A 40,923-nucleotide genomic window follows, 5' to 3' on the forward strand; every position below is an offset into this window, starting at 1 on the left:
CAATGCCGGCCATGCCCTTCGAGACGCCGGCTTGTCGCCGGCTCCTCAGGGCGAGATCATGGCTGGAATGCCGGCGGAGCCCCCTATCACTCTGTCCGTCACCCCCGCATTTATTGCGGGGGTCCAGACCTCCGCTTACTGAAACTCTGTCGAGTAAGCTGAACCCTGGATTCCCGGCACAAGGCCGGGAATGACGACGGGAAATGAGGCGGCCTTTCCCCCTCACCCAGCTCCGCCTAATTCGCTTTCGCTCACAAGGCTGCGCAACCCTCTCCCTCCAGGGGAGAGGGAAGTAAGAGGGGCAACTTTGTAACCCTCTCCCCTCGCGGGAGAGGGTGGTGAGCGTCAGCGAACCGGGTGAGGGGGAATTAATCTATTTCTTCCGCTTGTCACGGAAGCGCTTGGCGGCGCCTGCAAGGTCCGTCTGCTTGCCGCGCGCGACCGACAGCGCGTCCGCCGGCACATCCTTGGTGATGGTGCTGCCCGCCGCCACCATGGCGCCGTCGCCCACACTCACCGGGGCGACCAGCGCCGAGTTGGAGCCGATGAAGACCCCCTCCCCGATCTCCGTGCGGTGCTTGGCGAATCCGTCATAATTGCAGGTGATGGTCCCCGCGCCAATATTGCTGCCGGCACCGACCGAGGCATCGCCCAGATAGGTCAGGTGATTGGCCTTCGCCCCCTTGCCGAGGCTGGCATTCTTCACCTCGACGAAATTCCCGACATGGGCATCCGGTCCGATAACCGCCCCTGGCCGCAGCCGCGCATAGGGGCCGACCACCGCGCCGCTCTCCACCCTTGCCCCTTCCAGATGGCTGAAGGCGCGGATTTCGACCGTGTCCGAGACCTCCACACCCGGCCCGAACACGCAGAACGGCCCGATGGTCACGTCGCGGCCCAGCTTCGTGTCCCAGCACAGATGCACGCTGTCCGGGTCAGCCAGGGTGGCGCCATTCTCCATTGCCCGGCGGCGCAGCGCCTGCTGCGCGATCTTCTCCGCCACCGCAAGGTCCATGCGGGTGTCGATACCCATCACTTCCGACTCTGGGCATTCGACCACGGCGCAGGAATGCCCCCGCGCCCGCGCCGCCGCGATGATGTCGGTCAGGTAATATTCGCCCTTGGCATTGTCGTTGCCGATGGCGCGCAGCAACTCCCGCAACAGGGCTGCATCGATGGCCATATAGCCGCCATTACAGAGGCTTATGGCGCGTTCCTCTGGTGATGCTTCGGCGAATTCCACGATCCGCTCCAGCCCGCCGGCGGCATCCGTGACCAGCCGCCCATAGCGTGCCGGATCGGCCGGACGGAAGCCGACCACCACCACGGCGGCCCCGACCTCGCGCTTTGCCAGCATGGCACGCAGCGTCGCCTCGGAGACGAAAGGATCGCCGCCGGCCAGCGTCAAGACGGTGCCCCGGTTGAACCCTTCCAATGCCGGCAGCGCCGCCATCACCGCATGGCCGGTGCCCAAAGGCGGATCCTGCAGGGCGGTCGCGTGCGGCGTCACGGCTTTAGCCACCGCCTCGCCCTCCTGCCCCGTCACCACAACGATCCGGGCCGGCTCCAGCGCCTCCACTGTCGCCAGCAGATGACGGATCATCGGCCGCCCGGCGATGGGGTGCAGCACCTTCGGCAGGTCCGACTTCATCCGCGTGCCCTTGCCGGCGGCAAGGATCACGGCAGCGACAGACTGGCTCGGCTGGTAATCGCTCATCGTCAAAGACCTTGGATCATCGGGACTTCCGGTTCTATCGTTGCGCGCCTTCCACAGCAACATCCTTGAGTATTCCCATGTCCCGCACCACCCTCGCCTTCGACCTCGACGGCACGCTGATCGACAGCGCGCCCGACCTTTGCGCTGCGCTGAACCGGCTGCTGGCGGAGCTGGACCGTCCGGCGGTCACGCTGGCACAGGTGAAGGGCTTCATCGGCGACGGCGTGCGGCTGCTGGTGGGCCGGGCGCTCGCCGCGACCGGTGATGAGGCGCCGGAAGAAGAAACCGTCCGCTATATTGCGCGGTTTCTGGAGATTTACGAGGCGATCCCGGCCACACCGGCGCAGCTCTATCCCGGCGTGGCCGAGACGCTGGCGCGGCTGAAGGCGGAGGGGTTCCGGCTGGGCCTCTGCACCAACAAGCCGCAGCAGGCAACCGAAACCCTGCTGCCGCAGCTTGGACTACAGGGGCTGTTCGATTGCGTTGTCGGCGGCGATGCTCTGCCAGTGCGCAAGCCCGATGCCGGGCATCTGCAGGCCGTACTGGAGCGGCTGGGCGGCACGCGGGCCAGCAGCGCGATGATCGGCGACAATGAGAATGACGCCGCCGTCGCGGTGGGCTGCGGCGTGCCCTTCATCGCCATGGCCTATGGCTATCCGCGGGTGCCGGTGGCGGAGCTGGGCGCCGCGCTGGTGCTGGAGCGTTTCGCCGACCTGCCGGAGGCGCTGATAACCCTCGGTTAGGCCGCCTCGTCCAGCAGCGCCATCACCTTCTCGGCAATCGCCAGCGAGGAGGTCACCCCCGGCGATTCGATACCATAGAGCGCAATGTGGTTGGCGATGCCGTGATCCCGCGGCCCCTGGATCATGAAGTCCTTCGCCGGCTCGCCCGGCGCCTGGATCTTCGGGCGGATGCCGGCATAGCCCGGTTGCAGCGCCCCATCCGGCAAGCCGGGCCAGTATTTCCGCACGGCGGCGTAGAATTTCTCCGCCCGGCCCGGGTCGACATCGTAATCGATACCATCGATCCATTCGACATCAGGCCCGAAACGGCATTGTCCGCCCAGATCCAGCGTCACATGAACGCCGAGGCCGGCCTGTTCCGGTGCCGGGTAGATCAGCCGCTTGAACGGCGTTTTCACGCCGGACAGGGTGTAGTAATTGCCCTTGCAGAAATAGGCGGGCGGCACGGTCTCCGCCGGGATGCCTTCGATGGCACGGCCCAGCGCCTGCGCGTACAGCCCCGCCGCATTCACCAGAATATCGCAGGACAGCGCCATCGGGCTGTCGCCACCGGTCTCGATCTCGAAACTGCCATTTCCTCTGACCCGGCCCGACAGGACCGGCGTGTGGAAGGCCAGCATCGCGCCGCGATCTTCCGCCTCGCCCTGCAGCGCCAGCATGTAGGAATGGCTGTCCAGAATACCGGTCGAGGGCGAAATCAGCGCGCCGACACTCTCCACCGCCGGCTCCAGCGCCTTCACCTGCGCCGGTGTCAGCCATTCCAGGTCCGGCACGCCATTGGCCGCCGCGCGCTGTTTGATCTGTTCCAGCGCCGGCATCTGGTCGTCCGAGGTGGCGACGATCAGCTTGCCCAGCCTGCTGTGCGGCACGCCCCGGCTTTCCATGAAATCATAGAGCAGATGCTTGCCGCGCACGCACAGTTCTGCCTTCAGGCTGCCCGGCGGATAATAGATGCCGGCATGCACCACCTCGGAATGGCGGGAACTGGTCTCGGTGCCGATGGCCTCGGCCTTTTCCAGCACGATCACCTCGTGGCCGGACATCGCCAGCGCCCGCCCGACGGCGAGCCCAACGACACCGGCGCCGACGACGATGCATTCAACATGATCGCTCATCGCGCCGCTCCCCCGCTTCGCCGGGAGTAATTGCCGCGTTTCCGCAGCTTCGCTACTGTCGTTGGAATACAAGCAAGGGTCACTGTCGATGCCACTCGATATCGTTCACTCGGTATGCCCGCACGACTGCCCCAGCACCTGCGCGCTGGAGGTCGAGCGGCTGGATGCCCACACCATCGGACGGGTGCGGGGCGCGCAGGACAATAGCTACACCGCCGGAGTCGTCTGCGCCAAGACCGCAAGATATGCAGAACGCGTGCATCATCCAGACCGGCTGGCGAAACCGCTGCGCCGCACCGGCGAAAAGGGCAGCGGAAACTGGCAGGAAATCAGCTGGGAAGACGCGCTGGACGAGATCGCCGATGCCTTCCTGAAGGCCGCCCAGCGCCACGGCAGCGAGACGGTCTGGCCGTTCTACTATGCCGGCACGATGGGGCTGGTGCAGCGCGACGGCATCAACCGGCTGCGCCATGTCATGCGCTATTCCGGCCAGCATTCGACTTATTGCAACGCTCTCTCAGACGCCGGCTGGCTGGCCGGCACCGGCCGCAAGGGCGGACCGGATTCGCGGGAGATGTCCGAAAGCGACCTGATCGTCATCTGGGGCGGCAATCCGGTGCATACCCAGGTCAATGTGATGACCCATGTGACCCGCGCCCGCAAGGAACGTGGTGCGAAGCTGGCGGTCATCGATACCTACCGCACCGCGACCGCCGAGCAGGCCGATATCTTCCTGTGCGTGAACCCCGGCACCGATGCGGCGCTGGCCTGCGGCATCATGCAGGTGCTGTTCGCCGAAGGCTTCGCCGACCGCGACTATCTCGCCCGCTATACCGATGTGCCGGCGGAACTGGAAGCCCATCTGGCCCGCCGCACGCCGGAATGGGCGGCGGCGATCTGCGGCGTACCGGCGGAGAATATCCGCGCCTTTGCAAGGCTCTACGGGGCAACGCCGCGCAGCTACATCCGCGCCGGCTATGGCTTCACCCGCAGCCGCAACGGCGCGGCGCAGATGCATGCCGTCACCTGCCTGCCGGCGATCACCGGCGCCTGGCAGCATAAGGGCGGCGGCGCGCTCTATGGGCAGAGCGCCATCTACCGCTGGGACAAGAGCCTGATCGAGGGACTGGACCGGATCGACCGGTCGGTGCGGGTGCTGGACCAGTCGCAGATCGGCCGGGTGCTCACCGGCGATGCGGAGGCCCTGCGGAACGGCCCGCCGGTGACGGCGCTGCTGATCCAGAATACCAACCCCGCCACGGTGGCGCCGGAAAGCTTGCTGGTGAACAAGGGCCTTCGCCGCGCCGACCTGTTCACCGTGGTGCATGAACAGTTCATGACCGAGACCGCGCAGTTGGCCGATATCGTACTGCCAGCCACGACGTTCCTGGAGCATGACGATCTCTACCAGGCCAGCGCGCACTCCTACATCCAGATCGGCCGCAAGGCGATCGAGCCTTATGCCGAGGCGCGAGAAAACCACTGGGTGATCTGCGAACTGGCGAAAAGGCTGGGCGCCGAGCATCCCGGCTTCGGCATGAGCGCCTGGGAGATGCTGGATGCCACCCTGCGCGCCTCCGGGTGGCCGGACGCGGAAACCGTCTGGCAGAAACACTGGCACGACGCCATCGGCGATTTCGAGACCATGCATTTCCGCAATGGCTTCGGCCATCCCGATGGCAAGTTTCGCTTCCGGCCAGACTGGACGGCGATGGGCCCGCACCATGCCGGCCTGCCCGCCCTGCCCGACCATTGCGGGCTGATCGACAGTGCGACGGCGGACCGGCCCTTCCGGCTGGTCACCGCACCGGCCCGCAACTTCCTGAACACCAGCTTCACCGAAACACCGACCAGCACGAAGCGCGAGGGCCGGCCGACCCTGATGATCCATCCCGGCGATATGGCCGCGCTTGACCTGTCGGATGGCCAGCTGGTGCGGATCGGCAATGACCGCGCCAGCGTCGCCCTGCATGCAAAGCCGTTCGACGGGGTGAACCGGGGCACGCTGATCTGCGAGAGCGTCTGGCCGAACCATGCCTTTGTGGAGGGGGTGGGCATCAACGCGCTGGTCAGCGCCGATCCGGGCGGGCCGAATGGCGGTGCCGTGTTCCATGATACGTCGGTGTGGCTAAGAGCCGCAGAGTAACTGATCGCTTGCACACAAACACAACCCAAAGTATGAAGATAACATAACGACAACGAGATTTAGTCGCGCCATGTCGCTTGCCGAGTCCACGCCCCTGCCTGAAGAAGACAGCTGGCCACCCGCCAAACCGGCCCATGTCATCGTGGTCGGAAATGAGAAAGGCGGCTCCGGCAAGTCCACCACGGCCATGCACATCATCGTGTCGCTGCTGCGCGACGGTTATGAGGTCGGCACGCTGGATCTGGACGCCCGCCAGGGCACGCTGACGCGCTATATCAACAACCGGCGCCGGTCTGCCGCCGCCGGGGAACCGCTGCCCCTGCCCCGCCACCAGTTCCTGCAGCCCAGCGAACTGCCGACGCGCGCGGAGGCCGAGGCGGAGGACAGGGACCGGTTCGACCAGCTCTATGCCGAAATGCGCGTGCTGTGCGACTTCGTCGTGATCGATACGCCGGGTGCGAACACCTATCTCGGCCGTCTCGCGCATTCCCATGCCGACACGCTGGTCACGCCGATGAATGACAGCTTCCTCGATCTCGACATGCTGGCGACAGTCGATGCCACCGGCCGCAATGTCGAGAAACTGTCGGTCTACAGCGAGATGGTGTTCGAGCAGCGCAAGGCGCGCATGCAGCGTGACCGCAGCTCCATCGACTGGGTGGTGGTGCGCAACCGGCTGTCCAACCTGAATGCCCGCAACAAGCAGGACATCGCCGATGTGATGAACGCGCTGACCCGGCGCGTCGGCTTCCGCATGGCGCCAGGCATCAGCGAGCGCGTGATCTACCGCGAGCTGTTCCCGCGCGGGCTGACCATGCTGGACCTGCTGGAAGCCGGCGAAAGCGCCAGCATGTCGCATGTCGCCGCCCGGCAGGAAGTCCGTGCCCTGGTCGAGGCGCTGGCCCTGCCGGAGCGCCAGCCCAAGCAGCAGCGCCGCGCCGCCGAGTAACCTTCTGCCTGCCGGCTGATCGGGCTGGAAGTTTGCCCTGCCACACCAACATAATGGGAAGCGGATTTCCCGTTGGAATGGCGGAGCTTCATGGTTTCCGACAAGACGAAACTGCCCGGCACGGGCACCAGGACGCTGTCCAGCCAGTCGCAGGTAGAGGCCTTCCTGCAACGGCTCGCGGCCACCCCGAAGCCGGTGCCGCAGGGTCGGCGCGGGCGACTGATCTTCGCCATGGACGCCACCGCAAGCCGCCAGCCGAGCTGGGATACCGCCTGCCAGATCCAGGGCGAGATGTTCCGCGAAACGGCCGCGCTCGGCGGACTCGATATCCAGCTCGCCTATTATCGCGGCTTCCATGAATTTGACGCCAGCCCGTGGCTGTCCGACGCCGAGGCGCTGCTGGGCCGGATGACGGCGGTGCAGTGCCGCGGCGGGCAGACCCAGATCGGCCGGCTGCTGCAGCACACGATTGCGGAAACCCGGCAGAACAAGGTGCAGGCGCTGGTCTTCGTCGGCGACTGTTTCGAGGAGGATATCGACCGCGTCTGCCAGGTCGCCGGGGAGCTGGGCCTGCTGGGGGTGCCCGCCTTCCTGTTCCACGAAGGCGGAGAGCCCGTCGCGCGCCGCGCCTTCGAGGAAATCGCCCGGCTGACCAAGGGCGCCTATTGCCCGTTCGACGCCTCCAGCGCGCAGCAGCTCCGCGACCTCTTGTCCGCTGTCGCGGTCTATGCGGCGGGCGGCTATCGGGCGCTGGAATCCTACGGCAAGCGCAAGGGCGGGGCCGCGCTGATGCTGACAAGCCGGCTGGGACAGGCGTAAAACCGGGCGATGCCATATCTCATTCTCGGCCTCGCCCTGCTGCTCGGACTGCTGCTGGCCGCACGCTGGCTGGCCAGTGCCGAACCGAAGAAGGTTGCCAGCGCGCTGAAATGGTCCGCTGCCGTTCTGCTGGTCGCCGCTGTCGGCATCCTGTTCGTACGCGGGCAGCTGGGCTATCTGATCGCCCTCGCCGGCGGCCTGATCCCCTTCATCCTGCGCTGGCGCGGCATCCTGCAATCGGTACGGAATGCCGCCAAGGCGGCGCAGGGTCCAACACGGGGCCAAAGCTCGGAGATCGTCACCCGGCTGCTGTCCATGCGCCTCGACCATGACAGCGGCGAAATGCATGGCCATGTCCTGGAAGGTCCGTTCCGCAACCGCTCGCTGGACACGCTGAGCGACGCCGAAATGGCCGCGCTGCTGAGCGAGTGCCATGGCGCCGACGCGCAATCCGCACAGGTGCTGGAAGCCTATCTCGACCGGATGCGCGGCCCGGACTGGCGCGAGAGCTTTGGGGCAGAAACCGCGTCGGAAGAGCCCCGACAGCCAGCTGGCGGATCGATGACAACCGACCAGGCCCGCGAGATTCTGGGGGTCGGACCCGACGCCACGCCGCAGGAGATCCGCGAGGCCCACCGCCGGCTGATGCTGGCGAACCACCCGGACCATGGCGGCTCCACCTACCTCGCCGCGCAGATCAACCGCGCCAAGGACGTGCTGCTGGGGAAGAAGTAGCGGGACTTAGATCCGCCGTCTTCGGCCTTTTTATCCCTCCCCGTCACCCCCGCACTTGTTGCGGGGGTCCAGGCTTCCGCTCGCTGGATCGTCGGTCGAGTAAGCTGAACCCTGGATTCCCCAAACGCCCATGGGGGACAAGCCCGGGAATAACGACCGAGTTTTAGCGTCGTCCCCCGCTTACGCGATGATGTCGGGCAGCAGCTCGGATTCCACGCGGGCGATCAGGTCCTTCAGGATCAGCTTGCGCTTCTTCAGGCGCTGCAGCTTGATCTGGTCGAACGGTACCTGCTCGGACAGGCGGGCGATCACCTCGTCGAGATCCCGGTGCTCGGTGCGCAGCTCTTCGAGCCGCTCCTTCAGGCGATCTTCGTCTTCGCTCATGGCTGGCGTAATCCAAATCGGTGCCGGCGGCGGCGTCCCCCCTGTCGCCGCGGCCCTACTTTCTGCTTTATTGCCAGACTCCTGACCGCAGGAAAAGGGTAAGCTTCGACGCATGAGCAAGAAACATATCGGTATCCTGACCAGCGGCGGCGATTGCGCCGGCCTCAATGCCTGCATCCGCGCCGTCACGCTGCATGCCTGCCTTGGCCAGGGCTGGCGCGTGACCGGCATCCGCTATGGCACAGCCGGCCTGATGCAGACACCGCCACAGACAGTGGAACTGACCCCCGAGCTGTTCGACACCAGCTATCTGCGCCGCGCCGGCACGCTGCTGGGGTCGGTTAACACCGGCAATCCCTTCGCCTTCCCGATGCCGGATGGCAGCCGTAAGGACCGCTCGGAGGAGGTGATCGCCGGCTATCGCTCGCTGGGGCTGGACGCGCTGATTGGCATCGGCGGCGATGGCAGCCTCGCCATCCTGCGCCGGCTGGCGCAGCAGGGCGGCATTCCGCTCGTTGGCATCCCCAAGACCATCGACAATGACGTGGCGCAGACCGAGAACGCGCTGGGCTATGCGACGGCCGTGCAGGTCGCCATCGAGGCGCTGGACCGGCTGCAGCCGACGGCGGCCAGCCATGACCGCGTGATGGTGCTGGAGGTGATGGGCCGCGATGCCGGCCATATCGCGCTGAATGCCGGCATTTCCGGCGGGGCTGACGTGATCCTGATCCCGGAAATCCCCTACAGCGCCGAAAAGGTGGCGGAAAAGGTGAAGGCGGTACGGGCCGCCGGGCGCAACTTCGCCCTCATCATCGTCGCCGAGGCGGTCCGGACCGAAGACGGAACCGCCATCATGCAGACCCATGGAAGCGGCGAAACCCGCTATGGCGGTATCGGCCAGTATATCGGTGAGGCGGTGGAACGGCTGACCGGGGCAGAGGTGCGCGTGACCGTGCTGGGCCATGTGCAGCGCGGCGCCGAGGCGGTGCCGCAGGACCGGCTGCTGGCCAGCGTGTTCGGCGCGCATGCGGTGGATATGGTGGCCGCCGACCGGTTCGACCGCATGGTCGCCTGGCAGAACCGCCAGACGGTGGAAGTGCCGCTCACCGAGATCGTGGACAAGTCGCACCGCGTCGATCCCGAGGGGGTGATGGTGGAAACCGCCCGGCAGCTCGGCATCTCCTTCGGGGACTAGCCATGCCTCCGGCGCCCTCGCCTTCAGCCCCTGACTTCTGGTCCTTCTCGCTGGATTTCTATGGCCGGCCCGGCGTGGCAGAGACCTGCCTTGCGCTGCAGGACAGCCACGGGCTGGATGTGAATCTGGTGCTTTATTGCTGCTGGCGCGGCGATACCCTGAGCGCGGCACAGATTCAGACCGCCATCGACCTGACCGCCCCCTGGCGTGCGGACATGGTGCAGCCCCTGCGCGCCCTGCGCCGCCGGTTGAAACCCGGCTTCCCGCCCTTCCCCGATGCCGGAGTACAGGACCTACGCAAGCGCATCGCCGATGCCGAGCTGGAGGCCGAGAGGCTGCAACAGCAGGCACTGGACGCGCTGGCGCGGCAGGACGGGCCCGTTCCCCCGCCCGCCCGGCGGGCTGCCGTGGCCAACTTGCGGCTTCTGGCGGCACTTTGCGATGTGGAAGACAGCGCCAGCCAGCTCGACCAGCTGGCCAGCCATCTCGACTGACCGATGATATTTGTTCTGTTTTTGTTCTTTTCATGCTAGAGCTACCCGTCCGATAATCCCGGACGAGATGCCCCATGCTGCCGCGCACGCCTTATCTGAAATGGCTGTTTCTCGACCTGAACGCCTATTTCGCCAGCGTCGAGCAGCAGGCGGAGCAAAGGCTGCGCGGCCGCCCGGTCGGCGTGCTGCCGCTGAAGTCGGAGACCACCTGCATCATTGCCGCCAGCTATGAAGCCAAGGCCCGCGGCGTGAAGACCGGCACCCCGGTGTGGGAGGCGCGCCGGCTGTGCCCCGGCATCGTGCTGGTGCCGGCCCGGCATGAACTCTATGTCGAGTACCATCATCTGATCCTGAAGGAGATCAACAACCACATCCCGGTTTCCAGCGTCGGCTCCATCGACGAGATGGCCTGCGAGCTGCTGGGCGATGAGCGCGAACCGGAAAAGGCCGTCGCTCTCGCCCGCCGGCTGAAGCGCGGCATCCTGGACAATGTCGGCGAATGCCTGCGCTGCTCCATCGGCATCGCGACCAGCCACTTCGCCGCCAAGGTCGCCAGCGACATGCAGAAGCCGGACGGGCTGGTGGTAGTGCGGCCGGGGGAACTGCCGGACCGCTTCTTCAATCTGGACCTGCGCGACCTTGCCGGCATCGGCCCGAACATGGAACGCCGGCTGAATGCCGCCGGGGTGTATTCGGTGCGCGACCTCGCGGCATTGCAGCCCAAGCATGCCCGGAAAATCTGGGGCAGCGTGGCCGGCGAGCGGTTCTGGTACGGGTTGCACGGCGTCGATATTCCGGAAGCCCCGCCAGCGGCGAAGCGGACGATCGGGCACAGCCGCATCCTGCCGCCCGCCATGCGCGCGCCGGACGAGGCACGGCAGGTCGCTAGGCGGCTGCTGGCCAAGGCAGCCGGACGGCTGCGGCGCTACGGGCTGACCGCCTCGGCGCTGGCCTGCTCGGCGCGGCTGGAAACCGGGTTGCGCTGGGCGGGAGAGATGCGGCTGGTGGAAGCGACGCAGGACAGTTTCGCCCTGCTGGCCGCGTTCGAGGCGCTGTGGCGCGAGTATCGCCCGGTCGGCGGCAGCGGGCTGGTGAAGAAGGTCTCGGTCACGCTGCTGGGGCTGGCGCCGGTCGAGCAGCAGGCGCCCGACCTCTTCGCCGCCGCCGAGCCCGGCCGCCAGCACCGCCAGAATCTCCGCGGCAAGCTGGCCGGCGCGCTGGACAGGCTGAACGGCAAATACGGCTCCGACACCGTCACGCTGGGGCTGCTGCCCAAGGTCGGGCTGGAATATGCCGGCGCCAAGGTGGCCTTCACCCGTATTCCCGAGCGGGAGGAATTCAGCGAGTGACGGCTTAAATCTTGTAGGCGACGCGCACCCCGCCCCAGTGCCGGCCGCGCACGAAGATCGGCGCCGAACAATCCTTCATCATCGCGAACTGCCCGCCGCCCATGTCGCGGCGATAGGTCTGCAGCAGGAAGGGCGTGGTGCTGCGCCCGGCCGCCAGCCCCACCCGGTCGTTAAACATCCGCCGGTTGCGGCAGTTGGCGGCGTTCCAGACCGGATCGCTGCCTTGCGGCTGCGAGAACTTGTTGTTGTGCGTCGGCAGGTAGCCATTCTCGTCAACGCTGGCACAGAACACGATGCGGCTGTCGCGCGCCGCCACCGGCTCCTGGATTGGTGGCAGCACCTTGTCGGTGAACAGGGTGAAGCGCGTCATGAACTGCTGCGGATTGCTGCCGGCGACCGGCTTGTAGTCGCGGTCGAACAGATCGGCCTCGGTAACCGTACCGGCGGCGATGCCGGCCTCGAACGCCTCGCCGATCCGCCGCGCCGCTTCCTTCGCCATGTCGATGAAAGGCGTATCCAGCGTCTCAATGCCGGCCCCGGCGGTAATGGCGATCAGGCTTTCGGTCACGGTCACCAGCTTGTCGATCCGTTCCCGCGCCTTGGTGAGGTCGTGGCTGGAATGCTCGACATCCTCCGCCATCTCGTCGATGGCGGAAAGGAACTTCCCACAACGCTCATCGATCTCCCCGGCCGAGGCTGTGATGACGGCCGTTTCGTTGCCAACGCTGGAGATCGCCTCGCCCACCCCGGCCATGACATGGCCGATGGAGGACGCCCCCTCCCGCACCGCATCGGCCTTGGAGGCCGCCGATTCGCTGCGCTGGATCAGCTGGTCGGATTCCATCGCCAGCTGCGTGAGGGTGAGGTTGATATCCTGCGTCGCCGCCGCCGTCTGCCCGGCCAGCTGCTTCACCTCGGCGGCGACCACCGCGAACCCCTTGCCGGCATCGCCGGCCCGCGCTGCCTCGATGGAGGCGTTCAGCGCCAGCAGATTGGTCTGCTTGGCGATGGTCGCGATCTCCTGCGCCACGGTGCCGACCTTGGCCAGCGCCTCGCGCAGCCCATCCACCTGGGCATGGATTTCCGCCACCGCCGAGACCAGGTCCTGAATATCGTTGATGGATGTGCCGATCCGGTCACGCGACTCGGCGATCTGCCGCGAGGCCCCGTCAGTGACCTCCGAAACCGTGCGCGCGACCGCCGCAACCTGCTGGTTCTGCGCCGCCATCTCGGCGGCTGTCTTCCGGATATCGACGAAGACTTCCGCCTCGCGCTGCACGCGGCCATCGACATCGCCGACAGCACCCGAGATATCGGCGATCTCAATTCCCAGATCGCCCACCTGTTCGGCGATCTTCTGCAGCGCATCGCGTTCGACGCGGGCTGCTTTGCCTTGATGATCGTCCATCAAGGCCACTCCCTCTCCTTCGACTGCACTCATCTTCCCTGTCGCCCCGATTTTTTTGTTTTGGGGCATCAAGAATAACAGAGAAATGTTAATAAAGTGTCAGCCGAATATAAGACATACCCGCCGCTCCCGGCAGCCCGCTCAAGTTGTCAGGAGTGTTATCAAGTAGATAATCAGAAAGACGGCGGCTCCATGCCGACAGCCCGCAGTGCCTCGCCCAGCGCCTGCTTCAGCCGGGCCAGCCCGGCCTCATCCTTCGCCTCGCAGCGCGCGACCAGGACGTCCTGTGTGTTGGAGGCGCGCAGCAGCCACCAGCCATCCGCGGTCTTCACACGCACGCCATCGACATCGTTCACTTCGACGCCGGGGCGGCCCTTCAGCCATTCCTTCACTTCGCCCGCGACCTTGAATTTCCGCTCTTCGGCGCAGGGGAAGCGCAGCTCCGGCGTGTTCACCATCTCCGGCAGCGTGTCGCGCATCTCGGCCAGGCTCTGATCGCCATTGGCGAGGATCTCGATCAGCCGGATCGCGGCATAAAGCGCATCGTCGAAGCCGTAATAGGTGTCGGCGTAGAAGATATGGCCGCTCATCTCGCCGGCCAGCGGCGACTTCACTTCCTTCATCTTGGTCTTGATGAGGGAATGGCCGGTGCGCCACATCAGCGGCTCGCCGCCGGCCTTGGCGATCTCGTCATACAGCGCCTGGCTGGCCTTCACATCGGCGATGATAGTGGCGCCGGGCCGTTCGGCCAGCATGGCGCGGGCCAGCACGATCATCAGCTGGTCGCCCCACAGGATGCGACCCTTGCCGTCAATCACGCCGATGCGGTCGCCATCGCCATCCAGCGCGATACCGAGGTCGGCCTTGTGCTCGGCCACCGCCTCCATCAGCTGTTCCAGATTCTCCGGCACGGTCGGATCGGGATGGTGGTTCGGGAAGGTGCCGTCCACCTCGACATTCAGCAGCACATGGCTGGAGGGCAGGCGCATGCAGATTTCGTTCACCAGCGGACCGCCGGCACCATTGCCGCTGTCCCAGACGATCTTCAACTGCCTGCCTTCGCGGTAATCCCGCATCAGCCGGTCGGCGTAATCCTGCACGATGTCGTGCCGGCTGACCGCGCCCTGGCCGCTCTCGAAATCGCCGCTGGCCGCCAGCTTGCCCAGGCGCTGGATATCCGCGCCGAAGAACGGCTCGTGCCCCAGCATCATCTTGAAGCCGTTATAGTCCGGCGGATTGTGCGAGCCGGTCAGCATGATGCCGCCATCGGCATGCAGGTGATAGACGGCGAAATACAGCATCGGCGTCGGCCCGAGACCGATGCGGCGCACATCCACGCCGCTGGCCGCCAGACCCTCGACAAGGGCGGCTTCCAGCATCGGCGAACTGAGGCGCCCGTCATAGCCGACCGCGACCGACTTGCCACCCTTGCGCCGGACCAGCGTGCCGAAGCACCGGCCGATGGCGCGCGCATCCTCGGCGGAGAGCGTCTTGCCGACGATTCCGCGGATATCGTACTCGCGCAGGATGGTGGGGTCGAAGCGGTGTCCGGTCGCGTCAGCCGTATCGGTCATGAAGGCGTGCCTTCCTTTTTCTTTATTTTTCAAAGCCGGGCGTGGGGCGCCCGACGCAAGTATAGCGGAAACCGGCCTCGGCCATATCCTTCGGCTCATAGATATTGCGCAGGTCGATCATGACCGGCCGGGCGAGCGACTGTTTCATACGCTCAACGGACAGGCCGCGGAACTCGTTCCACTCGGTCAGCACCACCGCCGCGTCGGCCCCGTCCATCGCCTCGTAGGCGCCCTCGCACCAGGCGACACCCTCGATATGGCGCGCCGCCTCCTCCATGCCGACCGGATCATAGGCGCGGACCGTCGCCCCCGCCGCGATCAGCGCCGGCAGGATCACAAGGCTGGGCGCGTCGCGCATATCGTCAGTGTTCGGCTTGAAGGTGACACCCAGCACGGCGATGGTCTTGCCGGCGACGGAACCATCCATGAAGGCAACGATCTTGTCGGCCATCTGCCGCTTGCGCCGGTCATTGATGTCCACCACCGTCTCGACGATGCGCAGCGGGCTGCCGGCCTCCTGCGCGGTGCGCACCAGCGCCAGCGTATCCTTGGGAAAGCAGGAGCCGCCATAGCCCGGCCCCGGATGCAGGAACTTGCGCCCGATGCGCCCGTCCAGGCCGATTCCCTTGGCAACATCGTGCACATCTGCGCCCAGCTTCTCGCACAGATCGGCGATCTCGTTGATGAAGGTGATCTTGGTGGCGAGGAAGGTATTGGCCGCGTATTTGATCATCTCGCTGGTCTCCAGCGAGGTCATGACGATGGGCGTCTCGATCAGGAACAGCGGCCGGTACAGCTCGCGCATCACCGCCTGAGCCCTCGGGCTTTCGGCGCCGATGACCACGCGGTCCGGCCGCATGAAGTCGCCAATGGCCGCCCCTTCGCGCAGGAATTCCGGGTTGGAGGCGACATCGAAATCGGCATCCGGCCTTGTCTCCCGGATGATCCGCTCGACCTCGCGCCCGGTGCCGACCGGCACGGTGGACTTCGTGACCACCACCGTGTAGCCGTCCATCGCCTCGGCGATTTCCTTGGCGGCAGCATAGACATAGCTGAGGTCGGCATGGCCATCGCCGCGCCGGCTGGGCGTGCCGACCGCGATGAAGACGGCATCCGCCGCCGCCACCGCCGGTTTCAGCTCGGTTCCGAAGCTGAGCCGCCCGGCCTTCACATTGCCGGCGACCAGCGTATCCAGCCCCGGCTCGTAGATCGGCATCTCGCCCTGCAGCAGCCGGTCGATCTTGCCCTTGTCCTTATCGACGCAGGTGACGTCGAAACCGAACTCCGCAAAGCAGGCCCCCGAGACCAGGCCGACATAGCCTGTGCCGATTATCGCGACGCGCATGCCGTATTCTCCTGGCTCTCAAGCAAACCGGGTTTAGCGGTAGTTCTTCAGGATCTCGCGCAGATCGCCGGCCATGTCCTCGCGCTCCAGACCGAAGGCGATGTTCGCCTCCAGGAAGCCGATCTTGCTGCCGCAATCGAAGCGTTGGCCATCGAAGCGCAGCCCGTGGAACGGATGTTCGCCGATCATATCCGCCATCGCGTCGGTCAGCTGGATTTCTCCGCCCGCGCCCTTCTGCCCCTTCGCCAGATGCTTGAACACATCGGGCTGCAGGATGTAGCGGCCGATGACGGCCAGGGTGGACGGCGCCTTGTCCGGTTCCGGCTTCTCGACCAGCCCCTTCACCTCGACCAGCCGGCCATCGGCGCTGGTCTCGCCGGGAGAGACCACGCCATAGGCCTTGGTCTGCTCCTTCGGCACATCCATGACCGCCAGGATGTTGCCGCCGGTCTCGTGATAGGCCTCGACCATCTGGGCAAGGCAGGATTCCTCGGCGAGGATCAGATCGTCGGCCAGCAGCACGGCAACCGGCTCGTCATCATCGACCAGCGTGCGCGCGCACCAGACGGCATGGCCCAGGCCCATCGGCTCCTGCTGGCGCAGATAGGCAACCTGGCCGGGACGCATCAGCATATCGTCCAGCAGCTTCAGTTCCTTCTCCTTGCCACGCTCGCGCAGAGAATCTTCCAACTCGTAGGAATGGTCGAAATGATCCTCGATGGCGCCCTTGCCGCGCCCGGTCACGAAGATGAACTCCTCGATACCGGCGGCGCGCGCCTCGTCCACCGCGTACTGGATCAGCGGACGATCCACGACGGGCAGCATCTCCTTCGGCATCGCCTTCGTCGCCGGCAAGAAACGGGTTCCCAGACCACCGACCGGGAAGATTGCCTTGCGCACGGGTTTTGCCATTGGATACTCCTAATGTTGCTGTACGGGCTTGTTGCAGTGCAAACGCGCGGAGGCGGAAAGACGTTCCGAAGCAAAGGCCATAATTAAGGTAATTCGATACCTTGAACGGCAAGCCTGCTGCTTTCCCCCGACCCTCCTTCAACTGCGCCAACTGGCCCGAAATTGGCCCTCTATGTGCCACAGACCGGGGGCATGAAGCAACCGCCGCCCCGGAACCGGACCCTTCGCACCTGCGCACTTGCCAGCCCCTTGGCACCCCCTATAATGCCGCGCTTTCCCGTTTCGCGGGCCGCAGCCGGCCCGTGCAGACCCCACCCTGAAGAGGGAGCCTGCAGGGCGTGACGAAAGCAGACGACAAGCCGGCGGTCGGCATCATCATGGGCAGCCAGTCCGACTGGCCGACCATGCGCCATGCCTCGGAGATTCTGGAGCGGCTGGGCGTGCCCCACGAATGCCGCATCGTCTCCGCGCACCGCACCCCGAAACGGCTGGTGGAGTATGCCGAGACAGCGCGGGCACGCGGGCTGAAGGCGGTGATCGCCGGAGCCGGCGGTGCGGCGCACCTGCCCGGCATGGTTGCCTCCATGACGGCGCTGCCGGTGTTCGGCGTACCCATCGAGAGCAAGGCGCTGTCCGGCATGGACAGCCTGCTGTCCATCGTGCAGATGCCCGGTGGTGTGCCGGTCGGCACGCTGGCGATCGGCAAGGCCGGCGCCATCAATGCGGCGCTGATCGCGGCTTCCGTCATTGCCCACCTGGACCCGAAAGTGGCCGCAGCGCTGGACGCGTTCCGCGCCGAACAGACCGACAAGGTCGCCGAGATTCCCAGCGACGAAGCATAAGATCATGGCAGGCAAGGACATTATCGCCCCCGGCGCCACCATCGGCATGCTGGGCGGCGGGCAGTTGGGGCGGATGACAGCACTGGCCGCCGCCAATCTGGGCTACAAGGTGCATGTGCTGACACCCGAGCAGGACAGCCCGGCCAGTCAGGTTTGTGCCGCCACCACCATTGCCGACTATACCGACCGGGCCGCGCTGGAAGCCTTCGCGGCCTCCATCGATGTGGTGACCTACGAGTTCGAGAATGTCCCGGTCGAGGCCGCGGAGTTCCTAATGGAGAGGGTGCCGGTCCGCCCCGGCCCGGAAGCGCTGCGCGTCGCGCAGGACCGGCTGCGCGAGAAGGAGTTCGCCGCCAATCTGGGTATCGGCACGGCCCCGTTCCGCGCCGTGGGCGCCGCCGACGAGCTGGCCTCCGCCATTGCCGCCATCGGCACGCCTTCTGTGCTGAAGACGCGGCGCATGGGCTATGACGGCAAGGGCCAGACGAAGATCCTGCCCGGCACCAATCCGGATGACGCCTGGGCGGCCATCGGCGGCCAGCCGGCGATCCTGGAAGGGTTCGTCAGTTTCCACATGGAAATCTCGGTCATCGTGGCGCGCGGGCTGGACGGCCAGACGCTGTGCTATCCGCCGGTCGAGAACCGCCATGTGAACCACATCCTCGACACCACCATCGTCCCGGCGCCAATCCCGCCCGCGCTCGTCGCCGAAGCGGAGGAGATCGCCCGCAAGATGGCCGAGGCGCTGGACCTGGTCGGGTTGCTGGCGGTCGAGATGTTCGTCACGGAAGACGGTCGCGTGCTGATGAACGAGATTGCACCTCGGCCGCACAATTCCGGCCACTGGACGATGGATGCCTGCGTGACCAGCCAGTTCGAGCAGATGGTGCGCGCGGTGTGCGGCCTGCCGCTGGGATCGGTCGAACGCTATGGCGATGCCGAAATGAAGAACCTGATCGGCGACGAAGCCCATGACTGGCTGGAGATTCTGCGCGACCCCGCCGCGAAGCTGCATCTCTACGGCAAGGCGGAAGCCCGCCCCGGCCGCAAGATGGGCCATGTGAACCGCATCGTGCGGAAGTAGCGGCTTCGCGGCCTTCTTTCTCCTTCGTCATGGTCGGACTTGATCCGACCATCAATTTACCGAGCAAACCGCACAGCCAGATGGGCCCTCGGGTCAAGCCCGAGGGTGACGAAGAGAAAATTCGGAAGCTTTACCGGCTTTCCGGAAGTAGCACCTACTCCGCCGCCCTGGCCGCGTCCTCCGGGTCCGGGCGCTTCTCGCGCATGGTGACGAACTCCTCCGCCGCCGTCGGGTGGATACCGATGGTGGCGTCGAAATCCGCCTTGGTCGCGCCCGCCTTAACGGCGATGCCGATGCCCTGCACGATCTCCGGCGCGTCGGCGCCGACCATATGACAGCCAACCACCCGGCCACTGCCGGCATCGACCACCAGCTTCATCATGGTGCGCTCGTCGCGGCCCGAGAGCGTGTGCTTCATCGGCTTGAAGCGCGAGACATAGACATCGACCTTGTCATAGGTCAGGCGCGCCTGTTCCTCGCTCAACCCGACCGTGGAGACCGGCGGCTGGCTGAACACGGCGGCCGGCACGTTGGTGTGGTCCACCTTGCGCGGCTTGCCGCCGAACACCGTATCGGCGAAGGCATGCCCCTCAGCGATGGCGACCGGGGTCAGCGCGATGCGGTCGGTCACGTCACCCACGGCATAGATATTCTCCACCGTGGTGCGGGAATATTCGTCCACCGCGATGGCGCCGGCCTTGTTCAGATGCACGCCAACTTCCTCCAGCCCGATGCCCTTGGTGTTGGGCGCGCGGCCAGTGGCGTACATCACCGCATCGCAGGCGATGGTCTCGCCGCTGTCGGTCAGCAGGCTGAGCCCGTCCTTCGTCTTCTCGATGCTGCGGATGTTGGTGTTCGGCACCAGCGTAATGCCCTGCTTGGTCAGTTCCTCAGTGAGCGCCACGCGCACATCCTCGTCAAAGCCGCGCAGCGGCAGGTCGCGGCGAATGACCAGTCGAACATCGGCGCCCAAGCCATTGAAGATGCCGGCAAACTCCACCGCGATATAACCGCCGCCGACGATGACGATGCGGCGCGGCAGCGCCATCATCTCCAGCGCCTCGTTGGAGGTGATGGCATGCTCGATGCCCGGAATATCGGGCATTTCCGGCCAACCGCCGGTGGCTACCAGAATCTTGTCGGCGGTATAGCGCTTGCCGGCCACCTCCACCGTGTGCGCGTCGATCAGCGTGCCGCGCCCGTCGATCAGCTCCACCCCGGCATCCTTCAGCAGCCGCAGATAGATGCCGTTCAGCCGGTCGATCTCGGTGTTCTTGCGCTCGATCAGCCGCGTCCAGTCATGCGCGCTCTCGCCGACGGTCCAGCCGAAGCCGGCGGCATCCTCAAAATCGCCGTGGAAATGCGAGGCATAGACCAGCAGCTTCTTCGGTACGCAGCCGCGGATGACGCAGGTGCCGCCGACCCGGTAATCCTCGCAAATCGCCACCCGCGCGCCGTGCCGCGCGGAAATCCGGCTGGCGCGCACGCCGCCAGACCCGGCGCCGATGACGAAGAGGTCGTAGTCGTAGCGGGTGCTGCCTTGGGCCTTGCTGTCCTCGGCCATGATCTTCCTTTCCGGCTGCCGCCAGCCGCTGTTCCGGTTTTCACCGATATAGGCAGAGGCTAGCGCGGTGGCCAGGGAAGATCGAGGGGGTGTGCCATGCCCCCTCCTTCTGCCCCGCTTTTACGCGGCCTTTTGGACCGCCTTCACGGCAGAGGCGCCGGCGATCTTGCCGAATACCGCGCCGGAGGTAAGGCCGGTGCCGCCGGGATAGTTGAAGTAGAACAGCCCGCCCACCAACTCGCCCGCCGCGAACAGGCCGGGGATCGGCTTGCCTTCCATGTCCAGCACCGCGGCCTCCTGGCTGACGCGCAGCCCGCCGAAGGTGAAGGTGATGCCGCAGGTCACCGCATAGGCCTCGTAAGGCGGCTGGTCGATGGTATTGGCCCAGTTCGATTTCTTCACCGCCAGCCCCTCGGTGCTGCGCCCGTCCTTCACATTCGGGTTGAACGGGATGTCCTGCCGGACCGCCGCGTTGTAGGCCTTGATCTCCGCCAGCGCCGCCTCGGCATTTACGTCGTCCAGCTTGCCGACCAGCTCCTCCAGCGTGTTGGCTGTCACCCTGGTCACCTGGCGGATGCGGTATTCGTCGCGCAGCAGGTGCGTGACCTTGGAATCAAAAATCTGCCAGGCGAACTGGCCCGGCTGTTCCAGGATCACGCGGCCATATTTCGCATATGTGTAATTCCGGAAATCCGCCCCCTCATCGACGAAACGGCGGCCGGTCGCGTTCACCATGATGCCGAACGGGTAGCTGTGCTTCTGGAAGCCATCGCCGACCGCGAGATCGCCGAACTCCGGCGCATTGCGCTCCCACCCCACGGCGTGGCAGCCCGACCAGTTGCCATAGGGCTGGGCGCCGATCTCCAGCGCCATGCGGATGCCATCGCCCATGTTGAAGCGGCTGCCGCGCACCTTGGCCAGGTCCCAGCCCGGACCCAGATAGCGGGTGCGCCATTCCGAATTGGCCTCGAACCCACCCGAGGCGATGACGACCGCCTTGGACGAAACCGGGATTGTCTTGCCGCCGCGTTTCACCTTCACCCCATGCACGCCGTCATCGTCATGGATCAGCGACACCGCGCGGCTTTCGTACCAGATATCGATGCCGCGCTTGCCGGCGGAGTCGGTCAGCGCCTCGACCAGGCCGGGGCCGCCGCCCCAGGCCTCCACCGTCAGCCCGCCCCAGAACTTGAACTTGCCATCCACCTTGAAGGCCTGCCGGCCATAGATCGGCACGAAGCGCACGCCCTTGGAGCGCATCCACAGCAGCGTGTCGAAGCTGCGCCGCACCAGCAGTTCGGCGAGGTCCGGGTTGGTGCGGTACTGCGTGACCCGGCCCATATCGTCGAAGAACTGATCCTCGGTATAGGTGCCGAAATCGGTGTTCGCCTTCTCCTCCTCGGTGAGGTCGGGCATCAGTTTGGAGAGGTCCTCGACGCCATTATAGGCAACCCGCATCGCACCGGCCGTGAAGCTGCTGTTGCCGCCGGCCTCCTCCTTCGGTGCGGCCTCCAGCACCAGCACTTTGGCACCGTTTTCCTGCGCCGACAGGGCCGCACAGAAAGCCGCGTTCCCGCCGCCGATGACCACGACATCATACTCGCCCGACATGTCCGCTCCGTTCCTGGCTGTTCTTCCGGACGGGCTTTCGCCCTCTTTGTATGCAAAGGTATACTTCGCGGGAGCGACTGCTCAAGCCCCACATACACATGGCGAACATTCGTATGCGCATGTCGACAATGCGCACCCCGCTTGGCACACTGTCTCCTCGCCTGCAACCGATGACGGAATGAGAGCGCCCGGATGCGCCTGCTTCAGCCCGACGATTTCCGCAATGCCTCCCGCGCTGAGCTGGTCTATCGCGCGCTGCGCGCGGCAATCCGCGATGGCGAGATGGAGGCCGGCGAGCGGCTGCGCGAAACCGATATCGCCGAGAAGCTGGGCGTCAGCCGCACCCCGGTGCGCGAGGCGCTGCAGCGGCTGACCGCCGAGGGGCTGCTGTCGGTCACCGCCGGGCGGGGCGTCATCGTCACCGAGTTCGATAAGCAGCAGGTGCTGGAACTCTATGCCCTGCGCGAGGTGCTGGAGGGTGCTGCGGCGGCCTTCGCGGCGGAACGCGCCAGCGAGACCGATATCGACACGCTGCGCCAGCTGATCGAGGACGAAGCCGCCGGCGCCGGTGACGGACGCAGCCTTGCTGCCACCAACCGCGCCTTCCATGCCGCCCTCTGCGAGGCGGCGCACAACCGCTATCTGACGAGCGCGATCAGCGCGCTGGCCGATTCCATCGACCTGTTGCGCGGCACCACCCTGGCCGCCGATGGACGGCGCCAGGAAGCCGAGGGAGAACACCGGGCCATCGTGGACGCCATCGAGCGCTGCGATCCGGCAGGTGCCGAGCGCATCGCCCGCGACCATATCCGCGAGGCGCGGCGCATCCGCCTGCGGATGCTGTCTCCGCAGCGCTGACCATCATATGGCTGATGGCCGGGGCGCCCCCTACTTGCTGCCAAATCGGACGTTGCTCCAGAGTCCCCAGACCCCGCCGGCCACAGCCTCCAACTCACCATCCGACAACTCACCGGCCTTCCCGGCGCGCACGGCGGCAACCTGCTGAGTGACGTCTTCCTCGGTAACATTAAATCCGCATTCGCGTGCGAATGCTGCCGTCGTGACCGACATCTGGCCATCGTCCGAAACCTTGCCCAGCCGTTCACCCAGCCGGGCCGCCAGCGCCTTGTCTCCGTCGAGCCGCGCCGTGAATTCATTCATCGCCTGTACCGTCATCGGTTTTGTCCCCTTTTGATATTCAAGTAACAGGGACCTTGCCTGACTATGAGCCGGGCGCCTTTCCCCAGCGTCCCGGTTCGATTGACAATTTGTTTTGGAAAAGAAAAAGGGCGGCCCGAGGACCGCCCTGTAAGGTGCAGGAGGAAAGGGGTTAGCCGGCGCGCAGCGATTTAAGGAATTCCGCGACCTTGGCCTGCAGTGTCTGCGAGTTCGTGGACAGGTCGTTGGCTGCGCCCAGCAGACGCTCGGAGACGGTGCCGGCCTGATTGGCGGCCTCGCTGACCTGGCCGATATTGCCGGAAATCTGCTGCGTACCGGCGGAGACCTGTTGCACGTTGCGCACGATCTCCTGCGTCGCCGCCGACTGCTCCTCGATGGCCGCGCTGATCGCGGTCGCCGATTCCGAGACCGAGCCGATGATCTCTCGGATATGACTCATCTCGCCGGCCGCCTCGCCCACCGCGCCGCGGATGCCGTCGATATGGCTCTTGATCTCGTCCGTCGCCTTGGCGGTCTGACTGGCCAGATTCTTCACTTCCGACGCCACCACCGCGAACCCCTTGCCCATCTCGCCGGCACGCGCCGCCTCGATGGTGGCGTTCAGCGCCAGCAGGTTGGTCTGCGCCGCGATGTCGGCGATCAGGTTCAGCACATTGCCGATTTCCTCGGCCGCGCTGACCAGCCCCTGAATGGTGGTGGAGGACCGGTCCGCGGCGGTCACCGCCTCCTGGCTGATATCGCGGGCATTGCCGGTCTGCCGGCCGATCTCCTGGATCGAGACGGTCAGCTCCTCGGCGGCGGCGGCAACAGTCTGCACATTGTTCGCGGCATCCTGCGTCGCGCCCGTGGCCTGCCGTGCCTGATCGCGGGTCAGGGAGGAGACGCTGGCCATTTCCGTGGCGCCCTGGCGTACCGCCTGCGATGTGCTGGAGACCTGCACCACGACGCCCTCAATGGTTGCCTGGAACTGGTCGGCAACACGGCGCAGATCGTCCTGGCGGGCCTGCGCGGCGGCAGCTTTCATCCGTTCCTGCTCCGCACGCAGCTGCTCCGTCTCGGCAGCGGCGCTGCGCAGCACCTCCAGCGAACGGGAAATACGGCCAATCTCGTCCTTGCGCTCGCGGTCCGGCACGGCGCGGCTCAGGTCGCCGGCGGCCATCGCCTCCATCACACCGGACACGCCGCGCATCGAGCGGCTGACGTCACGGGAGATCACCACGGCGATGCCGATGCCGATCAGCACCAGCACACCCATCAGCGCGGCGACATGCAGTGCCTTGTCCATGAAGGCAGCATCCAGATCGTCGGTATAGACGCCGGTGCCAACCATGATGTTCCAGCCCGGTACCAGCATGCCCCAGCTGATCTTGTTGATCGGTTCGGCATCCTTGGTCTTCGGCCAGAGATAGTCGAAGCGGCCACCGCCTGCGCCGGATTCGGCGGCGCGGCGCATTTCGCGCAGCACGAAGGTGCCGTTGGAATCCTGCAGCCCCCACAAATTCTTGCCCTGCATGTCGGCACGGATATGGGCGACATTGTCACCCTCCAGCGTCCAGGCGAACAGGTATTCGACCTTTTCATAGACCATCGAGCTGGTGGTGGTGCGCCAGCTCTCCTTTGCCTGCTGCTCGGTCAGTTCGCCGGCAGCGACACGCTTCTGCAGCGCCAGCGCTACATTCACGCTGGCTTCCGTCAGCGCCTTCACCTTGGCCAGCCGTTCGGCCAGCATCGCGCCATGCATGTTGGACAGAGTGAGGCCAACGCCCAGCGCCATGGTCAACACCAGAACGCCGATAATCACACCCAGCTTTGCGGAAATGGACAGGTTCTTGAAAAGCGACACCGTGAATCCCCCGGATTCAGTTAAGCCTCCCGTCTCATACCGCACATAAATAAAAAAAGTATTAAGTACCCCCAAAATCAGCGCTAACCGGTTGATGACGAGAGCCGATTGACGTTGCTCTGGTTATCAGACAACCTGCGCGCATGCAGAAGTTCGACGCCATCGCCAAGCCGCAAAGGCTGACCGACCAGATCGCGGAGGTGCTCGCCCAGCGCATCCGCGACGGCGAGTTCCTGCCCGGCGAACGGCTGCCGACCGAAAAGGATATGGCAGAACTGTTTGGCGTCAGCCGTTCCGTGGTGCGGGAAGCCGTGTCGATGCTGAAATATGACGGGCTGGTCGAAACCCGGCAGGGCAGCGGCGTCTTCGTCAGCAGCAGCCCGAATACGCGCTCCTTCCGCATCGAATGCGGGCTACTGGGGGGCATTGCCGACCTGCGCGCCGTGTTCGAGCTGCGCAGCATCGTCGAATCGGCGGCTGCCGGGCTGGCAGCCGAACGACGCGACCCCGAGGATATCGCCATCCTGCGCGGCCATCTGGAGGCGATGGCGACGGACATCGCCGCCGGGCGCGAGGGCGTGGATGCGGATACCGCCTTCCATACCGCCATCGCGCGGGCAGCCGACAATGCCTATCTGCTGCGCTTCGCCGAATTCCTCGGCACCTCCCTGCGCGAGGCGATCCGCGCGGCCCGCAGCAATTCCGCCCGTTATCCCGGCACGCCGGATCAGGTGCAGCGCGAACATCTCGCGGTCTTCGAGGCCATCGCGGCCGGCGATTCCAGAGCAGCGGAACGCGCCATGCGCCGGCATATCGAAAACGCGATGCGCCGGCTGGGACTGGAAACAGAAAAGGATCTGGAGGAATCGACATGAGTGCCGCCACCGACGATGCCCCGCCCATCCCGGGGCCGGACCGGAAGCCCCGCAAGCCGAAACTGGCCCTGCCGCCGGGCAGCTGCGACTGCCATGCGCATGTCTTCGGCCCGATGGCGCGGTTCCCCTACTCCACCCCGCGCAGCTACACGCCACCGGATTCGCCGCTGGCCGAATATCTCGCCATGCATGACACGCTGGGCGTCCAGCGCGGCGTGCTGGTGCAGCCCAGCGTCTATGGCACCGATAATGACGCGATGATGGAGGCGCTGCATGCCCATCCGGAACGGCTGCGCGGCGTCGCCGTCGTGGAGCCGACCATATCCGAGGCAGAGCTGAAGGCGCTGCATGCAGGCGGCGTGCGCGGCGTGCGCGTGAATGTGCTGTTTAAGGGCGGCGTGCCGATCTCCGCCGCGCGCCCGCTGGCCGAGCGTATCGCGCCCTATGGCTGGCATGTGCAGTTCTTGATTGACGTGTCCAACCACCCCAGGCTGGACGAGGAGTTGGTCGACTTCCCGACGCCGGTCGTCATCGACCATATGGGCCATTGCGACGTCGCCAAGACGGCGACCGACCCCGGTTTCGCCGCGCTGCTGCGACTGCTGGATGGCGGGCGCTGCTGGGTGAAGCTGTCCGGCCCCTATCGCATCACCGCGCGCAAGGCTGTGCCTTTCGACGATGTGACGCAGGTCGCGCGCACGCTGGTCGCCCGGCGCCCGGACCGTATGGTCTGGGGCACCGACTGGCCGCACCCCTCGATCAAGACGGAGATGCCGAACGACGGCGATCTCGTCGACATGCTCGCCGACTGGGTGCCCGACGCGGCAACGCGCCAGCGCATCCTGGTCGACAACCCGGCGGCGCTCTACGACTTCCCGCCGCTGAAGAACTAACAGCTGAAGAACCAAGAACGGGCCGAAGCGCCCATCCCCCTCCACCCTTACAGGATCATCGGGAGAATCGACATCATGACCATCGCACTGAAACTGAAAACCCTGTCGCTTGCCGTGGCGGTCGCCGCCATCGGCATCACCGGCCCAGCCATGGCCCAGACCGTCATGAAGCTGGGCTGGACCACCTCCGACGGTGCCAAGGACCCCTATGCCATCGGCGCCCGCGCCTTCAAGGAAGAGGTCGAGAAGCGCACCGGCGGCAAGATCGAGGTCCAGCTCTACCCGAACCGTCAGCTCGGCGACGAGAAGGACATGGTCGAAGGCATGCGCTTCGGCACCATCGACGCCGGGATCATCACCAATGCCGTGGTCGCCAACGTCGCCCCGGCCTTCCAGCTGAACGACCTGCCCTTCCTGTTCTCCAGCGAGGAGCAGGCCCACAAGGTGCTGGACGGCGATGTCGGCCAGCGCCTTGGCAAGGAACTGGAATCCAAGGGGCTCTATGTGCTGGGCTTCATGGAAGGCGGCTTCCGCAACATGATCAACAATGTCCGTCCGGTCGTCGAGCCGAAGGATGTTGGCGGCGTGAAGTACCGCGTCATGCAGAACCCGGTCTATATCGACATGTTCTCCTCGCTGGGCGGTAGCGCCGTGCCGATGGCCTGGGGCGAGACCTTCACCGCCGTGCAGCAGGGCACCATCGACGGGCTGGAAATCCCGGTCGCGGTCATCAGCTCGAACAAGTACAACGAGGTGACCAAGTTCCTGTCGCTGACCAACCACACCTATTCGGTCATCGAGCTGCTGGTCTCCAAGCGCAATTTCGACCGCCTGCCGGAAGACCAGCGCAAGGCGGTGCGCGAGGCCGCCAAGGCGGCGACGGCGGCGCAGCGTGAGGCAGCCTATGCCAATGTGAAGGAGCTGCTGGCCGATCTCGAATCCAAGGGCATGAAGGTGAACAAGATCAGCAACCCGGCTGCTTTCCGCGAGTCGGTGAAGCCGGTCTATGACAAGTTCCGCCGCCCGATCGGCAACGACCTGATGGATGCCGCCCTGAAAGCCGTCCAGTAAGGCCGTCCAGTAAGCGTCGCCTGACAGCCTGCTGAAATGGCGGTTGCGAGCGTGCGGGGAAACCCGCACGCTCGTTGCTCTATACGGCTTTAGGAACGTCACCCATGAACATCCCCCTTCCGATTCGCCTGCTGGACGGGCTGAGCGCCCTGGCGGGGCGCCTCACCGGCTATGTCTCGGTCGCCATGACGCTGACCATGCTGGCCGTCCTCGTCGCCCAGGTGACGGCGCGCTATTTCTTCAATGTCGCGCTCAGCTGGAGCGAGGAACTGTCGCTGCTGCTGTTCACCTGGGTCGTGCTGCTGATCGGCAGCCTGGGGGTGCGTGAAGGCTTCCATGTCCGCCTCACGCTGCTGCCCGACCTGCTGAAGCCCGCGCAGCAGCGCTGGCTGGAACGGCTGATCCTGCTGGGTATTCTGGGCTTTGGTGTGATGCTGGCCGATGGCGGCTACAGCTATGTGGCCGAGACGGTGGGCCAGACCTCCGCCGCCATTGCCTATCCCATCGAAGCGCTGCACCTGGCCGCGCCAGTCTGTGGCTTGCTGGTTGCGCTGCATGCCCTGGCCAAGATCGCCACCTCCTTCCTGCCAGAACCCGCCACCCTCAGCGAGGCCGGCTGACATGTCAGAAGCTGCCTGGATCCTGAGTGCCGGCTTTGCCGGCATGCTGCTGCTCGGCGTGCCCTTCGCCTTCGCGCTGGGAATCGCCACGCTGGGCGCCCTCCTCGCCTCCGACATCGAGGTGATCGCGCTCGCCCAGAAGATGATTTCCGGCTCGCAATCCTTCAGCCTGCTGGCCATTCCCTTCTTCGTGCTGGCCGGCGACCTGATGACCGCCGGCGGCCTGTCGCGGCGGCTGGTCGCCGTTGCCAATGCGCTGGTACGCCATGTCACCGGCGGGCTGGGCATGGTTGCGGTCATCGCCGCGCTGTTCTTCGCGGCGATTTCCGGCTCCGCCCCGGCGACCACGGCGGCCATCGGCACCATCATGATCCCGGAGATGGAGAAGCGCGGCTATGATCGTGCCTTCGCCACCGCGCTGGCGGTCTCCGCCGGCATCATCGGGCCGCTGATTCCGCCCTCCATCCCCTTCGTCATCTGGGGCGTGATCGCCGAGGAATCGATTGCCCGGCTGTTCCTGTCGGGCCTTGTCCCCGGCATTTTGCTGGCCGTCGGGCTGATGCTGGTGTCCTGGTTCTATGCCCGCCGCCATGCCATCCCGCGCGAGAGCCGCGCCACCGGCCGCGAGATGGCGCACGCCTTCTGGGACGGCAAATGGGCCTTGGGCGGCCCGGTCATCATCCTGGGTGGCATCTATGGCGGCATCTTCACCCCGACCGAGGCCGCCGTGGTCGGCGCCTTCTACGCGCTGGTCGTCGGCATGTTCGTCCATCGCGAGGTGAAGCTGGCCGACCTGCCGCGCATCACGCTGGGCGCGCTGCGCACCACCGCCATCGTCATGTTCATCATCACCGCCGCCGCCGGCTTCGGCTGGCTGGTCGCCTTCGAACAGCTGCCGCCGAAGATCGCGTCGCTGCTGACCGAAATCTCCGACCATAACTGGCTGGTGCTGCTGACCATCAACGCGATGCTGCTGCTGATCGGCGCGGTCATGGACAATGTCGCTGCCATGGTCATCCTGGGCGGCGTGCTGATCACCGCCGGCAACGATCTCGGCATGGACCCGATCCATCTGGGCGCCATGGTGACCACCAACCTGACTGTCGGCATGGCGACCCCGCCCTTCGGCTACGCGCTGTTCGTCGGCGCCGCCGTCAGCAAGGTCGGGATCTGGGACATCTCCAAGGCGATGGGTCCGATGATCGCGATCATGGTGCTGGTACTGCTCGCGGTCACCTATATCCCGGCGGTCAGCCTGGCGCTGCAGTCGCTGCTGTAGCGCCGGCGGCCCCGCGCGGAGTGTCGATCCGGGCGATGTCCTGCCGCTTCCAGCGGTGGCCCCAGTCGATCCGCACGGTCTGGGTGATGATGGCGGGCACCGGGTGCCCCAGCACCTTTGCAAGCATGGCCCGGAGGGATTCTGTTTCCTCCGGGGCCAGTGCCCGCTCCGCCTCCACGAAGGCCTCGATCTGGCCGTCGGAATATTGCACCACGCGGTAATCACGCACCGGGGCAATGGCCCGCCAGTATTCGCCGGTCAGCCGGGCCAGCCGCAGCGTGCCATCCGGCAGGCGGATGAAGCTGCGTTCACGCCCGTGCAGCGCGCCGATCACCGGCAGCGTCCGCCCGCAGGCGCAGGTACCCGCGCTGTCCGCCCATTCGGCATAGTCGCCAATCTCATAGCGGATGAGCGGCATGGCGAGGCCGTGCAGCGCCGTCAGCAGCACCCGGCCCGGCTGGCCTGGCGGACAGGGCCGCCCGGCATCGTCGAGGATTTCCACCAGCACCGACGCGCTCAGCGCGTGATATCGCTGTTCATGTACTGGGCACTGGAAGGCGATCCAGCCAACCTCCTCGCAGGAATAGCGGTCAGTGATTCGGGCGCCAAAGGCGGCGCGCACCCGCGCGCGGATCTCCGGCGTCACCGTCTCGCCGAAGGTGATGAGCTGCTCCAGCCCGACCGGCCGGGGGCCGCCCGCCAGGGAAAGCTCGGCCAGTCGCGATGCCAGCACTGGCGATGTCACCATATAGGGCACGTCCAGTCCGGCCAGCCAGGCCAGGATATCCTCCGGCGCGTGCTCGATCATGTTGCGGCAATGCGCGGTTCCGCGATGCCCAAGCGCGTCGTAGAGCGGCCCCCAGACCGGCAGCACCGCATCGGGACCATCCCGGACGTTGGCGATGGGACGCCTGCTGTCGCGGCCATGCCAGCGATTATCGAGAAAGCCCAGCGCGGTATAGAGCGGCCGGTGCATCGGCAGGTAGCGTTCGACCGCAACCGGTGTGCCGGTCGATCCCGATGTCCGCGCGACGGATATCCCCTCCTCCGCCATCCAGGGCGCGCGCGCCCGCAAGGCTACTCCCTGTTCCTGCAGTTCGGCGCGGGTCAGGACCGGCAGATCGCGGATCAGCTCAGGAACAGGCTCGCCCTCGCGCAGAGGCCGGTCCGGGTCGATAGCAGCGGCGGCCAGCCGGTCGCGCCAGAAGGGCGAGAAATCGCGCGCATGGCGCAGCAGGGCACGCAGGCTGTTCGCCTGCCGTCGTTCCTGTTCCGCTGCCGGTAACCGCTCGAACGCATCGAGCTGCGCGGCGAGATTGAGGATGCGCGTGGCGGCGGCTGGCAACTCACCGGCTGGCAGGTCGCCTTCTGCTGGGGGATTGGTCGTCGTCTGGCTCATCGCGTAAGGATACCGGCTGACAGCATATCGGGCCATAAACAGCTTCCGGAAAACTAAGCTGTTGAGGCCAGCGCGCTGCCGGCCTAAACCGGAACAAGGTGCATCCGTAATCCGCAGCAGAAAGATACCGGCTGGCCATGCTCGACGTCTGGACCATTCTGGTTGTCATTCTGGTGGTTGCCACGCTCCAGGGCGTCGGCTTCTTCGTGCTGCATCGCACGCAGCCCGCCATACCGGGCCTGCGGGCCTATGGCACCGCCTTCATCATCTTTGCCGTCGGGATGGCGCTGCTCTCGGCCCGCGGCATGATCGCCGACCTGTACAGCATCACCCTTGGCAATCTTCTGGTTGCCTCCGGCCACCTTATTCTCACGGGCGGGCTCTACCGTTTCTTCGGCAAGCGGCGCCCGCGCTGGCTGGACGTGATCTTTGCCGTGACCTTCCTGCTGGTGTTTCCGCTGTATGTCTATCTGGACCCCGGCAATATCTCGCTCCGCGTGCTGATCTCCGGTTTCGTCCTGGCATCGGCCTTCCTGTGCATGGCCTGGCTGCTCTGGCAGGACGATGATTATCCCCGCCCCCTGCGCTGGATACTGATCGTGCTGATCCTCATCCACAGCAGCTTGCTGGTCGGGCGCGGCATCGTGCTGTTCCTGACGCCGGGCCAGGTGGAGATGGTCGCGAACCATCCGCTGCATGCCCTGCTGTTCCTGGAAACCAACGTCTTCATGACCTTCCTGTTCATCGGTCTGGTCGGGCTGGTGATGGCGCGCACCGCCGCCGACCTGGCGCGCAAGAACCGGGAACTGACGGCCGAGATCGGCATCCGTCAGCAGCTTCAGGAAGATCTGTCGGCCAGCTTCGCGAAGGAGAGCGACCTGCGCCAGCAGCAGCAGCATCTGCTGCATCTGGTCGGCCACGAGTTCCGCACCCCGCTTGCCATCATCGAACGGGCGACGGAAATGATCGGGGTTCTGATAACGGCCCCGCCTGCCGCCGTGGCCGAGCGGCTGCGCGTAATCCAGGAAGCGGTCCGCCGGCAGCGCCTGCTGATCCAGACTTTCCTGGCGACGGAGCGCGTGGAGGAAAGCATCGTTCAGAAGGAACCGCTGGAACTGGGAGACCTTTCCCGGGAAGCCGTGAATTATTTCGCCAGCACCGGGCAGGAGACGCGCATCCGCCTTACCGCCGCCCCGGACGCGCTGCCGATGATCGGCGATACGGCGATGATCTCGACGCTGTTCGTCAATCTGCTGGACAATGCGCTGAAATATTCGCCGGCTGACAAGCCTGTCCAGTTTGCGCTGCGGCGCGAGGGCGACCGGGCCGTGGCGACGATTGCCGACCAGGGCATCGGCATTCCGGCGGCGGAGCGCGAGCATATCGGCCAGCGCTTCTTCCGTGCCTCCAATACCAGCGGCCGCGGTGGCACCGGGCTTGGCCTGCACACGGCAATGCGCATTGTCGAGCTGCATGACGGCACGATGCGGATCGACAGCAAGGACGGCCAGGGCACCATGATCGAGGTCAGCCTGCCGATTGCCCAGCCCGAGGCCGGAGTGCCCGAAGCCGGAGTGCCCGGGGCTGACACAGACCTGCCATCTGCTACGGGTGGTTGAAGCGGGTTTCCGCATCACGTTATGGTTAAGAAGAAAGTGTGAAAATAAGACGCAGAATTGCTGATGACCCATATTCTCGTCGTCGAGGACGAACCTTCGCTACGGGCTGACCTCGTCGATTATCTCACCATCTGCGGCTATGACGCGACAGGAGTCGCCGGCGCGAAGTCGTTCGAGACCGCCTTTGCCACGCGCGAGCCGGATATCCTGATCCTCGATATCGGCCTGCCGGACGGCAATGGCCTCGATCTGGCACGACAGGCACGCGCACGGTCTGACTGCGGCATCCTGATGCTGACCGCGCACAGCGAAGCGGAAATGCGCGTCGAAGGCCTGGACAGCGGCGCCGACGCCTATCTGGTCAAGCACACCAGCCTGACCGAGATCGCCGCGACCGTGCGCAGCCTGCTGCGGCGGCTGGACCGCAAGGGCCAGGGCAGCACTGCCGATGGCAACTGGCGCCTCGACCCGTCCGGCTGGTATCTGACCGCACCGAACGAGATGTCCGTTTCCCTGACCGCGACCGAGATGGCCTTCATGGCGGCACTGGTCGCCGCCAAGGGAAATATCTGCCCCCGCGAAACACTGCTGGAGGCGGTCAGCCGTCCTGGTGCGGCCGCCAACGAGCGCAACCTGGACGCCATCGTCCGCCGCCTGCGGCGCAAGGTGGAAAGCGCGACCGGGGCAAAGGCGCCCATCCGCATGGTCTATGGCCGCGGCTATATGTTCACCACCCAGCCGGACGGCGACGGCCAGCAATAAAAAAGGCGGCGACCCCGAAGGATCGCCGCCCTGAATGCATCCTCTGCGAGGCTCAGATGCCCATGCAGAGATACTTCATCTCCAGATAATCATCGATGCCGTACTTCGAGCCTTCGCGGCCAAGGCCGGATTCCTTAACGCCACCGAACGGCGCAACCTCGGTCGAGATGATGCCGGTATTGATGCCGACGATGCCGTATTCCAACCCTTCCGAGACCCGCCAGACACGGCTGAGGTCGCGGCTGTAGAAGTAGGAGGCGAGGCCGAACTCGGTATCGTTCGCCATCCTGATCGCCTCCTCCTCCGTCTTGAAGCGGAACAGCGGGGCGACCGGGCCGAAAGTCTCCTCGCGGGTCACCTTCATGTCAGTGGTGACATTGGCCAGCACGGTCGGCTGGAAGAAGCTGCCGCCCAGCGCGTGCCGGCTGCCGCCGACCACCACCTTGGCACCCTTGCCGAGCGCATCGGCAATATGCTCCTCCACCTTCTCCACGGCGGCCATGTCGATCAGCGGCCCCTGAACGACACCGGCCTCGAAGCCGTTGCCGACCTTCAGCTTGTTGACCGCCTCGGCCAGCTTGGCGGCGAAGGCGTCGTAGACGCCGTCCTGCACCAGCAGGCGGTTGGCACACACGCAGGTCTGGCCGGCATTGCGGTACTTGGAGGCAATCGCCCCTTCCACCGCCGCATCCAGGTCGGCATCGTCGAACACGATGAAGGGCGCGTTGCCGCCCAGTTCCATCGAAGCCTTCTTCACCGTCGCGGCGCACTGTTCCAGCAGCACCTTGCCGATCTCGGTGGAGCCGGTGAAGGTGATCTTGCGCACGATGGGGTTGCTGGTCAGCTCACCGCCGATGCCGGAGGCCGAGCCGGTGACAACGTTGAACACGCCCTTCGGCACGCCGGCACGCTCCGCCAGCTCCGCCAGGGCCAGCGCCGAATAGGGGGTGGCACTCGCCGGCTTCAGCACCACGGTGCAGCCCGCCGCCAGCGCCGGGCCGGCCTTGCGGGTAATCATCGCGGAGGGGAAGTTCCAGGGCGTGATCGCACCGACAACGCCAATAGGCTCCTTGGTCACGACGATGCGCTTGTCGGCCTGGTGGCCCGGGATGGTGTCGCCATAGACGCGCTTGCCTTCCTCGGCGAACCATTCGATGAAGCTGGCGGAATAGGCCACCTCACCCTTCGCCTCGGTCAGCGGCTTGCCCTGCTCCGCCGTCATCAGCGCCGCCAGATCGTCCTGGTTCGCCATCATCAGGTCGAACAGCTTGCGCAGGATGGTGGCACGCTCCTTCGCGGTCTTGGCGCGCCAGGCCGGGAAGGCCGCATTCGCCGCCTCGATGGCGCGGCGCGTCTCGGTGGCGCCCATCTTCGGTACCGTGCCCAGCGTCGAATTATCCGCCGGATTGGTCACCTTCAGCGTGTCGCCCTTGTCGGCATCGACCCAGGCACCGTCGATATAGCATTGCTGCCGGAACAGCTTCGGGTCTTTCAGGGGGATGGTCGTGCTCATGGGATGTTTCCTGCCTTCGCAATGGATAACCGCGCCGGCTTCTGGCCAGCGCCTGTCTTTAAGGTCGGGGCAGTATGGACCGCATGCAACCCGCCGTTAAGGGCGAAGCGCGCCCATCCGCCATGCAGGGAGGGCGGACCAAAACTGAGGCCCGCAAAAGAAAACCCCGGCCTGACGCCGGGGTTTTCCTGAATTCGCCGGTTAGGCCGATCAGTCCTCGTAGCGGCGCGAGCCACGCCCACGGCCGCCACGGCCGCGATCATTGTAGCCACCCTTGTCACCGAAGCCGCCGCGGTCACCGAAGCCGCCCCGGGCGCCATAGCCACCCCGCTCACCGCCGCCAAAACCGCCGCGGTCCCCGCCACGGTCGCGGTCGCCAAAGCCGCCACGGTCACCGAAGTTGCGGGGCTGCTCGCCATAACCGCCCCGGTCGCCGCCACGATCACCGCCATAACCGCCGCGGTCCCGGTCACCATAGCCGCCCCGGTTGCGGTCGCCATAACCGCCAGACGGGCGCGGGCGGTCACCGAAATTGGAGGAGCGGCGCGGCGCCACCGGGTCCGCCGTGCTGGTGTCCAGCTCGGAGACCTGGGAGACCTGACGCCCCTTCTGGCCCTGCTGCACCTGGCAGACGATGGTGGAGCCCTGTGGCGCATCATCGAGATTGGCCCGCTTCAGCGCGGAGATATGCAGGAAGACATCGGGGGAACCGTCCGACGGGGCAACAAAGCCATAGCCCTTCTCGGCGTTGAACCACTTCACCGTTCCGGTGATGGTGGCGTCGTCGCCACCGGCATTATAGTCACTCATCTCGTCATGCTCTTTTCGGGAGTTGGGGGCTGGCCCGCGATCCACTGCCTCAACGCTGTTCCGGCGATGCCTCTGTCCCTCGGGCCTGGAAGTTCATTGGCTGGACCCTGTCCGAGCGCGCGATACTTCCTTTTTAGGATGACTCGAAATTGGCGTTTCCCGCGCAATTCCGCAACTGATTTTAACCGTGTTTTCCACAAGACAAGAGGGGCGCCCGGAAATCCGCCATTTTCTCTTTTCTCCGGCTTTGCGGTTGGGCTATATGGAACCGCTATTTCAGGGCGGGCGCCCGCCATGTTTGATAACCCAGCCTCATTGGGAATAAGGGGAAGACAGCGTCATGACGATGGATACCGAAACCAAGCGCCATCAGGAAATCTACGGCGGCTTCGTGAAGTTCTTCACCTATTCGACCGTCGCCGTGATCATCTCGCTGGCGCTGATGGCGATCTTCCTGGTCTGAACGACCGCCGGAAGGAACAAAAAAGGCCGGGGAAATCCCCGGCCTTTTCTTTTTGCCTGAAGTCCGCGTCAGCCGACGATTTCGGTCTGCGCGAAGAAATAGGCAATCTCGATGGCCGCGTTCTCAGCCGAGTCGGAGCCATGCACCGAGTTGGCCTCGATCGATTCGGCGAAATCCTTGCGGATGGTGCCATCGGCGGCATTGGCCGGGTTGGTGGCGCCCATGATCTCGCGGTTCTTCACCACGGCGTTCTCGCCTTCCAGCACCTGAACCACCACCGGGCCGGAAATCATGAAGGAGACGAGGTCGTTGAAGAACGGACGCTCCTTGTGCACGGCATAGAAGCCCTCGGCCTGGGCCTTGGTCAGCTGCACGCGCTTCTGCGCGACGATGCGCAGGCCATTATCCTCGAAACGGGCATTGATCTTGCCCGTCAGGTTGCGGCGGGTAGCGTCCGGCTTGATGATCGACAGGGTGCGTTCGGTGGCCATGTGAGTCGCTCCAGAAGGCTTATGGGATGAACAGGTGGCGGGGTTATAGCCGGCGTGCTGCGTTGCGGCAACAGGCAGCTTCAGGCCGCCTTCTCCCAGCCGCCCTGCTCCTTCTGCCGCCAGTAAGCCAGCTCGTGCCCGGCCGCCTTCAGCGCCTTCCAGCGCGCCCGCGCCGCCGTCAGCGCCTCCTGGTCGCGGCCATCGAACATGTCGTGGCAGCGCTCATATTCTTCCAGCTTCTCCGACACCGCGCCATCGGTCAGGAACAGATAGGCGGCCTCGTTCGGATTCTCGTCTGTCTCGGTCAGCCAGATCGGCTGTTCTGCAGGGTTACCGTCCTTCGCATTGCCATGCGGCAGGAAGCTGTCGTCGCGATAGCTCCACAGATGCTGGGTCAGCGCCTCGACACGCTCCGGCGAGCCGGCCATGACCACGGCGCGCTTGCCGCGCTCCTGCACCTTTTCCAGCAGCTTCGGCAACTCATCCTCAAGGCCGCTGCGCTGCAGGTGATAGAACCAGATCGTTGCCATCGCTTCCCGTCCTACATCCGGAACACGCCGAACCGGGTCGGCTCGATGGGGCGGTTCAGCGCTGCCGACAGGCCGAGGCCCAGCACCGTGCGTGCCTCCGCCGGATCGACGATGCCATCGTCCCACAGCCGGGCGCTGGCATAATACGGGTGCCCCTGCTCCTCATACTGGCGTCGGATCGGCGCCATGAATTCTTCCTGCTCCTCGGCCGGCCAGTCAGTGCCGGCAGCCTCGAAATTATCTCGCTTCACCTGCGCCAGCACATTTGCCGCCTGCTCCCCGCCCATGACGGAGATGCGGGCATTCGGCCACATCCACAGGAAGCGCGGGCCGAAGGCGCGGCCGCACATGCCGTAATTGCCGGCACCGAAGCTGCCACCCAGGATCATCGTCAGCTTCGGCACCTGGGCGCAGGAAACCGCCGTCACCAGCTTGGCGCCATCTTTGGCGATGCCGCCGGCCTCATACTTCCGGCCGACCATGAAGCCGGTGATGTTCTGCAGGAAAATCAAGGGGATGCCGCGCTGGGCGCAGAGTTCGATGAAATGCGCGCCCTTCTGCGCCGATTCCGAGAACAGGATGCCGTTATTGGCGACGATGCCGACCGGACATCCGTACAGATGCGCGAAGCCCGTGACCAGCGTGGCGCCATAGAGTTGCTTGAACTCATCGAACTCACTGCCATCGACGAGGCGGGCAATGACCTCGCGCACGTCATAGGGCCGGCGCAAATCCGCCGGTACCACGCCATAGAGCTCGGCGGGGTCATAGAGCGGCTCGCGCGGTTCGCGCATCGCCAGATTGGGCTGCTTCACGCGATTCAGATTGCCGACGATGCGCCGGGCAATGGCCAGCGCATGCGCATCGTTCTGAGCGTAATGGTCGGTCACGCCGGAGGTGCGGGAATGCACATCGGCGCCGCCCAGTTCCTCCGCCGTCACCACCTCGCCGGTGGCCGCCTTCACCAGCGGCGGGCCGCCCAGGAAGATCGTCCCCTGCCCCTTCACGATGATGCTCTCGTCCGACATGGCCGGCACATAGGCGCCGCCCGCCGTGCAGCTGCCCATCACCACGGCGATCTGCGGGATGCCGGCGGCGGACAGGGTCGCCTGGTTGTAGAAGATGCGGCCGAAATGATCGCGGTCGGGGAACACCTCATCCTGGTTCGGCAGGTTGGCGCCGCCGGAATCGACCAGATAGAGGCAGGGCAGGTTGTTCTCCCGCGCGATTTCCTGCGCGCGCAGATGCTTCTTCACCGTCATCGGGTAATAGGTGCCGCCCTTCACCGTGGCGTCGTTGGCGACGATGACGCATTCCTGACCGGACACCCGGCCAATGCCGGTGACGATGCCTGCCGCCGTGATGTCCCCGCCATACATGCCGTAGGCGGCAAACTGCGACAGCTCCAGGAAGGGCGAACCGACATCCAGCAGCCCACGCACCCGGTCGCGCGGCAGCAGCTTGCCACGCGACAGATGCCGCTCCCGTGCCTTCTCGCCGCCGCCCTGCTTGATGTGCTGAACCTTGGCGTGCAGGTCATCGACCAGCGCGCGCATCGCCGCCTCATTCTCGCGGAACGCGTCGCTGCGGGGGCTGATCTGGCTCTTCAGGATGGTCATAGGGCCTTGCTCACCAGCCGCCGGTCGCCAGCCAGCGTTCCAGATGGTCCATACGGTCATTGCCCCAGAACGGCTCGCCATCAACGATGAAATAGGGCGCGCCGCAAACGCCGGCGGCCACCGCCTCCTCATTGGCGAGGCGCAGCTTCTCCTTGATCTCCGGGTTCTGGCAGGCGGCCAGCGCCGCGCCCCGGTCGATGCCCAGCTTCGCCGCGACATCGGCAGCGGCATCGGGCGAATTCACTGCCACGGCCTCCTGGAAGGCGGTCGAGAACACCGCCTTGGCATAGGCGTTGGCCCGCGCCGGATCATCCTGCGCCAGCCAGTAGAACAGCCGCGAGGGCGCTACGGCGGCGAAGGGAAAGCTGGACGGCAGCCGGAAATCCGCGCCCAGCAGGCGGGCGGTGCGCGCGAGGTCGCGCTTCACATAATCGCCCTTCAGCGGCTGGTCGAGCAGCGGCACATTGCCGGTGGTCTTGAACACCACACCCAGCAGCACCGGCTTCCAGATAACCGTGCGCTCATACAGCTTCGCCACCTCATCGATGCGCAGGCTGGCGAGATAGGCATAGGGCGAGGAGAAGTCGAAATAAAATTCGACCGGCGGTTTCGCGGCATCGGACATTAGGATTCCTCCTGACTTTCTTTTTTCATTTTGTCATTGCCGGGCTTGACCCGGCAATCCAGGAGCTGTGGGCCGAAACGATGCAGGCAGAGCACCGCCCCTGGATGCCCGGATCAAGTCCGGGCATGACAGAAACCAATACATCACGCCGCCGCCAGCGCGCGGGAGATCACCAGCCGCTGGATGTCGGAGGTGCCCTCATAGATCTGGCAGACCCGCACATCGCGGTAGATGCGCTCGACCGGGAAATCCTCCAGATAGCCGTAGCCGCCATGAATCTGGATAGCGTCGGAGCAGACCTTCTCCGCCATTTCGGAGGCGAACAGCTTGGCCATCGCCGCCTCTGTCAGGCAGGGCTCCCCGGCATCGCGCTTCTGGGCCGCATTCAGCACCAGCAGGCGTGCTGCCTCGATCTGTGTCGCCATGTCGGCCAGCCGGAAGCCCACCGCCTGATGCTCGATGATCGGCTTGCCGAAGCTCTGCCGTTCCTTCGCGTAAGCCAGTGCCGCCTCATAGGCCGCGCGCGCCATGCCGACCGACTGCGCGGCGATGCCGATGCGACCGCCCTCCAGATTGGACAGCGCGATCCGGTAGCCCTCGCCCGGCTGGCCCAGCATCAGGTCCGGCGTCAGGCGCATCTCCTCGAACAATATCTGGCAGGTGTCGGAGGCATGCTGGCCCAGCTTCCGCTCCACGCTGGCGACCCGGTAGCCGTCGGTCTTCGTCGGCACGATGAAGGCCGAGATGCCCTTCTTGCCAGCCTCCGGGTCGGTGACGGCGAAGACGATGGCGATGTCAGCCCGGTTGCCCGAGGTAATGAATTGCTTGGTGCCGTTCAGCACCCAGTGATTGCCGTCCAGCCGCGCCCGCGTGCGGATGGAGGAGGCATCGCTGCCGGCCTGCGGCTCGGTCAGGCAGAAGGCGGCCAGCATCTCGCCGCGCGCCAGCGGGCCGAGGAAGCGTTGCTTCTGCTCCTGCGTGCCGAAACGCAGGATCGGCATGCAGCCGACCGAGTTGTGGACGCTCATGATGGTGGAGCAGGAACCATCGCCAGCCGCCACCTCCTCCAGCGCCAGCGCATAGGCGACATTATCGGTCGCCGCCCCGCCCCATTCCTCGGGCACCAGCATGCCCATCAGGCCAAGTGCCCCCATCTCGGCCACGGCCTCGGCGGGGAATTCATGCTCGCGGTCCCAGCGGGCGGCGTTGGGCAGCAGCTTCTCGCGCGCGTATTGGCGCGCGGTGTCGCGCACCATCCGCTCGTCCTCGGCGAGCTGGCCTTCCAGCAGCAGCGGGTCTTGCCAGTCGAACTTGCCCCATTTGCGCGGCTTATGCGCGGCCCCGGC

General features: G+C 65.6%; 38 protein-coding genes. 19 read left to right on the forward strand and 19 right to left on the reverse strand.

What is annotated here, in order from left to right:
- Window positions 1-373: 373 nt before the first annotated feature.
- Entirely contained in the window at window positions 374-1,717 is a 1,344-nt protein-coding gene (gene glmU / locus MK313_RS05170; RefSeq protein WP_287780350.1) for a bifunctional UDP-N-acetylglucosamine diphosphorylase/glucosamine-1-phosphate N-acetyltransferase GlmU, read from the reverse strand.
- 77 nt (window positions 1,718-1,794) lie between these two features.
- On the opposite strand from glmU, the gene gph reads away from it, so the two are divergent.
- Window positions 1,795-2,460, forward strand: a complete 666-nt coding sequence (gene gph, locus MK313_RS05175) for a phosphoglycolate phosphatase (RefSeq protein WP_287780351.1) — start codon at window positions 1,795-1,797, stop codon at window positions 2,458-2,460.
- Here the strand turns inward: gph and MK313_RS05180 are convergent.
- Window positions 2,457-3,575, reverse strand: a complete 1,119-nt coding sequence (locus MK313_RS05180) for an NAD(P)/FAD-dependent oxidoreductase (RefSeq protein ID WP_287780352.1) — start codon at window positions 3,573-3,575, stop codon at window positions 2,457-2,459. The two genes, gph and MK313_RS05180, sit on opposite strands and share 4 nt — an antisense overlap.
- An 88-nt stretch (window positions 3,576-3,663) precedes the next feature.
- Between MK313_RS05180 and MK313_RS05185 the strand changes: the two genes are divergently transcribed.
- The 4 genes from MK313_RS05185 (at window position 3,664) to MK313_RS05200 (ending at window position 8,224) form a co-directional block, all read left to right on the forward strand.
- The gene (locus MK313_RS05185; RefSeq protein WP_287780353.1) at window positions 3,664-5,721 is read left to right on the forward strand and encodes a molybdopterin oxidoreductase family protein; all 2,058 of its coding nucleotides are present in this window, start codon (window positions 3,664-3,666) and stop codon (window positions 5,719-5,721) included.
- 70 nt (window positions 5,722-5,791) lie between these two features.
- Window positions 5,792-6,670, forward strand: a complete 879-nt coding sequence (locus tag MK313_RS05190; protein ID WP_008945325.1) for a division plane positioning ATPase MipZ — start codon at window positions 5,792-5,794, stop codon at window positions 6,668-6,670.
- Window positions 6,671-6,760: 90 nt separating this feature from the next.
- Entirely contained in the window at window positions 6,761-7,489 is a 729-nt protein-coding gene (locus MK313_RS05195; RefSeq protein ID WP_287780354.1) for a VWA domain-containing protein, read from the forward strand.
- A 9-nt stretch (window positions 7,490-7,498) separates the two neighbouring features.
- Window positions 7,499-8,224: a DnaJ domain-containing protein gene (locus MK313_RS05200; protein WP_287780355.1), complete on the forward strand. Its 726-nt coding sequence runs from the start codon at window positions 7,499-7,501 to the stop codon at window positions 8,222-8,224.
- 180 nt (window positions 8,225-8,404) lie between these two features.
- Here MK313_RS05200 and MK313_RS05205 read toward each other — a convergent pair whose 3' ends face one another.
- Complete coding sequence (locus MK313_RS05205; protein WP_008945328.1) at window positions 8,405-8,608, reverse strand: YdcH family protein; 204 nt, start codon at window positions 8,606-8,608, stop codon at window positions 8,405-8,407.
- A 112-nt stretch (window positions 8,609-8,720) separates the two neighbouring features.
- Between MK313_RS05205 and MK313_RS05210 the strand changes: the two genes are divergently transcribed.
- The 3 genes from MK313_RS05210 to MK313_RS05220 all read left to right on the forward strand — a co-directional run bounded on the left by MK313_RS05210 (window position 8,721) and on the right by MK313_RS05220 (window position 11,646).
- Complete coding sequence (locus tag MK313_RS05210) at window positions 8,721-9,803, forward strand: ATP-dependent 6-phosphofructokinase (protein WP_287780356.1); 1,083 nt, start codon at window positions 8,721-8,723, stop codon at window positions 9,801-9,803.
- 2 nt (window positions 9,804-9,805) lie between these two features.
- Window positions 9,806-10,297: a TIGR02444 family protein gene (locus MK313_RS05215; protein WP_287780357.1), complete on the forward strand. Its 492-nt coding sequence runs from the start codon at window positions 9,806-9,808 to the stop codon at window positions 10,295-10,297.
- Between the two features lie 74 nt (window positions 10,298-10,371).
- Complete coding sequence (locus tag MK313_RS05220; protein ID WP_287780358.1) at window positions 10,372-11,646, forward strand: Y-family DNA polymerase; 1,275 nt, start codon at window positions 10,372-10,374, stop codon at window positions 11,644-11,646.
- Between the two features lie 4 nt (window positions 11,647-11,650).
- Here the strand turns inward: MK313_RS05220 and MK313_RS05225 are convergent, their stop codons facing one another.
- The 4 genes from MK313_RS05225 to galU all read right to left on the reverse strand — a co-directional run bounded on the left by MK313_RS05225 (window position 11,651) and on the right by galU (window position 16,885).
- The gene (locus MK313_RS05225) at window positions 11,651-13,054 is read right to left on the reverse strand and encodes a methyl-accepting chemotaxis protein (RefSeq protein WP_008945332.1); all 1,404 of its coding nucleotides are present in this window, start codon (window positions 13,052-13,054) and stop codon (window positions 11,651-11,653) included.
- A 173-nt stretch (window positions 13,055-13,227) separates the two neighbouring features.
- Window positions 13,228-14,628 carry a phosphoglucomutase/phosphomannomutase PgmG gene (gene pgmG, locus MK313_RS05230; protein ID WP_008945333.1) on the reverse strand — a complete coding sequence of 467 codons (1,401 nt, stop codon included), beginning with the start codon at window positions 14,626-14,628 and terminating at the stop codon, window positions 13,228-13,230.
- 22 nt (window positions 14,629-14,650) lie between these two features.
- Window positions 14,651-15,973 (reverse strand): UDP-glucose dehydrogenase family protein, encoded by a 1,323-nt coding sequence (locus tag MK313_RS05235; protein ID WP_008945334.1) that lies wholly within the window; start codon window positions 15,971-15,973, stop codon window positions 14,651-14,653.
- A gap of 33 nt (window positions 15,974-16,006) precedes the next feature.
- Window positions 16,007-16,885 carry a UTP--glucose-1-phosphate uridylyltransferase GalU gene (galU, locus tag MK313_RS05240; RefSeq protein ID WP_008945335.1) on the reverse strand — a complete coding sequence of 293 codons (879 nt, stop codon included), beginning with the start codon at window positions 16,883-16,885 and terminating at the stop codon, window positions 16,007-16,009.
- Between the two features lie 377 nt (window positions 16,886-17,262).
- Between galU and purE the strand changes: the two genes are divergently transcribed.
- Together purE and MK313_RS05250 are read left to right on the forward strand one after the other, a co-directional pair.
- Complete coding sequence (gene purE, locus MK313_RS05245) at window positions 17,263-17,727, forward strand: 5-(carboxyamino)imidazole ribonucleotide mutase (protein ID WP_287780396.1); 465 nt, start codon at window positions 17,263-17,265, stop codon at window positions 17,725-17,727.
- 4 nt (window positions 17,728-17,731) lie between these two features.
- Complete coding sequence (locus MK313_RS05250) at window positions 17,732-18,811, forward strand: 5-(carboxyamino)imidazole ribonucleotide synthase (RefSeq protein WP_287780359.1); 1,080 nt, start codon at window positions 17,732-17,734, stop codon at window positions 18,809-18,811.
- A 154-nt stretch (window positions 18,812-18,965) separates the two neighbouring features.
- Here the strand turns inward: MK313_RS05250 and gor are convergent, their stop codons facing one another.
- Both gor and tcuA read right to left on the reverse strand, forming a co-directional pair.
- Window positions 18,966-20,375, reverse strand: coding sequence for a glutathione-disulfide reductase (gor, locus tag MK313_RS05255; RefSeq protein ID WP_287780360.1), 1,410 nt, complete (start codon window positions 20,373-20,375; stop codon window positions 18,966-18,968).
- 120 nt (window positions 20,376-20,495) lie between these two features.
- On the reverse strand, window positions 20,496-21,986 hold the full coding sequence (gene tcuA / locus MK313_RS05260) for an FAD-dependent tricarballylate dehydrogenase TcuA (RefSeq protein WP_287780361.1): 1,491 nt from the start codon (window positions 21,984-21,986) through the stop codon (window positions 20,496-20,498).
- Between the two features lie 192 nt (window positions 21,987-22,178).
- Here tcuA and MK313_RS05265 point away from each other — a divergent pair, with 192 nt between their 5' ends.
- Window positions 22,179-22,844: a GntR family transcriptional regulator gene (locus MK313_RS05265; RefSeq protein WP_287780362.1), complete on the forward strand. Its 666-nt coding sequence runs from the start codon at window positions 22,179-22,181 to the stop codon at window positions 22,842-22,844.
- A gap of 30 nt (window positions 22,845-22,874) precedes the next feature.
- Here the strand turns inward: MK313_RS05265 and MK313_RS05270 are convergent, their stop codons facing one another.
- Both MK313_RS05270 and MK313_RS05275 read right to left on the reverse strand, forming a co-directional pair.
- Window positions 22,875-23,162: a Nif11-like leader peptide family RiPP precursor gene (locus MK313_RS05270; RefSeq protein WP_287780363.1), complete on the reverse strand. Its 288-nt coding sequence runs from the start codon at window positions 23,160-23,162 to the stop codon at window positions 22,875-22,877.
- Window positions 23,163-23,316: 154 nt separating this feature from the next.
- Window positions 23,317-25,008: a methyl-accepting chemotaxis protein gene (locus MK313_RS05275; protein ID WP_287780364.1), complete on the reverse strand. Its 1,692-nt coding sequence runs from the start codon at window positions 25,006-25,008 to the stop codon at window positions 23,317-23,319.
- Between the two features lie 143 nt (window positions 25,009-25,151).
- Between MK313_RS05275 and MK313_RS05280 the strand changes: the two genes are divergently transcribed.
- From MK313_RS05280 to MK313_RS05300, 5 genes are all read left to right on the forward strand, one after another.
- Complete coding sequence (locus tag MK313_RS05280) at window positions 25,152-25,883, forward strand: FadR/GntR family transcriptional regulator (RefSeq protein WP_008945342.1); 732 nt, start codon at window positions 25,152-25,154, stop codon at window positions 25,881-25,883.
- Window positions 25,880-26,776: an amidohydrolase family protein gene (locus MK313_RS05285; protein ID WP_287780365.1), complete on the forward strand. Its 897-nt coding sequence runs from the start codon at window positions 25,880-25,882 to the stop codon at window positions 26,774-26,776. Before MK313_RS05280 ends, MK313_RS05285 begins: the two co-directional genes overlap by 4 nt.
- A gap of 75 nt (window positions 26,777-26,851) precedes the next feature.
- Window positions 26,852-27,847 (forward strand): TRAP transporter substrate-binding protein, encoded by a 996-nt coding sequence (locus MK313_RS05290; RefSeq protein ID WP_287780366.1) that lies wholly within the window; start codon window positions 26,852-26,854, stop codon window positions 27,845-27,847.
- A 104-nt stretch (window positions 27,848-27,951) separates the two neighbouring features.
- Window positions 27,952-28,467 carry a TRAP transporter small permease gene (locus MK313_RS05295; RefSeq protein WP_287780367.1) on the forward strand — a complete coding sequence of 172 codons (516 nt, stop codon included), beginning with the start codon at window positions 27,952-27,954 and terminating at the stop codon, window positions 28,465-28,467.
- 1 nt (window position 28,468) lies between these two features.
- The gene (locus tag MK313_RS05300) at window positions 28,469-29,746 is read left to right on the forward strand and encodes a TRAP transporter large permease (protein ID WP_287780368.1); all 1,278 of its coding nucleotides are present in this window, start codon (window positions 28,469-28,471) and stop codon (window positions 29,744-29,746) included.
- Here the strand turns inward: MK313_RS05300 and MK313_RS05305 are convergent.
- The gene (locus MK313_RS05305) at window positions 29,718-31,145 is read right to left on the reverse strand and encodes a phenylacetate--CoA ligase family protein (RefSeq protein WP_287780369.1); all 1,428 of its coding nucleotides are present in this window, start codon (window positions 31,143-31,145) and stop codon (window positions 29,718-29,720) included. The genes MK313_RS05300 and MK313_RS05305 overlap by 29 nt on opposite strands.
- Before the next feature lie 137 nt (window positions 31,146-31,282).
- On the opposite strand from MK313_RS05305, the gene MK313_RS05310 reads away from it, so the two are divergent.
- Together MK313_RS05310 and MK313_RS05315 are read left to right on the forward strand one after the other, a co-directional pair.
- Window positions 31,283-32,764, forward strand: coding sequence for a sensor histidine kinase (locus tag MK313_RS05310; RefSeq protein WP_287780370.1), 1,482 nt, complete (start codon window positions 31,283-31,285; stop codon window positions 32,762-32,764).
- 63 nt (window positions 32,765-32,827) lie between these two features.
- Window positions 32,828-33,526 carry a response regulator transcription factor gene (locus tag MK313_RS05315; RefSeq protein WP_287780371.1) on the forward strand — a complete coding sequence of 233 codons (699 nt, stop codon included), beginning with the start codon at window positions 32,828-32,830 and terminating at the stop codon, window positions 33,524-33,526.
- Window positions 33,527-33,578: 52 nt separating this feature from the next.
- Here the strand turns inward: MK313_RS05315 and gabD are convergent, their stop codons facing one another.
- Window positions 33,579-35,039 carry an NADP-dependent succinate-semialdehyde dehydrogenase gene (gene gabD, locus MK313_RS05320; RefSeq protein WP_287780372.1) on the reverse strand — a complete coding sequence of 487 codons (1,461 nt, stop codon included), beginning with the start codon at window positions 35,037-35,039 and terminating at the stop codon, window positions 33,579-33,581.
- Between the two features lie 210 nt (window positions 35,040-35,249).
- Window positions 35,250-35,849, reverse strand: a complete 600-nt coding sequence (locus MK313_RS05325) for a cold-shock protein (protein WP_287780373.1) — start codon at window positions 35,847-35,849, stop codon at window positions 35,250-35,252.
- Window positions 35,850-36,189: 340 nt separating this feature from the next.
- On the opposite strand from MK313_RS05325, the gene MK313_RS05330 reads away from it, so the two are divergent.
- On the forward strand, window positions 36,190-36,312 hold the full coding sequence (locus MK313_RS05330) for an aa3-type cytochrome c oxidase subunit IV (RefSeq protein ID WP_008944892.1): 123 nt from the start codon (window positions 36,190-36,192) through the stop codon (window positions 36,310-36,312).
- Window positions 36,313-36,380: 68 nt separating this feature from the next.
- Here MK313_RS05330 and ndk read toward each other — a convergent pair whose 3' ends face one another.
- The 5 genes from ndk to MK313_RS05355 all read right to left on the reverse strand — a co-directional run bounded on the left by ndk (window position 36,381) and on the right by MK313_RS05355 (window position 40,833).
- On the reverse strand, window positions 36,381-36,803 hold the full coding sequence (gene ndk / locus MK313_RS05335; RefSeq protein ID WP_008944891.1) for a nucleoside-diphosphate kinase: 423 nt from the start codon (window positions 36,801-36,803) through the stop codon (window positions 36,381-36,383).
- 80 nt (window positions 36,804-36,883) lie between these two features.
- Window positions 36,884-37,333 (reverse strand): DNA polymerase III subunit chi, encoded by a 450-nt coding sequence (locus MK313_RS05340; protein ID WP_008944890.1) that lies wholly within the window; start codon window positions 37,331-37,333, stop codon window positions 36,884-36,886.
- Window positions 37,334-37,344: 11 nt separating this feature from the next.
- Window positions 37,345-38,952 (reverse strand): carboxyl transferase domain-containing protein, encoded by a 1,608-nt coding sequence (locus tag MK313_RS05345; protein ID WP_287780374.1) that lies wholly within the window; start codon window positions 38,950-38,952, stop codon window positions 37,345-37,347.
- 10 nt (window positions 38,953-38,962) lie between these two features.
- Window positions 38,963-39,577: a 2-hydroxychromene-2-carboxylate isomerase gene (locus MK313_RS05350; protein WP_008944888.1), complete on the reverse strand. Its 615-nt coding sequence runs from the start codon at window positions 39,575-39,577 to the stop codon at window positions 38,963-38,965.
- Window positions 39,578-39,720: 143 nt separating this feature from the next.
- Entirely contained in the window at window positions 39,721-40,833 is a 1,113-nt protein-coding gene (locus tag MK313_RS05355; RefSeq protein ID WP_287780397.1) for an acyl-CoA dehydrogenase family protein, read from the reverse strand.
- Window positions 40,834-40,923 lie beyond the last annotated feature (90 nt).

The organism is Oceanibaculum sp. (assembly GCF_022449305.1).
Taxonomy (GTDB): Bacteria; Pseudomonadota; Alphaproteobacteria; order Oceanibaculales; family Oceanibaculaceae; genus Oceanibaculum; species Oceanibaculum indicum.

Bases quoted from the DNA above. Each gene is read 5' to 3' on its own strand.
- MK313_RS05340 (WP_008944890.1), bottom strand. From the start codon at position 37,333: ATGGCAACGATCTGGTTCTATCACCTGCAGCGCAGCGGCCTTGAGGAT.
- glmU (WP_287780350.1), bottom strand. From the start codon at position 1,717: ATGAGCGATTACCAGCCGAGCCAGTCTGTCGCTGCCGTGATCCTTGCC.
- purE (WP_287780396.1), top strand. From the start codon at position 17,263: ATGGGCAGCCAGTCCGACTGGCCGACCATGCGCCATGCCTCGGAGATT.
- MK313_RS05195 (WP_287780354.1), top strand. From the start codon at position 6,761: ATGGTTTCCGACAAGACGAAACTGCCCGGCACGGGCACCAGGACGCTG.
- tcuA (WP_287780361.1), bottom strand. From the start codon at position 21,986: ATGTCGGGCGAGTATGATGTCGTGGTCATCGGCGGCGGGAACGCGGCT.
- MK313_RS05215 (WP_287780357.1), top strand. From the start codon at position 9,806: ATGCCTCCGGCGCCCTCGCCTTCAGCCCCTGACTTCTGGTCCTTCTCG.
- MK313_RS05345 (WP_287780374.1), bottom strand. From the start codon at position 38,952: ATGACCATCCTGAAGAGCCAGATCAGCCCCCGCAGCGACGCGTTCCGC.
- MK313_RS05290 (WP_287780366.1), top strand. From the start codon at position 26,852: ATGACCATCGCACTGAAACTGAAAACCCTGTCGCTTGCCGTGGCGGTC.
- MK313_RS05330 (WP_008944892.1), top strand. From the start codon at position 36,190: ATGACGATGGATACCGAAACCAAGCGCCATCAGGAAATCTACGGCGGC.
- MK313_RS05300 (WP_287780368.1), top strand. From the start codon at position 28,469: ATGTCAGAAGCTGCCTGGATCCTGAGTGCCGGCTTTGCCGGCATGCTG.
- ndk (WP_008944891.1), bottom strand. From the start codon at position 36,803: ATGGCCACCGAACGCACCCTGTCGATCATCAAGCCGGACGCTACCCGC.
- MK313_RS05235 (WP_008945334.1), bottom strand. From the start codon at position 15,973: ATGCGCGTCGCGATAATCGGCACAGGCTATGTCGGCCTGGTCTCGGGG.
- MK313_RS05220 (WP_287780358.1), top strand. From the start codon at position 10,372: ATGCTGCCGCGCACGCCTTATCTGAAATGGCTGTTTCTCGACCTGAAC.
- MK313_RS05205 (WP_008945328.1), bottom strand. From the start codon at position 8,608: ATGAGCGAAGACGAAGATCGCCTGAAGGAGCGGCTCGAAGAGCTGCGC.
- MK313_RS05210 (WP_287780356.1), top strand. From the start codon at position 8,721: ATGAGCAAGAAACATATCGGTATCCTGACCAGCGGCGGCGATTGCGCC.
- gph (WP_287780351.1), top strand. From the start codon at position 1,795: ATGTCCCGCACCACCCTCGCCTTCGACCTCGACGGCACGCTGATCGAC.
- MK313_RS05305 (WP_287780369.1), bottom strand. From the start codon at position 31,145: ATGAGCCAGACGACGACCAATCCCCCAGCAGAAGGCGACCTGCCAGCC.
- MK313_RS05295 (WP_287780367.1), top strand. From the start codon at position 27,952: ATGAACATCCCCCTTCCGATTCGCCTGCTGGACGGGCTGAGCGCCCTG.
- MK313_RS05270 (WP_287780363.1), bottom strand. From the start codon at position 23,162: ATGACGGTACAGGCGATGAATGAATTCACGGCGCGGCTCGACGGAGAC.
- MK313_RS05355 (WP_287780397.1), bottom strand. From the start codon at position 40,833: ATGGTGCGCGACACCGCGCGCCAATACGCGCGCGAGAAGCTGCTGCCC.
- MK313_RS05185 (WP_287780353.1), top strand. From the start codon at position 3,664: ATGCCACTCGATATCGTTCACTCGGTATGCCCGCACGACTGCCCCAGC.
- galU (WP_008945335.1), bottom strand. From the start codon at position 16,885: ATGGCAAAACCCGTGCGCAAGGCAATCTTCCCGGTCGGTGGTCTGGGA.
- MK313_RS05180 (WP_287780352.1), bottom strand. From the start codon at position 3,575: ATGAGCGATCATGTTGAATGCATCGTCGTCGGCGCCGGTGTCGTTGGG.
- MK313_RS05250 (WP_287780359.1), top strand. From the start codon at position 17,732: ATGGCAGGCAAGGACATTATCGCCCCCGGCGCCACCATCGGCATGCTG.
- MK313_RS05285 (WP_287780365.1), top strand. From the start codon at position 25,880: ATGAGTGCCGCCACCGACGATGCCCCGCCCATCCCGGGGCCGGACCGG.
- pgmG (WP_008945333.1), bottom strand. From the start codon at position 14,628: ATGACCGATACGGCTGACGCGACCGGACACCGCTTCGACCCCACCATC.
- MK313_RS05200 (WP_287780355.1), top strand. From the start codon at position 7,499: ATGCCATATCTCATTCTCGGCCTCGCCCTGCTGCTCGGACTGCTGCTG.
- gabD (WP_287780372.1), bottom strand. From the start codon at position 35,039: ATGAGCACGACCATCCCCCTGAAAGACCCGAAGCTGTTCCGGCAGCAA.
- MK313_RS05225 (WP_008945332.1), bottom strand. From the start codon at position 13,054: ATGGACGATCATCAAGGCAAAGCAGCCCGCGTCGAACGCGATGCGCTG.
- MK313_RS05190 (WP_008945325.1), top strand. From the start codon at position 5,792: ATGTCGCTTGCCGAGTCCACGCCCCTGCCTGAAGAAGACAGCTGGCCA.
- MK313_RS05350 (WP_008944888.1), bottom strand. From the start codon at position 39,577: ATGTCCGATGCCGCGAAACCGCCGGTCGAATTTTATTTCGACTTCTCC.
- MK313_RS05315 (WP_287780371.1), top strand. From the start codon at position 32,828: ATGACCCATATTCTCGTCGTCGAGGACGAACCTTCGCTACGGGCTGAC.
- gor (WP_287780360.1), bottom strand. From the start codon at position 20,375: ATGGCCGAGGACAGCAAGGCCCAAGGCAGCACCCGCTACGACTACGAC.
- MK313_RS05325 (WP_287780373.1), bottom strand. From the start codon at position 35,849: ATGAGTGACTATAATGCCGGTGGCGACGACGCCACCATCACCGGAACG.
- MK313_RS05310 (WP_287780370.1), top strand. From the start codon at position 31,283: ATGCTCGACGTCTGGACCATTCTGGTTGTCATTCTGGTGGTTGCCACG.
- MK313_RS05265 (WP_287780362.1), top strand. From the start codon at position 22,179: ATGCGCCTGCTTCAGCCCGACGATTTCCGCAATGCCTCCCGCGCTGAG.
- MK313_RS05280 (WP_008945342.1), top strand. From the start codon at position 25,152: ATGCAGAAGTTCGACGCCATCGCCAAGCCGCAAAGGCTGACCGACCAG.